The 48,937-nt window shown below is 70.7% G+C and carries 46 protein-coding genes; 16 read left to right on the top strand and 30 right to left on the bottom strand.

All coding sequences use genetic code 11. The features are described from left to right. Window positions 1-57: 57 nt before the first annotated feature. Both IE269_RS41080 and IE269_RS41075 read right to left on the bottom strand, forming a co-directional pair. On the bottom strand, window positions 58-2,637 hold the full coding sequence (locus IE269_RS41080) for an ABC transporter permease/substrate binding protein (RefSeq protein WP_438817615.1): 2,580 nt from the start codon (window positions 2,635-2,637) through the stop codon (window positions 58-60). 43 nt (window positions 2,638-2,680) lie between these two features. Continuing rightward, window positions 2,681-3,838, bottom strand: a complete 1,158-nt coding sequence (locus IE269_RS41075) for a quaternary amine ABC transporter ATP-binding protein (RefSeq protein ID WP_189828461.1) — start codon at window positions 3,836-3,838, stop codon at window positions 2,681-2,683. A 326-nt stretch (window positions 3,839-4,164) separates the two neighbouring features. On the opposite strand from IE269_RS41075, the gene IE269_RS41070 reads away from it, so the two are divergent. After that, a complete protein-coding gene (locus tag IE269_RS41070; protein ID WP_189828470.1) occupies window positions 4,165-5,070 on the top strand; it encodes a 5'-3' exonuclease in 906 nt (301 codons plus the stop codon). A 53-nt stretch (window positions 5,071-5,123) separates the two neighbouring features. Then, window positions 5,124-5,969 carry a siderophore-interacting protein gene (locus IE269_RS41065; RefSeq protein ID WP_189828460.1) on the top strand — a complete coding sequence of 282 codons (846 nt, stop codon included), beginning with the start codon at window positions 5,124-5,126 and terminating at the stop codon, window positions 5,967-5,969. Between the two features lie 474 nt (window positions 5,970-6,443). Here IE269_RS41065 and IE269_RS41060 read toward each other — a convergent pair whose 3' ends face one another. Beyond that, entirely contained in the window at window positions 6,444-7,082 is a 639-nt protein-coding gene (locus tag IE269_RS41060) for a MerR family transcriptional regulator (protein ID WP_189828459.1), read from the bottom strand. 169 nt (window positions 7,083-7,251) lie between these two features. Between IE269_RS41060 and IE269_RS41055 the strand changes: the two genes are divergently transcribed. The 5 genes from IE269_RS41055 (at window position 7,252) to IE269_RS41035 (ending at window position 11,486) form a co-directional block, all read left to right on the top strand. Next, the gene (locus IE269_RS41055; RefSeq protein ID WP_189828469.1) at window positions 7,252-8,163 is read left to right on the top strand and encodes a hypothetical protein; all 912 of its coding nucleotides are present in this window, start codon (window positions 7,252-7,254) and stop codon (window positions 8,161-8,163) included. Then, on the top strand, window positions 8,160-8,618 hold the full coding sequence (locus IE269_RS41050) for an ABA4-like family protein (protein WP_189828458.1): 459 nt from the start codon (window positions 8,160-8,162) through the stop codon (window positions 8,616-8,618). Before IE269_RS41055 ends, IE269_RS41050 begins: the two co-directional genes overlap by 4 nt. 131 nt (window positions 8,619-8,749) lie before the next feature. Then, window positions 8,750-9,337 carry a sigma-70 family RNA polymerase sigma factor gene (locus tag IE269_RS41045; RefSeq protein WP_189828457.1) on the top strand — a complete coding sequence of 196 codons (588 nt, stop codon included), beginning with the start codon at window positions 8,750-8,752 and terminating at the stop codon, window positions 9,335-9,337. After that, window positions 9,334-10,080, top strand: coding sequence for an anti-sigma factor (locus IE269_RS41040; RefSeq protein WP_189828456.1), 747 nt, complete (start codon window positions 9,334-9,336; stop codon window positions 10,078-10,080). The genes IE269_RS41045 and IE269_RS41040 overlap by 4 nt, the downstream gene beginning before the upstream one ends. Continuing rightward, window positions 10,077-11,486, top strand: a complete 1,410-nt coding sequence (locus IE269_RS41035) for a cryptochrome/photolyase family protein (RefSeq protein WP_189828455.1) — start codon at window positions 10,077-10,079, stop codon at window positions 11,484-11,486. Before IE269_RS41040 ends, IE269_RS41035 begins: the two co-directional genes overlap by 4 nt. 93 nt (window positions 11,487-11,579) lie before the next feature. Here IE269_RS41035 and IE269_RS41030 read toward each other — a convergent pair whose 3' ends face one another. Then, window positions 11,580-12,215, bottom strand: a complete 636-nt coding sequence (locus IE269_RS41030; protein ID WP_189828454.1) for a M15 family metallopeptidase — start codon at window positions 12,213-12,215, stop codon at window positions 11,580-11,582. Window positions 12,216-12,359: 144 nt separating this feature from the next. Here IE269_RS41030 and IE269_RS41025 point away from each other — a divergent pair, with 144 nt between their 5' ends. Beyond that, window positions 12,360-13,037 (top strand): response regulator transcription factor, encoded by a 678-nt coding sequence (locus IE269_RS41025; protein ID WP_189828453.1) that lies wholly within the window; start codon window positions 12,360-12,362, stop codon window positions 13,035-13,037. A 10-nt stretch (window positions 13,038-13,047) separates the two neighbouring features. On the opposite strand, the gene IE269_RS41020 is transcribed toward IE269_RS41025, so the two are convergent. From IE269_RS41020 to IE269_RS41000, 5 genes are read right to left on the bottom strand one after another with little or no spacing between them, the layout of a single operon-like run. Next, window positions 13,048-13,854: a DUF1295 domain-containing protein gene (locus IE269_RS41020; RefSeq protein ID WP_189828452.1), complete on the bottom strand. Its 807-nt coding sequence runs from the start codon at window positions 13,852-13,854 to the stop codon at window positions 13,048-13,050. Continuing rightward, a complete protein-coding gene (locus IE269_RS41015; RefSeq protein WP_189828451.1) occupies window positions 13,851-15,143 on the bottom strand; it encodes an SAM-dependent methyltransferase in 1,293 nt (430 codons plus the stop codon). Before IE269_RS41015 ends, IE269_RS41020 begins: the two co-directional genes overlap by 4 nt. Further along, complete coding sequence (locus IE269_RS41010; RefSeq protein ID WP_189828450.1) at window positions 15,140-16,447, bottom strand: SAM-dependent methyltransferase; 1,308 nt, start codon at window positions 16,445-16,447, stop codon at window positions 15,140-15,142. Before IE269_RS41010 ends, IE269_RS41015 begins: the two co-directional genes overlap by 4 nt. After that, a complete protein-coding gene (locus IE269_RS41005) occupies window positions 16,444-17,217 on the bottom strand; it encodes a DUF1365 domain-containing protein (RefSeq protein WP_229898142.1) in 774 nt (257 codons plus the stop codon). Before IE269_RS41005 ends, IE269_RS41010 begins: the two co-directional genes overlap by 4 nt. Beyond that, window positions 17,214-18,524 (bottom strand): NAD(P)/FAD-dependent oxidoreductase, encoded by a 1,311-nt coding sequence (locus IE269_RS41000; protein ID WP_189828449.1) that lies wholly within the window; start codon window positions 18,522-18,524, stop codon window positions 17,214-17,216. Before IE269_RS41000 ends, IE269_RS41005 begins: the two co-directional genes overlap by 4 nt. A 131-nt stretch (window positions 18,525-18,655) precedes the next feature. On the opposite strand from IE269_RS41000, the gene IE269_RS40995 reads away from it, so the two are divergent. The 4 genes from IE269_RS40995 (at window position 18,656) to IE269_RS40980 (ending at window position 23,442) form a co-directional block, all read left to right on the top strand. Beyond that, a complete protein-coding gene (locus tag IE269_RS40995; RefSeq protein WP_229898143.1) occupies window positions 18,656-20,617 on the top strand; it encodes a molybdopterin-dependent oxidoreductase in 1,962 nt (653 codons plus the stop codon). Window positions 20,618-20,701: 84 nt separating this feature from the next. Then, window positions 20,702-21,364: a fasciclin domain-containing protein gene (locus IE269_RS40990; RefSeq protein ID WP_189828447.1), complete on the top strand. Its 663-nt coding sequence runs from the start codon at window positions 20,702-20,704 to the stop codon at window positions 21,362-21,364. Window positions 21,365-21,387: 23 nt separating this feature from the next. After that, on the top strand, window positions 21,388-22,371 hold the full coding sequence (locus tag IE269_RS40985) for an ADP-ribosylglycohydrolase family protein (protein WP_229898144.1): 984 nt from the start codon (window positions 21,388-21,390) through the stop codon (window positions 22,369-22,371). 99 nt (window positions 22,372-22,470) lie between these two features. Further along, complete coding sequence (locus IE269_RS40980) at window positions 22,471-23,442, top strand: pseudouridine synthase (protein WP_189828446.1); 972 nt, start codon at window positions 22,471-22,473, stop codon at window positions 23,440-23,442. Between the two features lie 53 nt (window positions 23,443-23,495). Here IE269_RS40980 and IE269_RS40975 read toward each other — a convergent pair whose 3' ends face one another. The 12 genes from IE269_RS40975 to IE269_RS40920 form a co-directional block, all read right to left on the bottom strand. Beyond that, complete coding sequence (locus tag IE269_RS40975) at window positions 23,496-26,324, bottom strand: DEAD/DEAH box helicase (protein WP_189828445.1); 2,829 nt, start codon at window positions 26,322-26,324, stop codon at window positions 23,496-23,498. Between the two features lie 73 nt (window positions 26,325-26,397). Then, window positions 26,398-27,294, bottom strand: coding sequence for a diacylglycerol kinase (locus IE269_RS40970; RefSeq protein ID WP_189828466.1), 897 nt, complete (start codon window positions 27,292-27,294; stop codon window positions 26,398-26,400). A gap of 63 nt (window positions 27,295-27,357) precedes the next feature. Next, a complete protein-coding gene (gene tatC / locus IE269_RS40965) occupies window positions 27,358-28,299 on the bottom strand; it encodes a twin-arginine translocase subunit TatC (RefSeq protein ID WP_229898145.1) in 942 nt (313 codons plus the stop codon). Window positions 28,300-28,363: 64 nt separating this feature from the next. Beyond that, the gene (gene tatA, locus IE269_RS40960; RefSeq protein ID WP_189828444.1) at window positions 28,364-28,654 is read right to left on the bottom strand and encodes a Sec-independent protein translocase subunit TatA; all 291 of its coding nucleotides are present in this window, start codon (window positions 28,652-28,654) and stop codon (window positions 28,364-28,366) included. 216 nt (window positions 28,655-28,870) lie between these two features. After that, window positions 28,871-29,068, bottom strand: coding sequence for a hypothetical protein (locus tag IE269_RS40955; protein ID WP_189828443.1), 198 nt, complete (start codon window positions 29,066-29,068; stop codon window positions 28,871-28,873). Between the two features lie 27 nt (window positions 29,069-29,095). Beyond that, window positions 29,096-29,359 (bottom strand): CpXC domain-containing protein, encoded by a 264-nt coding sequence (locus IE269_RS40950; RefSeq protein ID WP_189828442.1) that lies wholly within the window; start codon window positions 29,357-29,359, stop codon window positions 29,096-29,098. A gap of 62 nt (window positions 29,360-29,421) precedes the next feature. Next, window positions 29,422-30,441, bottom strand: coding sequence for a helix-turn-helix transcriptional regulator (locus IE269_RS40945; RefSeq protein ID WP_229898146.1), 1,020 nt, complete (start codon window positions 30,439-30,441; stop codon window positions 29,422-29,424). 18 nt (window positions 30,442-30,459) lie between these two features. Then, entirely contained in the window at window positions 30,460-31,419 is a 960-nt protein-coding gene (locus tag IE269_RS40940) for a helix-turn-helix transcriptional regulator (RefSeq protein WP_189828441.1), read from the bottom strand. A 184-nt stretch (window positions 31,420-31,603) separates the two neighbouring features. Next, window positions 31,604-31,978, bottom strand: a complete 375-nt coding sequence (locus IE269_RS40935) for an FKBP-type peptidyl-prolyl cis-trans isomerase (protein ID WP_189828440.1) — start codon at window positions 31,976-31,978, stop codon at window positions 31,604-31,606. A gap of 81 nt (window positions 31,979-32,059) precedes the next feature. Then, a complete protein-coding gene (locus tag IE269_RS40930) occupies window positions 32,060-33,061 on the bottom strand; it encodes an FKBP-type peptidyl-prolyl cis-trans isomerase (RefSeq protein ID WP_189828439.1) in 1,002 nt (333 codons plus the stop codon). 143 nt (window positions 33,062-33,204) lie between these two features. Then, window positions 33,205-34,566 (bottom strand): Pup--protein ligase, encoded by a 1,362-nt coding sequence (gene pafA / locus IE269_RS40925; protein ID WP_189828438.1) that lies wholly within the window; start codon window positions 34,564-34,566, stop codon window positions 33,205-33,207. Between the two features lie 9 nt (window positions 34,567-34,575). Continuing rightward, window positions 34,576-35,844 (bottom strand): MFS transporter, encoded by a 1,269-nt coding sequence (locus tag IE269_RS40920; RefSeq protein WP_189828437.1) that lies wholly within the window; start codon window positions 35,842-35,844, stop codon window positions 34,576-34,578. 136 nt (window positions 35,845-35,980) lie between these two features. On the opposite strand from IE269_RS40920, the gene IE269_RS40915 reads away from it, so the two are divergent. After that, entirely contained in the window at window positions 35,981-37,012 is a 1,032-nt protein-coding gene (locus IE269_RS40915) for a LacI family DNA-binding transcriptional regulator (protein ID WP_189828436.1), read from the top strand. 59 nt (window positions 37,013-37,071) lie between these two features. Here the strand turns inward: IE269_RS40915 and prcA are convergent, their stop codons facing one another. The 6 genes from prcA to arc form a co-directional block, all read right to left on the bottom strand. Further along, window positions 37,072-37,821 (bottom strand): proteasome subunit alpha, encoded by a 750-nt coding sequence (gene prcA, locus IE269_RS40910; protein ID WP_189828435.1) that lies wholly within the window; start codon window positions 37,819-37,821, stop codon window positions 37,072-37,074. Window positions 37,822-37,875: 54 nt separating this feature from the next. Beyond that, the gene (gene prcB, locus IE269_RS40905; protein ID WP_189828434.1) at window positions 37,876-38,721 is read right to left on the bottom strand and encodes a proteasome subunit beta; all 846 of its coding nucleotides are present in this window, start codon (window positions 38,719-38,721) and stop codon (window positions 37,876-37,878) included. Further along, window positions 38,673-39,263 (bottom strand): endonuclease VII domain-containing protein, encoded by a 591-nt coding sequence (locus IE269_RS40900; protein ID WP_189828433.1) that lies wholly within the window; start codon window positions 39,261-39,263, stop codon window positions 38,673-38,675. Before IE269_RS40900 ends, prcB begins: the two co-directional genes overlap by 49 nt. Before the next feature lie 6 nt (window positions 39,264-39,269). Then, window positions 39,270-39,488 carry a ubiquitin-like protein Pup gene (locus IE269_RS40895; RefSeq protein ID WP_189828432.1) on the bottom strand — a complete coding sequence of 73 codons (219 nt, stop codon included), beginning with the start codon at window positions 39,486-39,488 and terminating at the stop codon, window positions 39,270-39,272. Between the two features lie 124 nt (window positions 39,489-39,612). Beyond that, window positions 39,613-41,124 carry a depupylase/deamidase Dop gene (dop, locus tag IE269_RS40890; protein ID WP_368861144.1) on the bottom strand — a complete coding sequence of 504 codons (1,512 nt, stop codon included), beginning with the start codon at window positions 41,122-41,124 and terminating at the stop codon, window positions 39,613-39,615. Window positions 41,125-41,397: 273 nt separating this feature from the next. Continuing rightward, window positions 41,398-43,164 (bottom strand): proteasome ATPase, encoded by a 1,767-nt coding sequence (gene arc / locus IE269_RS40885; RefSeq protein WP_189828430.1) that lies wholly within the window; start codon window positions 43,162-43,164, stop codon window positions 41,398-41,400. Window positions 43,165-43,407: 243 nt separating this feature from the next. Here arc and IE269_RS40875 point away from each other — a divergent pair, with 243 nt between their 5' ends. After that, on the top strand, window positions 43,408-43,728 hold the full coding sequence (locus tag IE269_RS40875; protein ID WP_189828463.1) for a ferredoxin: 321 nt from the start codon (window positions 43,408-43,410) through the stop codon (window positions 43,726-43,728). Between the two features lie 35 nt (window positions 43,729-43,763). Here IE269_RS40875 and IE269_RS40870 read toward each other — a convergent pair whose 3' ends face one another. The 3 genes from IE269_RS40870 to IE269_RS40860 all read right to left on the bottom strand — a co-directional run bounded on the left by IE269_RS40870 (window position 43,764) and on the right by IE269_RS40860 (window position 46,821). Continuing rightward, complete coding sequence (locus tag IE269_RS40870) at window positions 43,764-44,330, bottom strand: hypothetical protein (protein WP_189828429.1); 567 nt, start codon at window positions 44,328-44,330, stop codon at window positions 43,764-43,766. 242 nt (window positions 44,331-44,572) lie between these two features. After that, window positions 44,573-45,484, bottom strand: a complete 912-nt coding sequence (locus tag IE269_RS40865; protein WP_189828428.1) for a tRNA (adenine-N1)-methyltransferase — start codon at window positions 45,482-45,484, stop codon at window positions 44,573-44,575. 59 nt (window positions 45,485-45,543) lie between these two features. Next, entirely contained in the window at window positions 45,544-46,821 is a 1,278-nt protein-coding gene (locus tag IE269_RS40860; protein WP_189828427.1) for a site-2 protease family protein, read from the bottom strand. A gap of 195 nt (window positions 46,822-47,016) precedes the next feature. Here IE269_RS40860 and IE269_RS40855 point away from each other — a divergent pair, with 195 nt between their 5' ends. Both IE269_RS40855 and IE269_RS40850 read left to right on the top strand, forming a co-directional pair. Next, window positions 47,017-47,874, top strand: coding sequence for a RecB family exonuclease (locus tag IE269_RS40855; RefSeq protein ID WP_189828426.1), 858 nt, complete (start codon window positions 47,017-47,019; stop codon window positions 47,872-47,874). A gap of 282 nt (window positions 47,875-48,156) precedes the next feature. Further along, on the top strand, window positions 48,157-48,828 hold the full coding sequence (locus tag IE269_RS40850) for a response regulator (RefSeq protein ID WP_189828425.1): 672 nt from the start codon (window positions 48,157-48,159) through the stop codon (window positions 48,826-48,828). Window positions 48,829-48,937: the final 109 nt, after the last annotated feature.

Genomic DNA, 48,937 nt, shown 5'->3' with positions numbered 1-48,937 from the left:
CGGGCCCCGCCGTTCGAAGTGAACGGCGGGGCCCGGCGTCGTCGTACCGCTGGAGGATCAGCCCGAGGTCGGGGCCATCTTCTCCGCGATGCCCGGGTTGTCCTTCATCCAGGCCTTGACGGCCTCGTCCTCGTGCCCCGTGCCGCGCTGCTGGATCTCGTCCTCCAGGCTGGCGAGCTGCTTCTCGCTGAGCTTGAAGTCCTTGAACCACTTGGTCAGCTGCGGGTAGTTCTTGCCGAAGTCCTTGTTGCCGATGATGTGCAGGCGGTCGCCCTCGCCGAAGAGCTTCTTGGAGTCCTTGAGCTTGGTCATGTCGTAGGCGTTGTACGCCCAGTGGGGCGTCCACAGCAGGACCGCGACCGGCTCCTTCTTGGCATACGCGCGCTTCAGCTCGGCCAGCATGCCCGGCGTGGAGCTGTCGACGACCTCGTACTCCTTGTCCAGGCCGTAGCCGGGAAGGACGTTCTCCTTGAGGTTCTTCATCGTGGCGGTGCCCGCCTCGATGCCGACGATCCGGCCCTTGAACGTGTCGCCCTTGCCCTTGAGGTCCTCCAGGGACTTCACGTCCTTGACGTAGGACGGGACGGCGACCTCGATGGAGGTGGGTCCGTACCAGGAGCCGACGTCGGTCAGCTTGTCCTTGTACTTGTCCCAGTAGTTCTTCTGCGTGTACGGCAGCCAGCCGTCGAGCTGGACGTCGACGTCACCGCCGGCGAGGGCCGCGTACATCGGACCGACCTCGAACTGCTTGAGGTTGATCTTGTAGCCGCGCTCCTCCAGGACGTTCTTCCACAGGTGCGTGGCGGCGATGTCCTCTTCCCAGGGGAACCAGCCCATCTCGACGGCACGCTCGCGCTCGTCCTTGCCGTCGGCGTTCTTGGCGGCCTTGGCGACCGGGGCGAGCTTGTCGACCAGGCCCGGGTTGTCCTTGAGCCAGGTGCGGACAGCGTCCTGCTCCTTGCCCTTGCCGGACTTCTGGATCTGCGCCTCCAGGCTGGTGAGCTGCTTCTCGTCCAGCTTGAAGTCCTTGATCCACTTGGCGACCTCGGGGTTCTTCTTCGAGAAGTCCTTCGAGGCCAGCGTGTGGACGCCGTCGCCCTTGCCCCAGGCACCCTTGGTGTCCTTGAGCTTCTTCAGCTCGAAGTCGTTGTACGCCCAGTGCGGCGACCACAGCGGGACGACGATCGGCTCCTGCTTGGCGTAGGCGCGCTTCAGCTCGGCCAGCATGCCGGGAGTCGAGCCCTCGACGAGCTTGTACTCCTTGTCGATGCCGTACGCCGGCATGACCTTGCTCTTCAGCAGGCCCATCTCGCCGGCGCTCGGCTCGATGCCGACGATCTTGCCGCCGAACTGGTCGGCCTTGCCCTTGAGGTCGTCGAGGGTGTTGATGTCCTTCATGTACGCCGGGACGGTCAGCTCCAGGGAGGTCGGGCTGTACCAGGCGCCCATGTCCTCCAGCTTGTCCTTGTACTTGGCCCAGTACGTGGCGTGCGTGGTGGGCAGCCAGGCGTCGGTGTTGAGGTCGATCTGACCCGTGGACTGACCGGTGTAGAGCGCGCCCGCCTCGTACTGCTTGGCGTCGACGGTGAAGCCGCGCTGCTCCAGGATCTCCTTCCAGAGGAAGGTGGAGGCGATGCCCTCGTCCCACGGGATGTAGCCCATGGAGATCTTCTTGCCCTTGCCGATCTGCGACGGGTCGGAGGCCGTGTCGGCCTTCTTGCCGCCGAACAGGCTCATGCTGCCCGCGACGAGCGCGAGGACGACGATGCCGGCGACGGCCACGACGGGCTGCGGACGGTACGACCAGATCTTGGCGCTGCCGGTCATCATGGCGCGGGCCTTGGCCAGGGCGCGGCGGCCCAGCGGGGAGACGGCGGTGCCGAGCGCGCTGGTCATGCGGTCCAGGTACATCGCCAGGATGACGATGGAGATGCCCGCCTCGAAGCCGAGGCCGATGTCGACGTTGCCGATCGCGCGGTAGACCGCGCCACCGAGACCGCCGGCGCCGACCATGCCCGCGATGACGACCATGGACAGGCAGAGCATGATCTTCTGGTTGATGCCCGCCATGATGGTGGGCAGGGCCAGCGGCAGCTGGATGCGCTTGAGGATGTTGCCCGGCTTGGTGCCGAACGCCTGCGCCGCCTCGACGAGTTCACCGTCGACCTGCCGGATGCCCAGCTCGGTCATGCGTACGCCCGGGGGCAGCGAGAAGATGATCGTGGCGATGATGCCGGGGACCGGGCCGACGCCGAAGAAGAGGACGCCGGGGATCAGGTAGACCATGGCGGGCATGGTCTGCATGAAGTCCATGACGGGCCGGACCACGGCGCTGACCTTGTCGGAGCGCGCCGCCCAGATGCCCAGCGGGATCGAGATGATCATCGTGATGATCGTCGCGACGAGCACGAGCGAGAGGGTCGACATGGCGTCGTCCCACAGCTCGATGGAGTCGATCAGCGCGAAGCCGACGAAGGAGGCCACGCCGGCGGTCAGGCCGCGCAGCCAGAACGCGATCACGGCGAGGATGCCGGCCATGAGCAGCGCGTTCGGGGCGCCGAGGACGGCGTAGATGCCCTCCTGCATGCCGCCGATGACGGTGGAGATGAAGTCGAAGAGCCAGTTGACGTTGGCCATGAGCCAGTCGACGGCGGAGTCGACCCACTGGCCGAGGGGGAGCCTAGGCACCTGCGGACACCTTCTTCACGTTCTCGGCGTCCTCGTCGGCCACTGCGGGCTTTTCGTCCTGTACGGGCAGGGGCTGGGCCGGTTCCATCGGCTCGCCGAGCACGGCCAGCAGCCGGGAGCGCGGGACGACGCCGATCAGGGAGCCCTTCGCGTCGGTCACGGCGACGGGCACACCGCTCGTCGAGCACGGCGTGAACAGCTCGATGATCGGGGTGTCCGCGCCGACCTTCGCCGGGGCCGCGGCCAGCACGTCCTGGGGGGTGCGCAGTTCCTTGCCCGCGTCGTCCCGGGTGCCGATCGCGGTGTGCGGCTCGGCCATGATGGCGCCGGCCGTCAGCACGCGGGAGCGGTCGACGTCCTGGGTGAAGGAGGCGACGTACTCGTTGGCGGGAGTGACGAGGATGTCCTCGGCGGTGCCGAGCTGGACGATACGGCCGTCCCGCATCACGGCGATGTTGTCGCCGAGGCGCATGGCCTCGTTGAGGTCGTGGGTGATGAAGACGATGGTCTTCTTCAGGGTCTTCTGGAGCGTGAGCAGCTGGTCCTGCATGTCGCGGCGGATCAGCGGGTCGAGCGCCGAGAAGGACTCGTCCATCAGGAGCAGGTCGGCGTCGGTGGCGAGCGCCCGGGCCAGGCCCACGCGCTGCTGCATGCCGCCGGACAGCTCGTCGGGCCAGGACTTCTCCCAGCCCTTGAGGCCCGCCATCTCCAGGGCTTCGAGGGCGCGCTTCTCGCGCTCGGCGCGCGGGACGCCCTGCACTTCGAGGCCGTAGGCGGCGTTCTCCAGCACGCTGCGGTGCGGGAAGAGCGCGAAGTGCTGGAAGACCATGGAGATCTTCTTGGCGCGCACGTCGCGCAGTTCCTTGTCGGACAGGGCGGTGACGTCCTGGCCGTCGAACAGGACGCGGCCGGAGGTCGGTTCCAGCAGTCCGTTGAGCATGCGCAGCAGCGTGGACTTGCCGGAGCCGGAGAGGCCCATCACGACGAAGATCTGGCCGGGCTCGACGCTGAACGAGGCGTCGATCACCGCGGCGGTCGTCCCGTCGGCGCGCAGTTCCTCGCGGTCCGCACCGCCTTCGAGCTTGCGGACCGCCTCGCTGGGTCGTCTGCCGAACACCTTGTACAGGTTTTCGGCCTGAAGCCTGGACACATACACCTCACGCGTTGAACCGAAGACGACCCGGCACCCCCGTGGACGGGTCGTGGAGCGGCGCGGATTCGGCCCGCTTCACCCGTCCGGAAGCCCCACTCCCTAGATGCACTCGGCATCAAGAAGTTGAACTTCGGACGAGGTCCGCTCCGACTGCGCTGCTTCCCGGGGTGACACGAGACAAACGAAAGGTGATCCAGTTCACTTCGAAGGTGACGTTCGGCCCGGTTTTGTCCTCTTTTCCGCCGGGCACGGGACGGCCCCCTCCGTTCGCCCGGCCGGTGTCAGTGCCGTACGGCATCATCGGGAAGGTGACCCGACGCCTGATGCTCCTCGACACCGCCTCCCTCTACTACCGGGCCTACTTCGGGGTCCCGGACTCGGTCCGCGCCCCCGACGGCACCCCCGTCAACGCGGTGCGCGGCCTGCTCGACTTCATCGCCCGCCTGGTGCAGGACCACCGCCCGGACGACCTGGTGGCCTGCTGGGACAACGACTGGCGCCCCCAGTGGCGCGTCGACCTCATCCCCTCCTACAAGGCGCACCGCGTCGCCGAGGAGATCGAGGGCGCCCCGGACGCCGAGGAGACCCCGGACACGCTCTCGCCGCAGGTCCCGGTGATCGAGGAGGTGCTGGCCGCGCTCGGCATCGCCCGGATCGGCGCCGACGGGTACGAGGCGGACGACGTGATCGGCACCCTGACCGCCCGCGCGACGGGCCCGGTCGACGTCGTCACCGGCGACCGCGACCTCTTCCAGCTCGTCGACGACGCCCTCGAGCGCCGCATCCTCTACCCGATCAAGGGAGTGGGCACGCTCCAGGTCACCGACGAGGCGTGGCTCCGCGAGCGGTACGGGGTGGACGGCCCCGGCTACGTGGACCTGGCGCTGCTGCGCGGCGACCCGAGCGACGGCCTGCCGGGCGTGCCCGGCATCGGCGAGAAGACCGCCGCCAAGCTCCTCGACGCGTACGGCAACCTGGCCGGGATCATGGCCGCCGTCGACGACCCCGCCGCCAAGCTCACCCCCTCGCAGCGCAAGAAGCTGGACGAGGCCCGGCCGTACATCGCGGTCGCGCCCAAGGTCGTGCGGGTCGCGGACGACGTCCCCGTGCCCGACTTCGACGCCGCGCTGCCGCACGCGCCGCGCGATCCGGCGGCGCTGGAGGCGCTGGCCGGGAAGTGGGGCTTGGGCGGATCTTTGCAGCGCCTGCTCTCGGTGCTCGAAGGGTGAGCTGTTAGCTTAGGTATACCTAAGTACCTGAGTCACAGTTTGGGGAGAGCACCGTGGCAGAACGACCGGCCCGCAAGGCACCGCGCGCCCACGAGGCCGAGGTGGTGCGCACCGAGCGGATCACCCCGCACATGGTGCGCGTCGTCCTGGGCGGCGAGGCCCTCGCGGGCCTGGCCGCCGACGAGTTCACCGACCACTACGTCAAGGTGCTCTTCCCGGCGCCCGGGGTGACTTACCCGGAGCCCTTCGACATGGCCCGCATCCGCGAGGAGTTCCCGGCCGAGCAGTGGCCGGCGAACCGCACCTACACGATCCGCAGCTGGGACGCCGAGGCGTGCGAGCTGGCGATCGACTTCGTGGTGCACGGCGACGAGGGCCTGGCCGGTCCGTGGGCGGCCCGCGCCCAGGTCGGCGAGACGGTCCGCTTCCTGGGGCCGGGTGGCGGGTACGCCCCGGACGCCGCCGCCGACTGGCACCTCCTCGTCGGCGACGAGAGCGCCCTGCCCGCCATCGCCGCCGCGCTGGAGCGGATGCCGGAGGGTGCGGTCGTGCACGCCTTCGTGGAGGTCCCGGACGCGGCCGAGGAGCAGAAGATCGAGTCCCCGGCGGGCGTCGAGGTGACCTGGCTGCACCGGGGCTCCGCGCCGGTCGGCGAGCAACTGGTCGCCGCTGTGCGCGACTTGGACTTCCCCGCCGGTGACGTGCACGCGTTCGTGCACGGCGAGGCGGGCTTCGTGAAGGAGCTGCGGCGGCTGCTGCGGGTCGAGCGGGAGATCCCCCGTGAGCGGCTCTCCATCTCGGGCTACTGGCGCCTCGGTCAGGACGACGACGCGTGGCGTGCGGTGAAGAGGGAGTGGAACGAGCAGGTGGAGCGGGAGACGGAGCCGGCTTCGGCCTGAGCGGTCACGCTGCGCGGGAGGGGGCCGGACCCTGGGCCTGGGACCGGCCCCCTCCCCTCCCCTCTCCCCTAGCCCCCTTGAGGGCGCCCCCTCGCCCCCTCGGGCGGCGGGGCCGCCCCCTCCCCCCTCTCTTCCCCAGCCCCCTTGGGCGGCGGGGCCGCCCCCCGGGGGCGGGACGGGCGGGCAAGGGGGCGGCCCCTCTCGCTCCGGTCCCGCCCCGGTACCGCCCCTGCCCGCACCTTGCACGCCGGGTGCGCGCAGCCCCAGGGCCCTCGGGGCGCCTCCCCGGGCCGGGCACGTGAAGCACCGGCCCGCCGGGCCAAGAGGTCCCCAGCCCCGCCCCTTCACCTAAACCCGCGGGGCAAGAGGGGACCGGTTCCCGTGCAAGCGCGTCGTGGCTGGCCGCGCAGTTCCCCGCGCCCCTGAAGGGGCGCCCCGCGCGGCGGAGCCGCACAGGGGCACGGGCCCGTGCCCCTAAGCCCCCTCCCCCCTGCCATAAATGCGGCCCGTCTCCTCCGCCTGCGCGATCCTCCGCAGCGAGCCGAACATCGCGTCGCCCAGCATCATCCCGACCACCACCCCCTCCAGCACGTCGTCCCGCGCCCCCAGCCCCCGGACGTACGACAGGTCCGCCTCCGCCACCTTCTCCGCCGCCTCCGCATACGCGTCGAGCGCCACCGCGAAGTCCTCGTGGCCCAGGCGTTCCGCCTCCGTCAGCGTGCGGGCGAGGGCGTCGCCGTCGGGGTGGCCGGGCGGCACGTGCCAGCCCCGGCGTTCGCCCAGGGCGGCCACCGACTCGCGGGCCGCGTCCGAGGGTTCGCCGCTGCCGACCAGGCTCGGCGCAGCCACCGTCCCGGCGACCTCGCCCATCAGCTTGAACACCGGCTGCGACGTGTCGTCCACCACCGCGAGGATCTCCCCGATCCGGGCCAGCGACAGGCCCCCCACGCCCAGCATCGCGCGGATCAGGCGCAGTCGCCGCTCGTGCCCGTCCCCGTACGACGCCTGGTTGGGGCTGGTCAACTCCCCCGCCGGGAGCAGCCCTTCACGTACGTAGAACTTGATCGTGGGGACCGAAACCCCGGTCCTGCGGCTCAACTCGCCTATGCGCACTGCCTGTTCACCTTTCGCTCCGAGGAAGGTCCTTGCCAACTCCCGCCCAGACATGGATAGTTTAGCTATCCGATAGTGGTTAGTGCCACTATCCATTCCTTGTTGGGGGTTTCCCATGCCTGCCGTCTGGCGTACCTGGCACCGTCCTCTGGTGGTCTTCTCGCTCCTGATGATCGCCTCCACCGTATTAACCGGCATCGGGCTGGTGGTCGACGACCGGACGGTCGTCGGATCGCCGGTCTGGTTCAAGCCGTTCAAGTTCTCCGTGTCGTTCGCCGCGTACGGGCTCTCGCTCGCCTGGATGCTGTCGCTGCTGCCGAAGGGCCGGGCGGCCACGGTCGGCAAGTGGGCCGGGAACGTCGTGGCCGCGGCCAGCGTCGGCGAGATGGTTCTCATAGCGGGCCAGGCCGCGCGGGGCAGGCGCAGCCACTTCAACATCGAAACCTCCCTGGACGCCTCGGTGTTCGCCGCGATGGGCCTCACCGTGGTGGTGCTCTGGCTGGGGAGCCTGGTGATAGCCGTACTCCTGCTGCGCGCCAGGATCCTGGAGCGTGCGACCTCGCTCGCCGTGAAGGCCGGCGCCGTGCTCGCCCTCGCCGGCACCGGGCTCGGCTTCCTGATGACGCAGCCCACCGCCGCCCAGCTCAAGGCCGGGATCACCGACACCGTCGGCGCACACGGGGTGGGCGTCGCCGACGGCGGTCCCGCCATGCCGGTGACCGGCTGGGCCACCACCGGCGGCGACCTGCGCATACCGCACTTCGTCGGCATGCACTCGCTGCAACTCCTGCCGCTGCTGGCCCTGTTGCTGCTCGCCCTGGCCCCGCACGTCGCCCGCCTCGCCGACCCGGTGGTCCGGCTGCGGCTGACCGCCGTCGCCGCCGCCTCGTACGCCGCACTCCTGGGCCTGGTCACCTGGCAGGCCCTGCGCGGGCAGGCCCTCGTCCGCCCGGACGGCGTGACGCTCGTCGCCGCCGATGTGCTGGTGGCCGCGACGGCCGTGGGCGTGGTGCTCGCCCTGCGCGCCCGGACCGTACGGCAGCAGCAGCCCGGACAGTACGACAAGGAGCTGGCGGCATGACCGGCTTCCTCTTCGACCTGAGCTTCTGCCTGGCCGCCCCCTTCTGGCTGCTGATGGTCCTCGCACCGCGCTGGGCGTGGACCGTGCGGATCGCGAGGTCGCCGTACACCGTGCTGCCGGTCCTCGCCGTGTACCTGGGCATGGCGATCCCGGTCTTCCCCGAGCTGTGGGCGACGGTCAGCAGCCCCAGCCTCGACGGATTCCGGGAGCTGATGGTCCTGGCGAACGGCGCCGGGGCGATCTGGGCGCAGGTCATCGCCTGGGACCTGCTGATCGGGCAGTGGATGTTCCTGGAAGCCCGGCGGATGGGGCTGCACCCGCTGGTGACGGGGCCGTTGCTGGTCTTCACGGTCCTGCTGTCACCGCTGGGGGTGCTCGTCCTCCTCGCCGTCCGGGCGGTGCACGCGGCCCGCACGGCCAAGGAGCGGCCGGATCCGGTCCTTACCACCGCCTAGGGCCGCTCCGGCGGGGCAGACGGAAAAAACATCCGGGCGTCGACACCAATCCGCAGATCCCCCGTCTCCGAATGTCCGGTGGGACCGTGGGGAGCCGACCGCCCGCCCCGCCGCCAGCGAAGGAAACCCGCGTGAAAGAAGCCGTCCACGTCCAAGGGGCGCCCGCGCCCGGGCCCGACGGCCTCCAGGAGCTCATCGGCCGGGTGGCCAGGGGCGACCAGGAGGCCTTCGGCCGGGTGTACGACCTGGTCAGCGGGCCCGTGCTGGGACTGGTCCGCAGCGTGCTGCGCGACCCGGCGCAGTCCGAGGAGGTCGCCCAGGAGGTGCTGGTCGAGGTGTGGCGCACCGCCGCCCGCTACCAGCCCGCCCGGGGCAGCGGCATGACCTGGGTGCTCACCCTGGCGCACCGCCGCGCCGTCGACCGGGTGCGCTCCGCGCAGGCCTCCGCCGACCGCGAGCAGAAGGCCGCACTGCTGGACCGCACGCCCGCGTACGACGAGGTCAGCGAGCAGGTCGAGGCGCGGCTGGAGCGCGAGCAGGTACGCCGCTGTCTGCGCACCCTCACCGAGCTGCAACGCCAGTCGGTGACCCTCGCGTACTACCGCGGCCTCGCCTACCGCGAGGTCGCCGAACTCCTCTCCGTGCCTCTGGGGACGGTCAAGACCCGTATGCGCGACGGACTGATCCGGCTGCGCGACTGCCTGGGAGTGGGCGCATGAGCACCGCCGAACTGCACACACTGACCGGGGCGTACGCACTGCACGCGCTCCCCGACGACGAACGCCTCGCCTTCGAACGCCACCTCGCCGACTGCCCCTCCTGCGCCCAGGAGGTGGCCGAACTCGCCTCCACCGCCGCCCGGTTGGGGCGTGCGATGACCGAGACCCCGCCGGAGCGGATGAAGGCGGAGGTGCTGCGCCGCATCACCACCGAACGCCAGGAAGGCCCTCTGACGGTACGTCAGGGGCGGGTGCGGGGCAGGTACGGGCGGGCCGCGACCCGCTTCGCCCTCGCCGCCTGCCTGGCCGCCGCGGCCGCCTTCGGCGGGATCGCCGTCTGGCAGCACCAAGTGGCCCGGGACGCCCAGCAGCAGGCACAGGCCGCCCAGCAGCAGAGCCAGGCCCTGGCCGCCGTGCTCGCCGCACCCGACGCGAAGGCCGCCACCGGCAAGGTCGGGGCCGGGGCCTCGGCGACCGTGGTCGTCTCGCGGAGCCGCGACCAGGCCGCGTTCGTGGCCTCCAACATGCCCGCTCCCCCGGCGGGCAAGGTCTACCAGATCTGGTTCAACGACGCCGGAACGATGCGCTCGGCCGGCCTGATGGACCCGGCGGCCTCCACCGGCGCCGTCCTGCTCAACGGCCCCGTCGGCAAGGCCTCCGGCATGGGCATCACCGTCGAGCCGTCCGGCGGCTCCCCCGCACCCACCTCCGACCCCGTCGCCCTCATGGAGTTCCCCGCATGACCCGCACCACCGTTGCCCGGACCACCGCTGACGGCCCCCGTCCCCGCATCGCCGTCGCCCTGTTCACCTCCGACCTGCGCGTCCACGACCAGCCCGTGCTGCGGGCGGCCCTGCGCGCGGCGGACGAGGTGGTTCCGTTGTTCGTCCTGGACGACGGGGTACGGCGGACCGGCTTCACCGCACCCAACCGGCGGGCCTTCCTCGCCGACTGCCTGACCGACCTCGACGCCGCCCTGCGCGAGCGCGGGGGACGCCTGGTGATCCGTACCGGAGAAGTCGTCGACGAGGTCGCCCGGCTGGTCGCCGAGACGGGCGCGGTCGCCGTGCACGTGGCGGGCGGGGTCAGCGGATACGCGCAGGCCCGCGAGGAGCGGCTGCGCAAGGCGCTCGCCGGGCAGCGGTGCGAGCTGGCCGTGCACGACGCGGTGGTCACGGTCGTGCCGCCCGGGGCGGAGGTCCCGTCCGGTGCCGGACGGGACCACTTCGCCGTGTTCACCCCGTATCACCGCAGGTGGGAGGCGGCCGAGCCGCGTACGGTGCTGGCGGCGCCACGGGTGGTGCGGGTGCCGGAGTGGGTGGCGGGCGACCCGCCGCCCGCGCGCGACGCGGTCGCGGACACCTCGCCGGGGCTGGTCCGGGGCGGCGAGAAGGCAGCCCGCAAGCGGCTCTCGGCGTGGCTGGCCGACGGGATCTCCGCGTACGAGGACCGCCACGACGACCTGCCGGGCGACGCCACTTCCCGCCTCTCGCCGTTCCTGCACTTCGGCGCGCTGTCGCCGGTGGAGACGGTGCACCGGGCGCGGCAGAAGGGGGACGCGGGTGCGGAGGCGTTCGTACGGCAGCTGGCCTGGCGGGACTTCCACCACCAGGTGCTCGCCGCGCGCCCGGCCGCCGCCTGGGACGACTACCGGGACCGGCACGACCGTTGGCGCACCAACACCAAGGAGATCGAGGCCTGGAAGGCGGGCCTGACCGGCTATCCGGTCGTCGACGCGGCGATGCGGCAGCTCGCGCACGAGGGGTGGATGCACAACCGGGGGCGGCTGCTGGTCGCCAGCTTCCTGACGAAGACGCTGTACGTGGACTGGCGGGTCGGCGCCCGCCACTTCCTGTCGCTGCTGGTCGACGGGGACCTGGCGAACAACCAGCTCAACTGGCAGTGGGCGGCGGGGACGGGGACGGACACCCGGCCCAACCGCGTCCTCAACCCCCTCGCACAGGCCAAACGCTTCGATCCGCACGGGGACTACGTCCGGCGGTGGGTGCCGGAGCTTGCCGCGCTTCAGGGCTCGGCGGTCCACCAGCCGTGGCGCCTGGAGGGCGCGGACCGTGCGGCTCTCGACTACCCGGCCCCGATCGTGGACCTCGCAGAGGCCCGCACCCGCTTCGACTCCGCCCGGGGCTGAAGGCTGGGGGGCGCGGGGTTCCGTGCGGGTCCGTTGTGGCTGGTCGCGCAGTTCCCCGCGCCCCTGATGGCATGCCCTGCGGGCAGCCATCCCCTACCTCGACGCGTCCCGAAGGGGCACCGGACACCTCCCGCCCCGCACCTCGCGCAGCTCGAAGTGCCACAGCTCATTCGCGTAAATCTGGCACAGCCCGTACCGCGCCCCCTCCCTGATCAGCCACCGGTCCGCATCCGCCGCCCCGATGTCGATCGCCCGCCCCGTCACATGCTTCGACCCGTCCGGCGTCTCCACGAACTTCCGCGCCTCCGCCAGGCTCCCGTACTTCTCCACCCCCTCGTCCAGCAGCCGCTGCTGATGCCCCCTGCTCCGCCACCCCGACGTGACGAAGAGGTCCACCCCGTCCTGCTTCGCGTTCCTCGCGGCCGCCTGCACCGCCTTCAGCAGCGCCGGGTCCAGGCGGCCCAGCGCCGAGTGGCCGGTGTCGAAGGGGGTGAGCCGGCGGGCCGAGGGTATGGACCCGTCGCCCGCGTCCGCCGCGCCGTCGCCGTTGGGCGCCCCGGGTTTCGCCGGCGGGACCGCGGGCGGTGCGGCCTTCGCCGGCGGGGCCACCCCCACGTCCGGCGCCTCCCGCGTGGTGAGCGCCACCGCCCCGGTCACTCCCAGGGCTGCCACCAGGGCCAGTACCCCCGCCGCCGCCCAGCCCGTCCCCCGCCGGTCGCTGTCCCGCATGCTGTCTCCTCGGTGAAGCCGTCGTCGTGTGCCTCCACTCCAGTCGTGACCGTGTTGCCGGGGCGTTTCGATTTCCCGATACGTTTTCGATAGGCCCGGCGTCGTTGAATGGGCCGCAATGCGCACACCGAGGAAAGGCCGCCGATGCGGGTGCTGATTGTCGAGGACGAGCCGTATCTCGCGGAGGCGGTGCAGGCGGGGCTGCGCCTGGAGGCCATCGCCTCCGACATCGCGGGCGACGGCGACACCGCCCTGGAGCGGCTCGACGTGCACACGTACGACGTGGTCGTCCTGGACCGCGACATCCCCGGCACGCACGGCGACGACGTGTGCCGCACGATCGTGGCGCGGGGGCTCGGCTGCCGGGTGCTGATGCTGACAGCGGCGGCGCACCTGGACGAGAAGGTCACCGGGTTCGAGCTGGGCGCGGACGACTACCTCACCAAGCCCTTCGACCTGAAGGAGCTCGTCGTACGGCTGCGCTCGCTGGCCCGCCGCCCCAAGGAGAGCACGCCGCCGGTGCTGGAGGCCGGGGATCTGCGGCTGGACCCGTTCCGCCGGGAGGTGTTCCGGGCGGGCCGCTACCTCTCCCTCACCCGCAAGCAGTTCGCCGTGCTGGAGGTGCTGATGGCGGCCCGTGGCGGGGTGGTCAGCGCCGAAACCCTCCTGGAGAAGGCGTGGGACGAGAACGCCGACCCCTTCACCAACGCCGTACGCATCACCATCTCGACCCTGCGCAAACGGCTCGGCCCGCCCTGGGTCATCCACACGGTGCCGGGCGTGGGCTACCGGCTCGGCGAGGGGACGGACACGGGAGCGTGAGCGACCCCGCTCACCTCTTCGGCACCCACGGGAAGAACCCGTTGGTCCGCGCCGCATACTCCGCGAACCCCGGCCGCTTCGCCATGCTCCGCTCCAGCAGCCGCTTCCCGCTCCCCCAGATCAGCAGGTAGCTCATCACCAGCGGCCCGACGACGGTCAGCCCCGCCACTCCCCAACTCCCGCACGCGACAAGGAAGATGCCCCACCACACGCAGAAGTCGCCGAAGTAGTTGGGGTGCCGGGTGAGGGACCACAGACCCCGGTCCATGATCTTCCCCTTGTTCGCGGGGTCGGCCTTGAAGCGGGACATCTGCCGGTCGCCGACCGCCTCGAAGAACAGCCCCACGGCCCACAGCGCACACCCGGCCCAGCCGACCCACCCGACACTTCCGGGTACGTACATCCCGGCCTGCACCGGCAGCGACACCAGCCACACCAGCGCCCCCTGGAGCAGGTACACCATCCGGAACGCGTACAGGTTCCGCCGCCCCTCGGGGGCCTTGGCGAGCAGGTTCTCGTAGCGCGGGTCCTCGCCGTGCCCGCGCCCGCGCCACGCGATGTGGGCCGCCAGCCGCAGCCCCCACACGCAGGTCAGGGCGAGGACCAGCAGCCGCCGCCCGTCGTCGCCGACGGAGGGGCCGGACACGACGTACGAGACGACCGCGACCGCCGCGAACCCGATGCCCCACGCCGCGTCGACCACCCGGTGCATACCGACCCGTACGGCGACCGCGAAGGTCACCAGCATCACGGCGAGCGCCGCACCGGCCGCCCAGCCGAGTCCCGCCGCCCAGTCGCCCCACGGAAAGCCGTTCATCCGTACTGCTCCTCCTCACCGGTCCAGCCGATTCCGCTGCGTCCGCCCTCGTCCGGCCGCACGGCCAGCACCTGGTCCACGCCCATCCGCCCCTCGGCGAACGCCAGCGCACCCCCGACCAGGTACAGCCGCCACACCCGGGCGACCTCCTCGCCGACCAGCGCGACGAAGTCCGCCCAGCGGTCCTCCAGGGTGTCGTGCCACGCCCCGACAGTGCGGACGTAGTGCTCGCGCAGCGACTGCACGTGCCGCACCTCCAGGCCCGCCCCCTCCAGGAGGGTCACGGTCTCGCCGAGGGGCCGCATGTGCATGTCGGGTGCGATGTACGACTCGATGAACGCACCGCCGCCGGGCGCGACCCGTCCGCGCGACATCTGCTGCACGAGCAGCCTGCCGCGCGGGCGCAGCATGGCGTGCAACTGCCGGGCGAATCCGGGGTATTCGGCGTCACCGACGTGCTCGCCCATCTCCACGGTCGCCACCGCGTCGTACGTCCCCCGCCCGCCGGCGAGGTCCCGGTAGTGGCGGCACTGCACGTCCACCCGGTCGCCGAGGCCGCGCACGGCCACCTGTTCGCGTACGTACGCGGCCTGTTCGGCGGCGAGGGTGACGGCGGTGACGTGCGCCCCGTACTCCTCGGCGGCGTACAGCGTCAGCGATCCCCACCCGCACCCGACGTCCAACAGGCGCGCTCCGGAACCGAGTCGGAGCTTGCGGCAGATCAGCTCCAGCTTGTCGCGCTGGGCGTCGGCGGGCCCGTAGCCGTCCTTGTCGCTGGTCCAGTAGCCGCAGGAGTACGCCATCGTCTCGTCGAGGAGCAGCGTGTAGAAGGCGTTGGAGAGGTCGTAGTGGTGGCTGATGGCGGCCCGGTCGCGGCTCCTGCTGTGCAGGGTGCCGCCGAGCCTGGCCTCGGAGCGGGGTACGGGCGGCCGGGGTCCGACCGCGCCGACCCGCAGTGCGGTACGGGCGGCCCGCGCCCGGTCCTGGACGCTCAGCCTCGGCGGCCGCAGCCGCTGGGCGCGGAACGCCTCCCAGATCCGGCCGAGGCCGTCCGCGAGGTCGCCGTCGACGTCGAGGGCGCCGGTGACGTAGGCGCGGGCGAGCCCGAGTTCGCCGGGCTGCCACAGCAGGTGGCGCAGCGCCCGCCGGGACCTGAGCACGATCACCGGACCGTCCCCTTCCGGTCCTGCCTCGCTGCCGTCCCAGGCGCGCAGCCGCAGCGGGAGCGGCCCGCCGAGCAGGCGCTGTGCCTCGTCGGCGAGCCGTCCCGCGACTCCGGTGCCGTTCATCGGGTGTCCTTCCTGGTGAGCTGCAACTGCCGTACGTCCAAATAGCCGGACCGGAATCCGGCCTCCGAGTAGGCGAGGTAGAAGGACCACATGCGGCGGAACGTGGCGTCGAAGCCGAGGTCCTCCACCTCGTCCGCGCGGGCCTCGAAGCGGGCCCGCCACAGCCGCAGCGTCTCCGCGTAGTGCACCCCGAAGCCGTCGTTGCGGGTGACCTTGAGCCCGGTGTGCGCGGCGGTGGTGCGTTCGACGGCCTCCACCGAGGGGATGAGGCCGCCGGGGAAGACGTACTTCTGGATCCAGGTGTACGTCGTGCTGCTGGCCCGCAGCCGGTCGTCGGGCATGGTGATCGCCTGGAGCGCGATCTTCCCGCCGGGGGCGAGGCGTTGCTCCAGGGTGGCGAAGTAGGCGGGCCAGAACTCCTCGCCGACGGCCTCGATCATCTCGACGCTGACGACGGCGTCGTAGGTGCCCTCGACCTTGCGGTAGTCGCGCAGCAGGACGGTGACCCGGTCGGCGTACCCGGCGTCCGCGATGCGCCGCATCGCCAGCTCGCGCTGCTCGACGGAGAGCGTGACGGTGGTGACGCGGGCGCCGCGCGCGGCGGCCCGGATCGCCAGCTCGCCCCATCCGGTGCCGATTTCGAGCACCTCGCTGCCTTCCTTCACCTCGGCGAGGTCGAGGAGTCGGTCGATCTTGCGGTGCTGGGCCGCGGGCAGCAGTTCGTGGGTGGCGGGGAAGCCGCGGAAGACGGCGGAGGAGTAGGTGAGGGTGTCGTCGAGGAAGAGGGAGAAGAGGTCGTTGGACAGGTCGTAGTGGTGGCTGATGTTGTCGCGGGTGTTCTCGACGGTGTTGCGGCGGGTGTGCGGCTGCTTCAACGCCCAGACGCCGCGCAGCCGTTGGAGGGCGGGCGGCACCAGGGTGGCAGCGTTGTCGGCGAGCACGGTGAGGACGCCGACCAGGTCCTCCGCCGTCCACTCCCCCGCCATGTACGACTCGCCGAAGCCGATCAGGCCGCCCGCGCCGATGCGCCGGTACAGGGCGGCCGGGTCGTACACCCGCATGACGGGCCCGCCGGTGCCCAGCGGCCTTCCGCCCCGGAACTTCACCGTCAGCGGCAGCCCGGCCAGCGCGTGCCGCACGATGCCCCGGGCGACGGCGGTACGGGCGGCGGACGCCTTGGGCAGCCGGGCCACGTCGGGCCAGCGCTCGGCGTCCACGGGGACGGCCACCGTAGGGAGTGCGGCGGCCCCGGCGGGGTGCGACAACGGGGACGACGGGGATGACGGGGACACAGACACGCTCATTCGACACCCTCCTGGGGTTGATGACGGGGACGGGGCCGCACCGGCAGCCCGCGCAGGAACAGCCGGATGCCGTGCACTCGGATCGCGGCGGACACCGCGAGTGTGGACAGGGGGTGCCGGACTGCCGTACGCAGCAGCGCACGTGGCGTGGCGGCCCTGCGGACGCCGGTCACGGTGGCGGTGAAGGGACGGCCGCCGTCGCGCTCCAACTGGACGCTCACCTGGAGCCGTTCCCCGGGCTCGGGCAGCCGCATCCGGTAGCGGCCGTCGACGGGGAAGAACGGCGAGACGTAGAACTCCTTGTCCACGCCGGTAAGTTGACCGTCATCCGGGCCGGTCTGCAACAGGTAGCAGTGGCGTTCGCCGTACGTGTTGTGGACCTCGGCGACCACGCAGCGCAAGGTGCCGTCGGGGCCGTGGCACCAGTACAGGGTGAGCGGGTTGAAGACGTACCCGAGGACGCGGGCGTGCGCGAGCATCGTGACCCGCCCGCCCTCCAGATCGATGCCGCGCGCGGCGAGGAAGGCCTCCAGGCCGGCGCGGACGGTGGGCGCGGTGCCGCCGAAGTGGTCACGTGCGTCGAAGCGGGCCAACGGCCGCATGGCGCGCGGGAGTTCGGGGGTCGCGTCCACGTCGACGTACCACAGGTACGTCCGGTGGCGGACGGTGTGGCGCAGGGGTGCGGTGCGGGCGTGGGCGACGGTGCACAGGTAGAGGGCGGGGGTCGTTCCGGTACGCCGGGTGCGGGCTTCGGCTGCGGTACGTATCACCAGTCCACCCCCAGCGCGGCGGCCGCCTCGACGCCGGAGCGGCAGCCGTCCTCGTGGAAGCCCCAGCCGTGGTAGGCCCCGGCGTAGGCGGTGACGGAGGTGTTCAGGGCGGGCAGTCCGGCCTGGGCGGCGACGGACTCGGGCGTGTAGACGGGGTGTTCGTAGACCATGCGGGCCACGACCCGCTCTTGGTCGACGATGTCCTCGCCGCCGAGCGTGACGACGTACCGCTCGGGGGAATCGAGGCGCTGGAGGCGGTTCATGTCGTAGCTGACGCGGACCCGTTCGGAGCCCGAACTGCACGAGGGCATCAGGTAGTTCCAGGAGGCGCGGGCGCGGGGGCTGCGCGGCAGGACGCGGGTGTCGGTGTGCAGCAGGGTCGGGTTGCGGGAGTAGCGGAAGGCGCCCAGCACCCGCCGCTCGGCCTCGCTCGCGTCGGCGAGGAGCCGCAGCGCCTGGTCGGGGTGGACGGCGACGACGACCCGGTCGTACGGGAGGGTGGTGCCGTCCTCGCCGGTGATCTCGACGCCGTCGGCGTGCCGGCGCAGGGACCGCACGGGGGTGGCGGTGTGCACGGCGTGGAGCTGCTTGGCGGCCCGCTCGACGTACTCCCGCGACCCGCCGACGACGGTCCGCCAGGCGGGCGAACCGCCGACGGACAGCATCCCGTGGTGGGCGAGGAAGCGGAACAGGTACCGGGCCGGGTAGCGCAGGGAGGTCGCCGGGTCGCAGGACCAGACGGCGGAGACGAGCGGGGTGAGGAAGTGCGCGACGAAGTAGGCCGAGAAACGCCCCCGCTGCACGAACTCGCCCAGCGTCATGCCTATGTGCCCTTCGGCCGCCATCAACTGCCGTGCCCTGCGGTGAAAGAGCGGAACCTCGGCGAGCATCCGCAGATAGGCGGGGCGTGCGGCATTGCGCGGCTGGGCGAACAGGCCCCCCGGACCGCGCGCCCCCGCATACTCCAGGCCGCACCCCTCGCACCGTACGGACATGCTCATCTCGGACTCCTGGGTCGCCACTCCGAGTTCCCCGAAGAGCCTCAACAGATGCGGATACGTACGCCTGTTGTGGACGATGAACCCGGAATCGACCCGGTGGATCCGCCCGTCGGCGGACGGCACGTCGTGGGTGTGCGCGTGCCCGCCGAGGCGGGGCTCGGCGTCGTACAGGGTGACGTGGTGCGCGCGGGAGAGGACGTGCGCGGCCGTGAGCCCGGCGACGCCGCCGCCGATCACGGCGGTACGCGTCCGGCCCGCGTCTTCCTCGTGCTGTGCGTCCTGCTGTCCCGCCCCGGTGCCTGACATAAATCCTCCTGCTGTCTACGGCTCGCACCCCTTCTTCGGAGCCGACCGCCCGGCGGATTGGTCGGTGCCCCGAAAGAATGAACCGAACCTTTCGACCAATCCGGCCGCCCCCTGTGCCCCGAACCTCTTGCGTGAGCGGAAAAGCACGCACCATCGCAAACGCGGCCGGCGGCCTGGTCGCCGCCTTCGCGTCACTGTGCGCCGCGGAATTGGCGGCCGCGGCGGTACGGCCCGAGGCCGGGCCCGTGACGGCGGTCGGCGGGGCGGTCGTGGACCGCACCCCGGCCCCGGTGAAGGACTTCGCGGTCCGCACCTTCGGCACCGCCGACAAGCTGGTCCTCCAGCTGGGCATCCTGCTGCTTCTGACCCTGTTCGCCGTGGCCGTGGGCCTCCTGTCGGCCCGCCACCGCCGCACCGCCGCACTCCTGACCTTCGCCTTCGGGGCGCTCGGCGCGTGGGCGGCGCTGTCCCGCCCGGAGAGCGGCCCGCCGGACGCGCTGCCGTCTCTGCTGGGCGGGATCGCGGGCGCGGGGGTGCTGCTCCTGCTCACCTCATCACGGGTCACCGGACGGGGACCCACCCCCCAGCAGGGCACGCGCCCGTCTCCCGCGGCTGAGGAGACGAGCGCGGCGCCCGGGGCGGGGCCGGGCGCGGGGAACGTGGGCTCCCCGCTCCCGTCCCGCCCCCAGGCGGCCGGGAGCCCGTCGGAGGAAGGCCTCCCGGCCGCCGCCCAGGAGCGGGGGCGGGCAACTGCGGGCTCCGCCCCCGCCCCCGGTGAGGCCCCCCAGCCCCGCACCATGCACCCGCACGGGACCCCGAGGGTCCCTTCGGACCACGTCGGCGGCCCGGCCGCTCCGCAAGCGGGCGACGGCTCCGCCCTCGATGGCGGCGAGGCCTCGGCTCCCGCCGACGACGAGGGGCGTCCCTCCACCACCGCAGAGGTGGACGGCGCTACGTCCACCACCGCAGACATGGACGACCCCACATCCACCACCCCCCACCCCTTCCCCCGCCGCGTCTTCGTCCTCACCGCCACCACCACCGTCGCCCTCTCCGCCGGCGCGGGCCTCCTCGGCCGCAGCCTCAACTCCGGCCGTCAGGCAGATGCCGCCGCGGCCCGCAGCCGCATCACCCTGCCCGCCCCCGCCGACCCGGCCCGCCCCGTCCCCGCCGGAGCCGAGCTCCGCGTGCCGGGCCTGGCCCCCCTGACCACCCCCAACCGCGACTTCTACCGCGTCGACACCGCCCTGGTGGTGCCCCGCCCCGACCCCGCCCGCTGGCGCCTCACCCTGCACGGCCTCGGCATCCGCAAGCCCGTGACGTACACCTACGAAGACCTTCTGCGCCGCCCCCTGGTCGAGCGCGACATCACCCTGACCTGCGTCTCCAACCAGGTCGGCGGCCCGTACGTCGGCAACGCCCGCTGGCTGGGCGTCCGCCTGGCCGACCTGCTGCGCGAGGCGGGCGCACGGCCGCCGTCCGAGGGCGGCCCCGCCGACCAGCTCGTCGCCCGCTCCGTCGACGGCATGACGCTCGGCTCCCCCGTCGAGACGGTGATGGACGGCCGCGACGCCCTCCTCGCCGTCGGCATGAACGGCGAGCCGCTCCCCTTCGACCACGGCTTCCCGGTACGGATGCTGGTGCCCGGCCTGTACGGCTACGTCTCGGCCTGCAAATGGCTCCGGGACCTGGAGCTGACCACCTTCGACGCGTTCGACGCGTACTGGGTGCGGCGTGACTGGGCCCGCGAGGCGCCGATCAAGACGCAGTCGCGGATCGACACCCCGCGCCCGTTCGCCTCGCCGAAGGCGGGCCGGGTCATGGTCGCCGGAGTGGCGTGGGCGCAGCACCGCGGCATCGCCCGGGTCGAGGTACGGGTCGACGGCGGCCCCTGGCAGGACGCCTCGCTCGCCGCCGAGAACGGCCGCGACACCTGGCGCCAGTGGAGCCGGCCCTGGCAGGCGACCCCCGGAAGCCACTCCCTCGAAGTCCGCGCGACGGACCGCGAGGGCGACACCCAGACGGAGCGCCGGGTCGGGACCGTACCCGACGGCGCGACGGGCCTGCACTCGGTGGTGGTCTCCGTGACCTGACCCCACCCCTCCCGGGAGCCACCACTCCCCACCCACAGACCACAACCCACACCCCCGACACACGCACCATCCAAGGAGAACGTCATGAGCACCACCATCACCACCACCTTCGCCCGCCGCGCCGCCCTCGCCGTGTCGGCCGCCGCGCTCCTCCCGCTCGCCCTGACCGGCTGCTCGGACGGCGGCAAGTCCTCGGACACCGCGGGCTCCAAGTCGACCCCCACCAAGGAGGCCAGCATGGGCTCCACCCCGGCCGACATGACCCCGATGAACGGCCCGTTCGGCCCGGCGTGCGCCGGTGTGCCGAAGGAGGGGGCGGGCAGCTTCGACGGCATGGCCAAGGACCCGGTCGCCACCGCCGCCTCGCACAACCCGGCCCTGTCCACCCTGGTCACCGCCGTGAAGAAGGCGGGCCTGGTCGACACCCTCAACAACGCCCAGAACATCACCGTGTTCGCGCCCACCAACGACGCCTTCGCCAAGCTGCCCAAGGCCGACCTCGACGCGGTCCTCGCCGACAAGGCCAAGCTGACCAGCATCCTCACCTACCACGTGGTCGGCGAGAAGCTGACCCCGAAGCAGCTGGAGGCGGGCACCTACCCGACCCTCCAGAAGTCCACCCTGACCACGGCGGGCTCCGGCGAGTCCTACAAGGTCAACAACGCCTCGTCGGTGGTCTGCGGCAACGTACCCACCGCCAACGCGACGGTCTACATCGTCGACACGGTCCTGATGCCGAAGTCCTGACCGACCGCCCGTACGCTCGCCCCATGGAGAGCATGGACCGCACAACTCCCGGGGCGGGCAAGGCAATAGGCACCGTCGTCGGCTCGGCCGTCGGCGACGCACTGGGCGCGCCCTTCGAGTTCCAGCTCGGGGGCGCGTTCCGTGCGCGCTTCGGCGACGGTACGGGGGAGATGTGCGGCGGTGGTGGCTGGGACCCGGGCGAGGCCACCGACGACACGCAAATGGCCGTCCTGGTCGGCGAATCCCTCCTGTCCCACCCGGGCCGGCCCCTCCCGGAGATCCTCCCCGACATCTTCGCCCGCTTCCAGAAGTGGGCGGCGTCGGACCCCAAGGACATCGGCCTCCAGACCGAGGACGTCCTCACCAACGGCCACCCCTGGGACCTGGCCGCCGCGATCCACTTCCAGGTGAACATCTACGCGGCGGGCAACGGCTCCCTGATGCGTGCGGCGACCTCGGCGGTGCACTTCGCCCGCACGGACCGCGCCACGACCATGGACGCGGCCCGCCGCATCGCGGCCCTGACCCACGGGGACCGGGCGGCCTGGGAGGGCACGGCCGTCTTCCACGACCTGATCCGCACGGCCCTGACCACCGCGGACCCCACCCCCGGCACGCTCCTCGCAGCCGTCCCCGCCGCCCTCGCCGAGGTCCACCCGGACCACCGCGACCGCTGGGCCACCGTCCTGGCCCCGGACTGGCACCCGGGTCTGGCCACGGAGTTCAACGGCGCGGTGTGGCCCTGCCTCGGCTCGGCCCTCTGGGCCCTGCGCGCCACCTCCACCTTCGAGGACGCCCTCGCCGAGGCCATCGACCTGGGCGGCGACACGGACACGGTGGCAGCGGTCACGGGCGCCCTGGCCGGCGCCACCTACGGCGCCTCCGCCATCCCGCCCCGCTGGACGGCCCCTCTCCACGTCCCCCTCCCAGGCTCCGGCGACCGCGTCCTGCACCTGCCCGACCTCCACCACCTCGCCCTCACCCTGTGGCGCACCGGCCCGCTCTAGGTGCGGCCCCGCCGCCCGACGGGGCTGGGGGGGGGACACGACCTCACGCCCCCAGACCCCCACGCCCCAAACCCCCACCCCTCATACCCTTGCCCCACCATGACCCGCAGACCCCGCCGCCCCACCGCACCCCCCTCCCCGCTCCCCCAGCGCCTCGGCATCGACCCCGTGCACCTGAAGCTGCCGCCCGTGGAGCCCGCCGACGGCGACGCCCCGCCCACCGTCCGCGCCTACCTCCACACCCGCCTCGCCGCCGCACCCCCCACCACCCTCGACCGCATGCTCGCCACGGGCGCCTTCGTCACCGCCGACGGCACCCCGCTCCCCCCGGACGCCCCCTACTCCCCCGGCCTCCACCTCTGGTTCCACCGCGACCTCCCCCCGGAACCCCCCGTCCCCTACCCCATCGACGTCCTCCACCAGGACTCCCGCATCCTGGTCGCCGACAAGCCGCACTTCCTCGCCACCACCCCCCGCGGCACCCACATCACCCAGACCGCGCTCGCCCGCCTGCGCCACGACCTGGACCTCCCGGCCCTCTCCCCGGCGCACCGACTGGACCGGCTCACCGCGGGCCTGGTCCTGTTCGTGGTCGACCCGGCGGCCCGGGGCGCGTACCAGAACCTCTTCCGCGACCGCCACGTCCACAAGGAGTACGAGGCCCTCGCCCAGCACAACCCCGACGTCGCTCTCCCCCGCACCCTCCGCAGCCGCATCGAGAAGACCCCCGGCATCGTCGCCGCCTACGAAACCCCGGGCGAGCCCAACAGCGAGAGCCACATCGACCTCATCGAGCACAAGGCACACACGGCCCGCTACCGCCTCACCCCCCACACCGGCCGCACCCACCAGCTCCGCGTCCACATGAACGCCCTCGGCCTGCCCATCCTCGGCGACCCCTACTTCCCCACCCTCACCGACCCGGCGCCGGACGACTTCACCAAGCCCCTCCAACTCCTGGCCCGCACCCTGGAGTTCACCGACCCGATCACGGGCACCCACCACCGCTTCGAGTCCCGCCGCACCCTCCAGGCCTGGACCGACCCCGAGGGCTGGGCCACCGGCGCATGACGAAGGGCCCCGGCCGGAACACCTCCCGACCGGGGCCCACCAGGGAAGCAGGCTCAGCCCACCGAGCTGTACGCCACCACTCCCCGCAACACCGCGTCCACGGCCTTGCGCGCGTTCTTCGCGACCGTGCTGCCCCCGCTGGAAGCGGGCGCAGCCGCCGCGACCTGCCCGAGCACGTCGATGACCTGCTTGCACCAGCGCACGAAGTCACCGGCGGGCATCTCCGCCTCCCGCAGCACCTCGTCGAGCCCCTTGCCGGAGGCCCACATGAACACCGCCCAGGCGAACCCGAGGTCGGGCTCGCGCTGGCCGACGCCCTCGGTCTGGTTGATCCGGTGGTCCTCCTCCAGGGCGTCGAGCCGGCCCCAGATGCGGACCATCTCACCGAGCGCCTCCTTGGCCGCCCCGCCGGGCACCTTGGGCGCCACCGCGTCGTCGGCCTGCCGCGACTCGTACACCAACGCCGAGACGCACGCGGCCAGTTCGGCCGGGCTCAGCCCCTCCCACACACCGTCGCGCAGGCACTCGGACGCCAGCAGGTCCAACTCCCCGTACAACCGGGCCAGTCGCTTGCCGTGCTCGGTGGCCTCGTCGCCGCGCAGGTAGTCGAGCTCGGTCAGCAGCGCGTAAATCCGGTCGAAGGTGCGGGCGATGGTGTTCGTCCGCCCCTCGATCCGCTGCTCCAACTGCCGTGTGTCGCGCTGGAGTCGGTAGTACCGCTCCGCCCACCGGGCGTGGTCCTCGCGCTCGTCGCAGCCGTGGCACGGATGGGCCCGCAGCGCGGTGCGCAGCCGGGCGATCTCGCGGTCGTCGGCCGCCGCCGCCCGCCCCTTGCGGTGCCGCTCGGGCGTGATGTGCCCGGCCTTGGTCCGCAACTGCGAGGCCAGGTCACGGCGCGACTGCGGCGAGCGCGGGTTGAAGGACTTCGGGATCCGCATCCGCTCCAGCGGCTCCACCGGCACCGGGAAGTCGATCTCCGCGAGCCGCTTGACCTGCCGTTCGGCGGTGAGCACCAGCGGGCGCGGCCCGTCGTGGTGCTCGAAGCCCCGCCGGTGGCCGTTGGTCCGCCCGGCCGGAACACCCGGGTCCAGCACGAGCGCCAGCCCCGCGAACTTCCCCGTCGGTACGTGGATGACGTCGCCGACCTTCAGCTTCTCCAGCGAGTCGGCCGCCGCCGCCCGCCGCTGCGCGGCACCCTGCTTGGCGAGTTCCGTCTCGCGGTCCTTGAGGTCGCGGCGCATGGCCGCGTACTCCTCGAAGTCCCCGAGGTGGCAGGTCATGCCCTGCTTGTAGCCGTCGAGGCCCTCCTCGTTGCGCTGCACCTGCTTGGAGATGCCGACGACCGACTTGTCCGCCTGGAACTGCGCGAACGACGTCTCAAGGAGCTCTCGGGAGCGGTGCCGGCCGAACTGCTGCACCAGGTTGACCGCCATGTTGTACGACGGCTTGAAGCTGGACCGCAGCGGATACGTACGCGTCCCCGCGAGCCCGGCGAGGGCCTGCGGGTCCATGCCGCGCTGCCACAGCACCGCCGCATGCCCCTCGACGTCGATGCCCCGGCGTCCGGCCCGCCCGGTGAGCTGGGTGTACTCGCCGGGGGTGATGTCGGCGTGCTGCTCGCCGTTCCACTTGACCAGCTTCTCCAGCACCACCGACCTGGCGGGCATGTTGATGCCGAGCGCGAGGGTCTCCGTCGCGAAGACCGCCTTGACCAGGCCCTTCACGAACAGTTCCTCGACGACCTCCTTGAAGGTCGGCAGCATGCCCGCGTGGTGGGCGGCGATGCCCCGCTCCAGGCCCTCCAGCCACTCGTAGTAGCCCAGTACGTGCAAGTCCTCGCCGGGGATCGACGCCGTGCGCTCCTCGACGATCTCCCGGACCTTCAGCCGGGCGTCCTCGTCGTTGAGCCGCAGCCCCGCGTACAAACACTGCTGGACGGCGGCCTCGCAGCCGGCCCGGCTGAAGATGAACGTGATCGCGGGCAGCAGCCCGGCGGAGTCGAGGCGCTCGATGACCTCGGGGCGGCCCGGTGTCCAGATCCGGGTGCGCTGGCGGCGCTCGCGCTCGCGGTCGGCCTCGCGGACCATCTTGCCCTTGCGGCGGTCGCGCGGGTTGTACGTCTTCTGGTTCTCCATGCGGGCCATGCGCAGCAGGTCGGGGTTGACCTCGCGGCGGCCCCCGCGCCCGTCGTCGGACTCCTCGAAGAGGTCGTACATCTTCCGCCCGGCCAGCACGTGCTGCCACAGGGGCACGGGCCGGTGCTCGGAGACGATGACCTCGGTGTCGCCGCGCACGGTATCCAGCCAGTCGCCGAACTCCTCGGCGTTGGACACGGTCGCCGACAGCGACACCAGCGTCACCGACTCGGGAAGGTGAATGATCACCTCTTCCCAGACGGCGCCCCGGAAGCGGTCGGAGAGGTAGTGCACCTCGTCCATGACCACATAGGCGAGGCCCAGCAGCGACTGGGAACCCGCGTAGAGCATGTTGCGCAGCACCTCGGTGGTCATGACGACCACGGGTGCGTCCGAGTTGACGCTGTTGTCCCCGGTGAGCAGCCCGACCTTGTCGGCGCCGTAGCGCTTCACGAGGTCCTGGTACTTCTGGTTGGACAGCGCCTTGATGGGCGTGGTGTAGAAGCACTTGCCGCCCTGAGTGAGGGCGAGGTGCACGGCGAATTCGCCGACGATCGTCTTGCCCGAGCCGGTGGGCGCCGCGACCAGCACGCCCTTGCCCGCCTCCAGCGCCTCGCAGGCCTCGATCTGGAAGGGGTCCAGGTCGAAGTCGTACATGGCGCGGAAGGGGTGGAGCGCGGTGGCCTCCTCGGCGGCGCGGATCCGGGAGGCGGCGTATCGCTCGGCTGGTGAGAGGTCCTCTGTCATCTTGTCTTCGAGCCTACCCGCCACCTGTGACACTCAGCCCGATCTTTAATGACCCGTGGAATTCGGCCGCCCCTCAGCCCTCGGGGACCAGCACCCGCACGGCCCCCGGCACGCACTCGGCGGTCAGCGGCAGCGCCCCGAGCGGCTCTCCGTCCACGTAGGCGGTGATGTCCGGGGCCTCCAGCGTGATCTTCTTCGCACGGTACGTGGAGACCTTGGGGTGGCTGAGATGCGTCCCCGCGTACACCCGCGGGGAGACCCTCAGCAGGGTCGCCCGCGAGCAGTCCCCGACCACGGTCACGTCCAGGAGCCCGTCGTCGAAGCGGGCGTCCGCGCAGATCTTCATGCCGCCGCCGTACGAGGTCCCGTTGCCGACGGCCACCAGCGTCGCGGCAATCTCCCGCTCCGGGCCGTCGTCGAGTCTCATGCGGTACGGGATCGGCTGGAACGCGGCGAGTTCGGCGAGGATCGCCAGGTCGTACTTGAACCGCCCGGCGGGCAGCCGCATCCGGTTGCCCCGGTCGTTGACCCGCGAGTCGAACCCGGACGCCAGCACCCCGCCGAACCAGTGCCCGCCGACCCGCCCGAGGTCCACCTCCCGCACCCGGCCCGCCAGCAGCGCCCCGGCGGCGATCCGCCCGGCCGCACCCGGGTCCCGTACCGGAAAGCTCAGGGCCCGCGCGAAGTCGTTGCCGGTGCCCACCGCGACGACGCCCAGCGGTGTCGAGGTCCCGGCGACCGCCTGGAGGGCCAGGTTGACCAGCCCGTCGCCGCCGACCGCGACCAGCGCCCCGGTGCCCTCGTCGACCGCCGCCCGCGCCCGGCGCAGGGCGTCGTCGGCGTCGACGCCGAGGACGGTCCGTACCGAGAAACCGGCATCGCGCAGGGCGGCGGCTGCGGGCTGGGCGGTCTGCGCCCCGCGCCCGCGCCCGGCGGTGGGATTGACGAACAGCGTGATCTCACGGGCCACAGCATCGGCGGTGCCGGTCACGAATAAGTCCCCCCAGACGTCGTCCGGGGGGACCTTACAAGATCAGGTGATGTCGTCGTAACCGTTGAGCTGCCTCGGGCTCGACCCGTTGGCCTGCTCCGGCAGCGCCCGCCGGGCGCCCACCGGCTCGATCTCCCCGACCGCCTCCGGCGTGAGGTCGAGCACGGACGCCTCGTCGTCGTCCAGCTGTGCGTCCGGGTCCTTGCGGGCCCGCCGCTTGTCGTTGAGCATCGCGATGCCCACCGCGATGAAGTACAGGACGATGATCGGCCCCGACAGCGCCAGCATGCCGACCGGGTCGGTCGACGGGGTGGCGATGGCGCCGAAGACGAAGACGCCCATCAGGACCGCCCGCCACCAGCGGACCATCTGCTTGCCGGTGACGACCTTCGCGAAGTTCAGCATGACCATCACCAGCGGCACCTCGAAGGCGACGCCGAAGACCAGCACCATGCGGACCGAGAAGTCGAGGATCGTGTCCAGGGACAGCAGGTTCTCGAAGCCGTCCGGCGTGATGCCCAGCAGCACCTTGAAGCTGACCGGCAGGATCACGTACGCGGTGTACGCGCCGGCGACGAACAGAGGCGCCGCCACACCCACGAACCAGTACGTGTACTTCTTCTCGTTGCGGTGCAGACCGGGGGCGATGAACGCCCACAGCTGGAACAGCCAGACCGGCGAGGAGACGACCACACCGGTCAGGAAGGCCACCTTCACCGTGGTGGAGAAGGGGGACATGATGTCCAGGTAGGTGAGGTTGGCGCAGGTGCCGCCGGTCCTGGTGCCGCCCTCCACGCACTTGGGCACGGGGTCGGTCAGGAACCCGACGATCTCGTCGCTCCAGAAGAGGGCGACTATGCCGATCACGACGATCGCCAGGACCGCCTTGGCGAGCCGGTTGCGAAGCTCACGCAGGTGCTCCCCGAGCGGCATCCGCCCCTCGGGGTCCTTTTCCTTCACCTGCTTGCGGGCAAACTTGAGCAACCCACGTCCTCATCTCGTGTAACAGGCAGCCGTCACCGTTCGGGCTGTCCGCGTCGGACCGGTGTCAGCGCTTGACGTCGGTCGGCTCGGTCACCGGACGGGAGGTCACGTCGCCGGGAGCGGCCTTGATGGTGCGCGGGGCGTCACTCTCGGTCTGGGCGTCCGGCGCCGGCGGGTCCGCGGGGGCGCTCGCCTTCTGGCCGCCCTCGGACTTCATCGCCTTGGCCTCGCTCTTGAGGATGCGGGCGGACTTGCCGAGCGAGCGCGCCATGTCGGGCAGCTTCTTGGCGCCGAACAGCAGCAGGATCAGCAGGGCGATGATGATCAGTTCGGGGGCACCGATCTGACGGAACATAGTGGGACCTTCTCACCGAGGCGGCGGGGTGGGAGTGGAGCGTGTGGCCGGACATGCGTCCGAGCCCTTCGTACTGTCAGCGATCGTAACCCCCCGGAGTAAACACAGGGCAATGCCCGTGCGTACTCCGGATTGCGGCCCGTGCCTCGCTCCCGGCACCGCAGTCATCGAGCGTACCCCTGTGCCGGACACCGGCGGAGGCCCTCGTTCCCACGGCTACCGCAGGGCTTCACCCGTGCGCGCCAGTCCCTCCGCGGACCGCTCCAGGTCCTCGGCGGCGAGGGTGATCCGCTGCGAGGACTCGGCGACCTGCCGCCCCAGGCGGCGGACTTCGACGAAGACCCGCACGGCCAGCACGCCGAGGACGGCGAGTCCGAGGAAACCGAGGGAGATGGCGAGCATGGGCCAGAACATGGGAGGAGCCTAAGGGGTCGCGCGGGGTCAGTGGGCCGAGTGGAGGCGCAGCGTCCGCACCCCGCCCCGGGTGAGGAGTTCCACAATCCGCTCCCCGGCCGGCTTGCGGACCGCGTTGCCGCACTCCGGGCAGGTGAAGGAGTAGAAGGTGGTGCGGCGGCTGCCGCCGATCGCCAGCCGCAGACCGTCCGCGTCCAGCTCGAAGCGGGCCCGGCAGTCCGGGCAGGCCGCCTTGAAGAGAACCGCCTCCGGTGGGGCGGCCGCTCGGTAAGGACCAGACATCACTGACATGTCCCAGCTCTCCTTGGTGGTTCCGTCACACCGGGCGGGCCGCACCCCCGTCGCCCGCCCGTCTACTGCTGGGCGAGACCGCCCGGCTTCGTCCCGTACGAGGAGGGCTCGCCCGCGGTGGACTCGCCCGCCGTGGACTCGTACGCGGAAAGGGCCTCCCGCGCCGCCTCCCGCGCGCTGACCGCCAGCCCCACCGGCGACACAATCCGCCCGTCCCGCCCGAGCCGCAGCGCCAGCCTGCGCAGCGACGCCGGGTCCGGGGTGCGCAGCGTGACCCGAAGCCCGCCGTCGGGCAGCTCCTCGGCACTGTCGTGCGGGTAGTACTCGGCGACCCAGCGCCCGCCGGGCCCCACCTCCACCACGACCTCCGGGTCCTCGGCGGCGGGCTGCACGAGGCCCTCCGAGAGGTCCCGCAGCTCGATCTCCGGCGGCGCCGACGGCTCGTCGAGCAGCTTGATCTCCGCGACCCGGTCCAGGCGGAAGGTGCGCCGCGCCTCCGAGAGACGGCACCACGCCTCCATGTACGTGTGGCCGACCGCGAACAGGCGGATCGGGTCCACCTCGCGCTCGGTCAGCTCGTCGCGGGCCGGCGAGTAGTAGCGCAGCCACAGCCGACGCCGCTCCGAGATCGCCCGGTCGACGTCCGCGAAGACCCCGCCCTCCGACTCGAACGTCACCGACAGCCGGGAGCTGGCCCCGGCCGCCTCACCGGCCGCCGCCTCCAGCTTCGCCGTCGCCCGCAGCAGGGCCTGCCGGTCGCCCTCGCGCAGCCCGGGCAGCGTGGAGACCGCACGGGCCGCCACCAGCAGCGCCGTCGCCTCGTCCGCCGCGAGGCGCAGCGGCTCGGCCACGTCGTCGGGGTTGTGCCACCAGATCCGCTCGCCGTCGGTGTCGATGTCCAGCAGGTCACCGCCCCGGAAACTCGTCCCGCACATCGGCAGCACGTCCAGGTCCGAGATCAGCTCGTCCTGGGTGATCCCGAAGGCCCGCGCCACGTCCTCGATGTGCGCACCGGGCCGCTCCCGCAGATACGTCACCAGCGACAGCATCCGCCGCGTCTGGTCAATCGCGTTCGTCGCCATGAAAAACCGCTCCGCCCCTCAGCCCTTGGCCACGGCGCGCAGCCGGTCCACGACGTCCGCCCGCAGATCCGCGGGCTCCAGCACCACCACGTCCGGGCCGAACTCCACCAGCCACGCGTCAAGACCGTGCCCGTACGGAATGGCCAGCTCGTCCCAGCCGTCGCCCAGCTCCCGCACCGCCGTCGCCCGCGACCGCAGCGGATACCCGGAACCGGCACGCAGCTTGATCAGCGCGCTGCGGGTCGCGGTCTCCCCCGCCCAGCTCTCCACCGTCTCGCGCACCGTCACCACGTCGGGCACCTCGGCGGTGAACTTCCCCGCCCTGGAGCGCACCTTCCCGGTGATCCGCGACAGCCGGAACACCCGCTCCGCACCCCGGTCGCGGTCCCAGCCCGCCAGGTACCAGTGGCCGCGCCAGCACTCCAGCGTCCACGGCTCCACCTGCCGGGTCTCCGGCCGGGCGGCGGTCGCCTTGCGGTAGTCGAAGACCACGGGACGCCGGTCCCGGCAGGCCAGCATCAAAGGCTCGAACGCCGCCTCGTGCACCGGAATCCTCGGCTCCAGCGCACTGTGCGGCTGCGCGGCGTACGGGTCCTCCGCCTCCGGCATCCCGGCGGCGCGCAGCTTCTGGAGCGCGCCGGAGGCCGCACCCGCGAGCCGGGCCTGCTGCCACACCTTCGCGGCGAGCCCCAGTGCGGCGGCCTCCTCGGCGTCGAGCTGGATCGCGGGCAGCCGGTTGCTGTCCCGGCGGGCCAGATACCCGGCGTCGCCGTCCAGGTTCTCCACCGTCTCGATGACCAGACCGAGCTCGCGCAGATCGTCCTTGTCGCGCTCGAACATCCGGTTGAAGGACTCCTCGTTGCCCGCCTCCAGGTAGGCCTCGATCGACTCCTTCAACTCACGCTTGCTGAGCGGGCGCCGCGTCCCCAGCAGGCACAGCGCCAGGTTCATCAAACGCTCGGCCTTGGCAATCGCCATCGACGCCCTCTCTCCCCAGATGCGCGCCACCAACCGTCCGGGCGCTACGACCGTCGACCGTACCGCCCCGGGGTGTCGCCGCAAAAGCCGAGGGCCCCCGCCCAGGAGGCGGAGGCCCTCGTACCGCATCGCACGCCGCACTCAGCAGCGGCGTACGCGCACGGCGATCAGACGCACACAGCGATCAGACGGACACCAGGTCGCAGACGAAGATCAGCGTCTCGCCCGGGGCGATGACGCCGCCACCCGCACCGCGGTCGCCGTAACCCAGGTGCGCCGGGATGGTCAGCCGGCGACGGCCGCCGACCTTCATGCCCTGCACGCCCTGGTCCCAGCCCTGGATGACCTGACCGGCGCCGAGCTGGAACTCCAGCGGGGTGCCGCGGTTCCAGGAGGCGTCGAACTCCTCGCCGGTGGAGAACGCCACGCCCACGTAGTGGACCTTGACGTAGGCGCCGGCCTTCGCCTCGGGGCCGTCGCCCTCCCAGATGTCCACGATCTCCAGGTCCGTGGGAACGGGGCCCTCGGGGAAGTCGATCTCGGGCTTCTCGATGCTCACAGGTCTGCTCCTACTTCGTACATGTCGGACAACGCGACAGTCTCGCACGGCCCGGAAAACCCGGGCACCCGACCGTCCCGGTCAGACGGTACCGAGGATGTCGACGACGAAGACCAGGTTGTTCTTGGCCAGCTGGTGCTGCGGGCTCTTCCCGTACGCCTGGTCCGCCGGAATGCTCAGCAGCACCCGGTCACCGACGTGCTTGCCGACCAGGCCCTTGTCCCAGCCCGGGATGACACCGCCGACACCGATCGGGAACGCCGTCGCACCGCCGTGGTCCCAGGAGGAGTCGAACTTCTTGCCGTCCTCCCACTTCACACCCGTGTACTGGGCGACCAGACCCTCACCGGCCTTCACCTCGGCACCCGTCCCCTTGATGAGGACCTGCTCCTTCAGCTCCTTCGGGGCCTTCTCGCCCTTGGGAATGGTGATGGTCGCGGCCTTCTGGCCCTCGTCCTTCGCCTCCGGCATGCCCTCGGCCGGCGCCGCCTGCTCGCCCTTCGCCGCGGCCTTCTTGTCGAAGGACTTCGCCCCCACGATGTCCACGACCCACACCAGACCGTCCTGCGGGGTGATCCCCGACTGCGGGTTCAGCTGGTCGCCGATCAGCGCCTTCGCCGTGCCCTCGATCTCCACGCGCGAGCCGACCTTCTTGCCCGCCAGCGACTCCATCACCTTCGTCGGCAGCATCTGACCGGGCTGCGAGAGCTCCTGCACGACCTGCATGCGCGGCGCCTTCGGGTCCGTGCCCGGCTGCTTCATCCAGGTCGAACCCAGCGTCTGGCCCTTCATCGTCTTGCCCGAGAAGTCGAGACGGACGATGTCGCTCTTCGTCACCGCGGCACCCGTGCCCTCGGACAGGGTCTTCACCACGACCTTGTCCGCGGCCTTCGCGTCCTTCGCCACGTCGATCTTCGGCTCGTCACCGAACTTCCCCGACACCTTGGCAACGGCCTCGGCCGAAACGGTCTTCGACCCGTCGTCCTTGCCGTCCTTGGCATCGGAACCACAGGCGGCGGTCAGGAACAGGGCGGGCACCACCAGGGCGGCAGCGGCAATGCGGGCAGTCTTCTTGGGGATCATCAGTCCAACTCGCGGTAGGGGGTGTCCGGGCAGTCCCGCCACTCTACGACCATGCCCCAGCAGCACCACGAGCACCGACACGGCCGTGGGCCGGAGCGATCACGCCCCGGCCCACGGCCGTCGTCCCACGGAAAAGCCCACCGCTACATCCCGGCGATCAGCTTCTCCACCCGGTCGTCCACCGACCGGAACGGGTCCTTGCACAGCACCGTCCGCTGCGCCTGGTCGTTCAGCTTCAGATGCACCCAGTCCACCGTGAAGTCCCGGCGCTGCTCCTGCGCCCGCCGGATGAAGTCACCCCGAAGGCGCGCCCGCGTCGTCTGCGGCGGCACCGACTTGCCCTCGAAGATCTTCAGGTCGTTGCAGATCCGCGCCGCCTGCCCCTTCTTCTCCAGCAGGTAGTACAGCCCCCGGCGCCGGTGGATGTCGTGGTACGCGAGGTCTATCTGCGCGACCCTGGGATGCGACATCGTCATGTTGTGCTTCGCCCGGTACCGCTCGATCAGCTTGTACTTCATGACCCAGTCGATCTCGGTGCCGATCCGGTCCAGGTCCTCCGCCTCGATGGCGTCCAGCGCCCGGCCCCACAGCTCCAGCACCTTGGCCACGTTGCCCTCGCGGATACCGCGCCGGTCCACGAAGTCCACGGCCTTCTCGTAGTACTCGCGCTGCACCTCCAGCGCGGACGCCTCCCGCCCGCTCGCCAGACGCACCTTCCGCTGCCCCGTGATGTCGTGGGAGACCTCACGGATCGCCCGGATCGGGTTCTCCAGCGTCAGGTCCCGCATCACCGTGCCCGCCTCGATCATGCGCAGCACGAGATCCGTGGCACCGACCTTCAGCAGCATCGTCGTCTCGGACATGTTCGAGTCACCGACGATGACGTGCAGCCTGCGGTAGCGCTCCGCGTCCGCATGCGGCTCGTCACGCGTGTTGATGATCGGCCTCGAACGCGTCGTCGCGGAACTGACGCCCTCCCAGATGTGCTCCGCCCGCTGACTCACGCAGTACACCGCACCACGCGGCGTCTGAAGCACCTTCCCCGCACCGCAGATCAGCTGACGCGTCACCAGGAACGGAATCAGAATGTCCGCGAGCCGCGAGAACTCCCCGTGCCGCGCCACCAGGTAATTCTCATGGCAGCCGTAGGAGTTCCCGGCGGAATCGGTGTTGTTCTTGAACAGATAGACGTCGCCCGCGATTCCCTCCTCGTGCAGGCGGCGTTCGGCGTCGACGAGCAGGCCTTCGAGAATGCGCTCACCGGCCTTGTCGTGGGTGACCAGCTCGGTCAGGTTGTCGCACTCGGGAGTTGCGTATTCCGGATGCGATCCCACGTCGAGGTACAGGCGGGCGCCGTTCCGCAGGAAGACGTTGCTGCTGCGGCCCCATGACACAACACGGCGGAAGAGGTAGCGCGCCACTTCGTCAGGAGACAGTCGGCGCTGTCCCCTGAACGTGCACGTGACGCCGTACTCGTTCTCCAGCCCGAAAATGCGGCGGTCCATGTCTGAACATTACGCCTGATGGCCTGAGCTGAAACCGGGTTCGACCTCACCGATTCGATCATTTTCGGAAGTCCCCACAATGTTTACGGCGCTCCCCCTGACCTGAGGAACCCTCAACACCCGGCGCGTCGCCACCAGAACCAGCAGCGCCAGCACCCCGCCGACCGCCGCCACCCCGAAACTCGCCGCCGTACCCCCGAGTTCCACCGCAGGCCCCGCAACCCCCGTACCCACCGCCGACCCCACACCGAACGTCGTCACCAGCCACGAGAACGCCTCTGTCACCGTCCCCCGCGGCGCATGCCGGTCCACCACGATGAACGCACACGCCAGCGCCGGCGCCAGGAACACCCCCGCCACACCCGCCAGCACCGTCATCGCCACCACACCCGGCGTCAGCAGCAACGGCAGATACCCCGCCGCCAGCAACGCCACGATCACCACCAGCCGCGGCTCCGGCGCCCCCGCCCACTGCCGCGCCCCGTACACCAGACCGCCCACCAGCGCACCCAGACCCAGGGCCGCCATCAGCACCCCGTACACCCACGCCTTCCCGTGGTCGTCCCCGTACGCCACACCCGCCACCGTGATCGAACCCAGCGCGACCCCGACGAAGAAGAACGACCCCAGCAGCGCCAGCAGACCCGGCGAACGCAACGCCCCCAGCCAGTGCGCCTCACGCGGCGCCGAACGCCACTTCCGCGACGGCTCCGACACCACCACCGACAACGCCCCCAGCACACCGATCCCGTTGATCACCAACAGCGCCGCCGCCGGCGACCACAACGACACCAGCACCGTCACCAGCAGCGGACCGACCGTGAACATGATCTCCTGGGCCACCGCGTCCATCGCGTACGCCCGGTGCACCTTGTCCTCGTCGCCCAGCACACTCGGCCACAGCGCCCGCAGCCCGCCCTCCAGCGGCGGCGTGAACAGCCCCGCCACCACCACGGCGACGTACGCGAGCACCAGGTGCTCGATGCCGGACAGGCACAGCAGCAGCACGCCCAGCGCCGACAGGAACGCCGCGGGGAGCTGCACCCTGGGCTGCCCCTTCAGGTCCACCGCCCGGCCCAGCAGCGGCTGACCCACGGCGTTGGACACCCCGTACACGGCGGCCAGCGCACCGCCCAGCGTGTAGCTGCCGCCCTCCGCCCGGGTGAACAGCATGATCGCGATCGGCGCCGTCGCGTTCGGCAACCGCCCCACCAGCGTCCCGGCCAGCAGCCGCGCCGCATGGCGCGTCCCCAGCAGCTCGGCGTATCCCGCGGCCATCCGTCCCGCCCTTCTCACCCCCGACCCGCCCGTCCGGACGAAGGGGTTTTACGTATAACTACCGCCGTCATACGTACCATGTGCCCAACCCGACAGTCCACCCAGCACACCCCGCCCACCACCGACGGAGAACCCGGTGACCACCCCCGCACACCCCACCCGCACCGTCCCCACCAGCAGGGACGTCGCCCGGGCCGCCGGAGTCTCCCAGGCCACCGTCTCCCTCGTCCTCGGCGACAAGTGGCAGGGCCGCGTCTCCCCCCGCACCGCCGCCCTCGTCCGCGACGCCGCCGACGACCTCGGCTACCGCCCCAACCAGGCCGCCCGCAGCCTCCGCCTCGGCCGCACCCGCACCGCACTCCTCGTCGTCCCCGCCCTCACCAACGAATTCTTCGCCCGCGTCTACACCGGAGCCGCCGCCACCGCAGCCGAACAGGGCTTCGGCGTCGTCCTCTACCCCTCCCCCGACGGCACCGGCCCCGCCCGCGACCCCTTCGCCTCCGCCCGCACCGCCCTCGACGGCGTCATCGCCTCCTCCATGGCCACCCACGCCCTCGGCGCCCTGCGCACCGCAGGACTCCCCCTCGTCATGCTCGACAGCGACCCCACCGACACCGACCGCACAAACGCCGCAGCCGCCCACGTCAACCTCGCCATCGCCGACGGCATCCACCAGGTCGCCCGCCACCTCCTCGACCACGGCCACCGCCGCTTCCTCCACCTCGCCTCCGCCGTCGACACGTGGACCTTCCACGTCCGCGCCCGCACCCTCACCGCAGCACTCCCGCCCGGCACCACCCTGCGCACCGTCCACTCCGCCCTCGACGTCCACAGCGCCCGCGCCGCCGTCGAAACCGCCCTCACCACCACCGACACCGACCGCCCCACCGCCGTCGTCTGCGACGACGACATCCTCGCCGCCGGAGCCTGCAAAGCCCTCCGCCGCCTCGGCCTGCGCATCCCCGACGACATCTCCGTCACCGGCTTCGACGACCTCGCCCTCGCCACCGCCGTCGAACCCGAACTCACCACCGTCCGTCTCCCCGCCGAACAGGTCGGCCAACGCGGCATGGCCGCCCTCCTCGCCGTCCTGGAAGGCCGCACCCCCGACAGCACCGAACTCCCCGTCGAACTCGTCGCACGCGGCTCCACGGCACCCGCCCCCTGACACGCAAGAAGCCCCGGACCGCAACCACGGTCCGGGGCCACCTGAGCACACCCGCAGGCCTACTCCTCCTCGGTGTCCGAAGGCACCTCGGTCGGCGCCGACGCATCACCGTCGGCCTCCAGCAGACGCGACAACTGCCGCCCCACGATCCGCTTGAACTTCCGCTGCTGCGGCCGCGTACGGTCCAGCACCGCAACCTCAAGACGCTCCGCCGGAATCTCCCGCTCCGTACCATTGGTGTCCCGCGACAACGCCTGCACGGCCAGCTTCAACGCCTCCGCCAGACTCATGTCGTCACGGTGCCGTTGATCCAGGAAACTGCTGATCTGCTCCGCATTGCCGCCCACCGCGACCGAACCGTGCTCGTCCACGATCGACCCGTCGTGCGGCAACCGGTAAATCTGGTCACCCTCCCGCTCGGCACCGACCTCGGCGACCACCAACTCGACCTCGTACGGCTTCTCCGCACTGCTGGAGAAGATCGACCCGAGCGTCTGCGCATACACATTCGCCAGACCGCGCGCCGTCACGTCGTCACGGTCATAGGTGTACCCCCGCATGTCGGCGTACCTGACACCACCGATCCGCAGGTTCTCGTACTCGTTGTACTTACCGGCGGCCGCAAAGCCGATCCGGTCGTAGATCTCGCTGAACTTGTGCAGCGCACGGGACGGGTTCTCGCCGACGAAGACAATGCCGTCGGCAAACTGCAGCACAACCAGGCTGCGTCCACGGGCGATGCCCTTCCGGGCGTATTCCGCCCGGTCGGCCATGGCCTGCTGGGGTGAGACATAGAACGGCGTCGACACCGGCTATCCGTCCCTTTCTGTCAGAGGCGAAAACATGAGAGAAGCTCGGAGAAATCAGAGGAGCGCGGCACGCGGGCCGTCGGGCTGCTCCAGACGCTTCTCCAGAATCGCCCGCGCCAGTTCGGCGGACTCGTCGTCCGTCAACCGCCGGAAACCCTCGTCCGTGATGACGGTCACGATCGGATAGATACGACGCGCCACATCGGGCCCGCCCGTCGCCGAATCGTCGTCCGCCGCGTCATAGAGCGCCTGGATGACCAGCGTGGTCGTCTCCTGCTCCGACAGGTCCTTCCGGTACAGCTTCTTCATCGAACCCCGCGCGAACACGGAACCCGACCCGGTGGCCGCGTACCCGAGTTCCTCGGAACGGCCGCCCGTGACGTCGTACGAGAAGATGCGGCCCTTCTCCCGGTCCAGGTCGTAACCCGCGAACAGCGGCACCACGGCCAGGCCCTGCATCGCCATTCCGAGATTCGACCGGATCATCGTCGAGAGACGGTTCGCCTTTCCTTCGAGCGAGAGCTGTGCGCCCTCGACCTTCTCGAAGTGCTCCAGCTCCAGCTGGAAGAGCTTCACCATCTCCACGGCGAGGCCCGCCGTGCCCGCGATCCCGACCGCCGAGTACTCGTCGGCCGGGAAGACCTTCTCGATGTCGCGCTGGGCGATCATGTTCCCCATGGTGGCGCGCCGGTCGCCGGCGAGGACGACCCCGCCGGGGAAGGTCGCGGCCACGATGGTCGTCCCGTGCGGCGCCTCGACGACGCCTGCCACGGGGGGCAGCACCCGGTTGCCGGGGAGCAGCTCGGGCGAGTGCTCGTTCAGGAAGTCCATGAACGAGGCCGACCCGGGCGTCAGGAAGGCAGCTGGTAGACGCCCGGTGCTACGAGTGTTGGCTTCCACGCGTTTCCCTCCAGGTATGCGATGGCCCGGTGCAACGTGTCGGGATCGTCTCCCAACTGGCCGAGGGCCGCATTGCAGTTGAAGCACAGTACGCCTCGGACCCTACCCGTCTCGTGGCAGTGATCCACATGCACGGCGGGGGCCTTCAGGCAGATCGTGCAGACCCCGTACTGCGAGGCGATCATTTCGTCGCGCTGGGCTTCGGTGATGCCGTAGGCACGCTTGAAGTAACTCGCCCGCCCCTTGGATGCTTTGCAGGATTTGCACCGACTGTCCAAGCCATCAGGAGCGGTCCGATTTCGGCACCATTCACTGTGCGGTTTGATCTGTTCACAGGTCCGGCAGAATTTATACCCTTCGGGAACTTCTACCTTCTGGCGAACTATCTTTCCACGCGCTGCTTGACGTTCCTGGTAATACTCCGCCCAGCATTTCCGACAGTAGGCCTGAAGGCCGTCCCGGGACGCCTTATTCCGCGCGAAGGCATCCCGGGAGAGCATCTGCTGGCAACGCGAGCATTTCTTCGTGAGCGAATCGGACATTTAGCCCTATTCCCCACCTTTCTGAACAAATCCCCGCACGAACTCCTCGGCATTTTCCTCGAGTACGTCATCGATTTCGTCGAGAACAGAGTCCACGTCGTCGGAAAGCTTTTCCTGACGTTCCTTGAGGTCTTCCGAGCCCTGCGCCTCCGCAGTCTGCTCCTCGGTCTCCTCGGTGGAACGCGTCGCCTTCTGCTGTCCGCCGCCGGTGTCCTTGGTCGCCATCTCTACCTCACCCCGCTCGGTTAGATGCTTTTGATTCCGGTGGTTAACCGGACCCTTGATCAGACCCTATAACCCGGGTCCGACATTCGCCTCGTACTTGTCTGATTCCCACTTGGGCCGCATTTCAGCCGCCCGAGAGCACCCGGACCAGTTCGTCCGCCGTGCGGCAGCGGTCCAGCAGCTCCTTGACGTGGTTCCTCGTGCCCCGGAGCGGTTCCAGGGTCGGGACCCGCTGGAGGGAGTCCCGGCCGGGGAGGTCGAAGATGACGGAGTCCCAGGAGGCCGCGGCGACGTCGTCCGCGTACTGCTCCAGGCAGCGGCCGCGGAAGTACGCCCTGGTGTCCTCCGGAGGCTTCGTCTCGGCCCTCTCGACCGCGTTCTCGTCCAGCAGCCGCTTCATCCTTCCCCGGGCCGCCAGGCGGTTGTACAGGCCCTTGTCGGGTCGTACGTCCGCGTACTGGAGGTCGACCAGGTGGAGCCTGGCCGCGTCCCAGTCGAGGTTGTCGCGCCGGCGGTAGCCCTCCAGGAGCTCCCGCTTGGCGATCCAGTCCAGTTCCCCGGACAGGCTCATCGGGTCGTTCTCCAGACGGTTGAGCACGTCCTCCCACCGAGTGAGGACGTCCTTGGTCTGGTCGTCGGCGTCCGCCCCGAACCTTTCCTCCACGTACTTGCGGGCCAGCTCGAAGTACTCCATCTGGAGCTGTACGGCGGTCAGTGACCGGCCGCTGCGCAGCGTGACCAGGTGCTGGAGGTCGGGGTCGTGGGAGACCTGGTGGAGGGTGCGGACGGGCTGGTCGACGGCGAGGTCGACGTTGATGAAGCCGTCCTCGATCATCGACAGGACCAGTGCGGTCGTGCCGAGCTTGAGGTACGTGGAGATCTCCGACAGGTTGGCGTCGCCGATGATGACGTGGAGGCGGCGGTACTTCTCGGCGTCGGAGTGGGGTTCGTCGCGGGTGTTGATGATGGGGCGCTTGAGGGTGGTCTCCAGGCCGACCTCGACCTCGAAGTAGTCGGCGCGCTGGCTGATCTGGAAGCCGTGTTCGTGGCCGTCCTGGCCGATGCCGACGCGGCCTGCGCCGGTGATGACCTGGCGGCTGACGAAGAACGGGGTGAGGTGGCGCACGATGTCCGAGAAGGGGGTCTCCCGCTTCATCAGGTAGTTCTCGTGCGTGCCGTAGGAGGCGCCCTTGTTGTCGGTGTTGTTCTTGTAGAGCAGGATCGGCTGGGCGCCGGGGAGCTGGGCGGCGCGTTCGGCGGCTTCGGCCATGATGCGTTCGCCGGCCTTGTCCCAGAGGACGGCGTCCATCGGGTTGGTGATTTCCGGGGAGCTGTACTCGGGGTGTGCGTGGTCGACGTAGAGCCGGGCGCCGTTGGTCAGGATGACGTTGGCGAGGCCGATGTCCTCGTCGGTGAGCTGGCTGGAGTCTGCGGCTTCGCGGGCGAGGTCGAAGCCTCGGGCGTCGCGCAGGGGGTTCTCTTCTTCGAAGTCCCAGCGGGCGCGGCGCGCCCGGTGCATCGCGGCCGCGTAGGCGTTGACGATCTGGGACGAGGTGAGCATGGCATTGGCGTTGGGGTGGCCGGGGACGGAGATTCCGTATTCCGTCTCGATGCCCATTACTCGACGTACGGTCATGCGGCCCTCCTTGCCCGGCGCCGCCCCCGTCCTGGGGCGGTGCTCAAGTACCGCTGGTTCTCGGGTGCGTGTGCGGTGTCCGTCCCCGCACTGTGCGACCGGCGGTGGCGGTACGGAAGAGCCTAGAACGCCTTTGCGCTGGTGGGGAGATCGATTGCGGGTTTGCTCCACAATGGCTTCGGGATGGGGGTGAAGCGGTGGGAGCGGTGGGGGAATGCGTCGGCTGCGGATGCCGGGCGGGTTGTCCGCCGGCATCCGCAGCCGGGTTGCGTATTACAGGTACTGACCGGTGTTGGCCACCGTGTCGATGGAGCGTCCGGTGTCTGCGCCCTGCTTTCCGGTGACGAGGGTGCGGATGAAGACGATCCGCTCGCCCTTCTTGCCGGAGATGCGGGCCCAGTCGTCGGGGTTGGTGGTGTTGGGCAGGTCTTCGTTCTCCTTGAACTCGTCCACGCAGGCCTGGATGAGGTGTGCGATCCTCAGGCCCTTCTGGTTGTGGTCGAGGAAGGCCTTGATCGCCATTTTCTTGGCCCGGTCGACGATGTTCTGGATCATCGCGCCGGAGTTGAAGTCCTTGAAGTAGAGGACTTCCTTGTCGCCGTTGGCGTACGTGACTTCGAGGAAGCGGTTTTCCTCGGTTTCGGCGTACATCTGCTCGACGACTGTCTGGATCATGCCGTGCACTGCGGCTTCCTTGGAGCCGGTGTGCTCCGTGAGGTCGTCGGCGTGCAGGGGCAGCGTCGCCTTGAGGTACTTGGCGAAGATGTCCTTGGCGGCTTCGGCGTCCGGGCGCTCGATCTTGATTTTGACGTCGAGGCGGCCGGGGCGCAGGATCGCGGGGTCGATCATGTCTTCGCGGTTGGAGGCGCCGATGACGATGACGTTCTCCAGGCCTTCCACGCCGTCGATCTCGGCGAGCAGCTGGGGGACGATGGTGTTCTCCACGTCCGAGCTGACGCCGGATCCGCGGGTGCGGAAGAGGGATTCCATCTCGTCGAAGAAGACGATGACGGGGGTTCCTTCGCTGGCCTTTTCGCGGGCACGTTGGAAGACGAGCCGGATGTGGCGCTCGGTCTCGCCGACGTACTTGTTGAGGAGTTCGGGGCCCTTGATGTTGAGGAAGTAGGACTTCCCCTGGGGCTGGCCGGTGACTTCGGCGACCTTTTTGGCCAGGGAGTTGGCGACGGCCTTGGCGATGAGGGTCTTGCCGCAGCCGGGCGGGCCGTAGAGCAGGATGCCCTTCGGTGGCCGCAGTTCGTGCTCCTTGAAGAGGTCGGGGTAGAGGTAGGGGAGCTCGACGGCGTCCCGGATCAGTTCGATCTGGTTGCCCAGGCCGCCGATCTTGTCGTAGTCGACGTCGGGGACCTCTTCGAGGACGAGTTCTTCGACCTCGCTCTTGGGGATGACTTCGTAGACGTAGCCGGATCGGGGTTCGAGGAGCAGGGCGTCGCCGGGGCGGATGGTGACGTCCAGCAGCGGCTCGGCGAGCCTGACCACCCGTTCCTCGTCGGTGTGCCCGGTGACCAGGGCGCGTTCGCCGTCCTCGAGGATTTCCTTGAGGGTGACGATGTCCCCGGCGCGCTCGAACTCCATGGCTTCGACCACGTTGAGTGCTTCGTTGAGCATGACTTCCTGGCCGCGTCGGAGCTCGTCGAGCTCGACGCTGGGGCTGACGTTCACCCGGAGCTTGCGCCCGCCGGTGAAGATGTCGGCCGTGCCGTCCTCGTTGGCTTCCAGGAACACTCCGAAGCCGGCCGGCGGCTGTGCGAGCCGGTCCACTTCTTCCTTGAGGGCCACGATCTGGTCGCGGGCCTCGCGGAGTGTGTTGGCGAGCCGCTCGTTCTGGGCGGACACGCCTGCCAGGTTGGTCTGCAGCTCGACGATCCGCTCTTCGAGAATCCTCGTGTGACGCGGAGAGTCGGCGAGCTTGCGTCGCAGGACGGCGATTTCCTGCTCTAGATAGGCAACCTGTCCGGCGGGGTCCTCGGACCCTCGCGCGGGCCGGATGCCGCGGTTGATGTCGTCGTCGTGGGCTGCCACGGTCCTCACCTCCTCCAAGGGGAGCTGGACGCTTCCTGACCCTACCTGGGTGGGTGCTGGTTGAAACCCCTAGATCACAAACAGGATCGTGGAGTGTCTGATCTTCACCCTTGCGTACTCCCTCACAGTGGGGGGATACCCACCCAGCAACATCGGAAAGCGGGCGGTTGTATCTTCGAAGTGTTCAACACCCGTCAGGGCTGGCTTCAATTGGTGCATACCGCGCAGGAAACGGCAGGAGATATGACCGTGCAGGAAGAGGCTCCCACCGCGGACGGCGCCCAGGTCGGCGACCCTCTCGAGGTGTGGATCGATCAGGACCTCTGCACCGGCGACGGGATCTGTGCGCAGTACGCGCCGGAGGTCTTCGAACTCGACATCGACGGTCTGGCGTATGTGAAGAGTGGTGACGATGAGTTGCTGCAGTCGCCCGGTGCGACGACGCCGGTTCCGCTGACGCTGCTGAACGATGTCGTGGACTCGGCGAAGGAGTGCCCGGGCGACTGCATTCATGTGCGTCGGGTTTCGGACAGGGTCGAGGTGTACGGGCCGGACGCCGAGTAGGCGTGGCGGCCGGCCCTCGGGGTCGGCCGGGTCGGTCAGACGCTTTGGGCGTCGGTGGTGGCGGAGCGGAGGAATTTTCCGTTCCGCCACTGCCATGTGGTGCGCTGCTTGGTGTCGGGGCAGCAGCGGGCGACGGCTTCGGAGGAGTAGCCGAGGAGGGTCGCGGTGACGGTTCTGCCGGTGATGGTGAGCCGGGTGGTGTTCTGCTGGTCGGCGGGGTCGAGGAGGGTGGCGACGACGCGGCCGGGTCCGGTGAGGACGTAGATGCCGGTGGGTGGGGTGCCTATGCCGCTGTCGCAGCGGACGGCGGCGACGGTTTCGGGGTTGCTGTCGCCGTCGAGGTCGCCGGTCGCCTTGTGTACGACGACGGGCTTTCCGGCGTGGCATTTCAGCGGGTAGGCGGCGGTGGCCGGGTCGGGGGCGGGGCGGGCCTGTGCCGGTGCCTGGGGGGCGTTTCCGCGTGCCGTTTGGGAGGCGGTGGCGGCGGTGGGCTGGAGGAGTCCGGCGAGGGCTACGACGGCGGCGGTGGCGGCGGCGGTGGCGAGCCAGTGCATCGCGCGGGGCCGGGTGTGTGCGAGGTCCGGGAGCGCGGTGTTGTGCACGCGGGGTGTCTCCTGTGGGGCTGTGCCGGGAGGGGCGCCGGCGACGGGAGGGGTGCCGGAATCGTGCCACACGGGGGCGGGGGTGGGAACGCCGGGGGGCGGGGCTTCGTACAAAGAACGGGTCAACAGGGGCATGGGGTGGCAACGAAGAGGCGCCGCCGTCCAGTTCTCGTGTCGGTCCGGGAACTGGACGGCGGCGCCGGTCTGTTGGGGCGGGCTGCCTGTGGGGCGGGGCCCTGGGTTCAGCCCTGGGCCTCGTTGGAGCCGCGCTCCTTGTTGGGGCCTTCGTAGTCGTCGCCGTAGGCGCCCTTGGAGGGGCGGCGGCGGCGCATGGGGGGCTCGACGCCGTCGGCGAGGCGCCGGGCGGTGACGAGGAAGCCGGTGTGGCCGATCATGCGGTGGTCCGGGCGGACGGCGAGGCCTTCGACGTGCCAGTTGCGGACCATGGATTCCCACGGCTGGGGTTCGGCGAAGCAGCCGATCTCGCGGATGGACTCGACGGTCCGGGCGAGCTGGGTGGTGGTGGCGACGTAGGCGCAGAGGATGCCGCCGGGTACGAGCGCCTTGGAGACGGCTTCGAGGGTTTCCCAGGGGGCGAGCATGTCGAGGACGACGCGGTCGACCTCGGTGTCGGAGAGGTTGTCCTGGAGGTCGCCGACGGTGAGGGTCCATGCGGGGTGGGGGCCGCCGAAGTAGCGCTCGACGTTGCCCTTGGCGATGTCGGCGAAGTCTTCGCGGCGCTCGTAGGAGTGCAGCATGCCGTGGTCGCCGATGGCGCGCAGCAGGAAGGCGCTGAGGGCCCCGGATCCTACGCCCGCTTCGACGACGCGGGCGCCGGCGAAGATGTCGGCGAAGGCCAGGATCTGCCCCGCGTCCTTGGGGTAGACCACGGCTGCGCCGCGGGGCATGGACAGGACGTAGTCGGGGAGCAGGGGGCGGAGCGCCAGGTAGGCGACGTTCCCCGTGGTACGGACAACACTGCCCTCGGACGCCCCGATCAGCTCGTCGTGCGAGAAGGCACCCTTGTGGGTGTGGAACTGCTTCCCGGCTTCGAGCGTGAACGTGTAGTGGCGGCCCTTGGGGTCAGTCAGCTGGACCTGGTCCCCGACCTTGAAGGGCCCGCGTCGGCGGGCGGCACCGGTCGGTTCGGACATGTGACCAGCCTACCGGCTGTTTGGATGCCTTCTCGCCGCGCCTGTGGTCGGTGGGGGCTCTAGCGGGGGCGGGCCATGGCTTTGACGAAGGCGCGCTCGACGTCGGCGGTGGAGAGGACTCCGTAGATCTCGCCGGTTTCCTCGACGACGAGGTATTCGGTGGCGGGGGCGGCGCGGAGGCGGTCGAGGAGGGCTTCGCCGGCGAGTTCGGCGGGGATGCGCATGTCGTCGGTGAGGTCGGCGGCGAGGCCGCTGACGGCGACCCAGGGGCGTCGGTGTTCGGGGACGTTGCCGATGGCGGTTTCGCGGACGACGGCGGTGGGGGTGCCGTGGCCGTCGACGACGACGAGGGCGCGGGCGCCTGCTTCGTTGGCGCGGCGGAGGGCTTCGGAGAGGGGGGTGGCGGATTCGACGGGGACGGCGCGGCGGGTGAGGGTGCGGGCGCGGAGGTCGGGAAGGTGCTGGCGCAGGCGGGCCATGCGGAGGCTGTTTCCGGCGCCGGTCCAGATGATGGCGGCGAGGATGGCGGCGAGGAGTGCGTCGAGGACGGTGTCCATGCCGGTGATGTCCTGCGTTTTGTTGCCGAGGGCTCCGGTGTGGGTGAGGAGGGGGAGGCCGATGAGGACGGCGACGGCGAGGGCGCGGCCGACCCAGGCGGCGGCGACGGTGCCGGTCATGGGGTTGCCGGTGATCTTCCAGACGACGGCGCGGAGCATGCGTCCGCCGTCGAGCGGGAGGCCGGGCAGGAGGTTGAAGGCGGCGACGATGAGGTTGGAGATCATCAGTCCGGCGAGGAGGACGCCGGGGACGGTGCCTGCTTCGACGAGGTCCATGGCCCAGTAGAAGACGCCGGCGAGGGCGAGGGAGAGGAGGGGGCCGACGAAGGCGAGGACGAATTCGCGGCCGGGGGTCTCGGTCTCCTTCTCGATTTCGGAGACGCCGCCGAAGAACTGGAGCTGGATGCGCCGTACGGGGAGTTTGAAGCGGAGGGCGGCGACGGTGTGGGCGAGTTCGTGGACGAGTACGGAGGCGTAGAAGGCGACGGCGAAGAAGAGGGAGACGAGGTAGCGGGCGGCGCCGAGCTCGGGCAGGACGAGGTCGAGCTGGCCGCCGAAGACCCAGGTGATGAGGGCGGCGACGAGGAACCAGCTGGGGGCGACGTAGACAGGTACGCCGAAGGGGCGGCCCATGAGGATGCCGCCGCCGGGGTTGCCGGGGCGTTCGGCGGGGGTCTGCGTGTCCTTGGGGGTGGGGGCGTTGTCCGTGCCGGTGGTGCGGGTGTCGTCCGTGCCGGATTGGGGGCGTGCGCTGTCGCCGCTCTCGTCGCGCTCTTCCACGGGTCCCCTTCATTGGGCTTGCGTCTCGTCGGTGGTGCTGTGTCTGCCGTCGTGCTGCGGTTCGGGTAAATCTTTGTTGAAGCCTGTGTCGCCCTGGTGCCGTTGTGCGGGGCATTGCCCCGATCATGCAGTGCGGGTGGGTCTGCCGTCGATGGTAGGCGGGCGTTGTCAGTGGTGGGTCGTAGGGTCTGAGTCATGAATACGAGTAGCGGTCCTGCGGACGTGGCGAGGCGTCCCGCGTCGTTGTCCCCGTCGCGGGCGAGCGACTTCATGCAGTGCCCGCTGCTGTACCGGTTCCGGGTGATCGACAAGCTGCCGGAGAAGCCGAGTGAGGCGGCTACCCGGGGCACGTTGGTCCATGCCGTGCTCGAGCGGTTGTTCGACGACCCTGCGGTGGAGCGGACGGCGCCGCGGGCGCGGGCGATGGTGCCGGGGCAGTGGGACCGGCTGCTGGAGTCGAAGCCGGAGCTGGCGGAGCTGTTCGCGGACGACGCGGAGGGTGAGCGGCTGGCGCGGTGGCTGGGGCAGGCGGAGGACCTGGTCGAGAAGTGGTTCACGTTGGAGGACCCGACGCGGCTCGAGCCCGCCGAGCGGGAGCTGTTCGTGGAGACGGAGCTGGAGTCGGGGCTGCGCCTGCGCGGGGTGATCGACCGGGTGGATGTCGCGCCGACGGGTGAGGTGCGGATCGTCGACTACAAGACGGGGAAGGCGCCGCGGCCGGAGTATGCGGAGGGTGCGCTGTTCCAGATGAAGTTCTACGCGCTGGTGATCTGGCGGTGGAAGCGGATCGTGCCGCGCAGGCTGCAGCTGGTGTATCTGGGCAGTGGGGATGTGCTGACGTACGACCCGAACGAGGCGGATCTGGAGCGGATGGAGCGGAAGCTGCATGCGTTGTGGGAGGCGATCGTGGAGGCGACGGAGACGGGGGAATGGCGGCCGCGGCCGACAAAGCTGTGCGGGTGGTGTGATCACCAGGCGGTGTGCCCGGAGTTCGGGGGCACTCCCCCGGTGTATCCGCTGCCGGTGGTGCCGAGGCAGGCGGGGGCCGAGTAGGGGGCGGCCGGTACCGGGGTGGGTGCAGCAGGGGCGGAACCGGGATGGGCCCGGATCGGGCGGGCCGCCCCCTTGCCCCCCCGGGGGGGGCGGCCCCGCCGCCCAAGGGGACGGCGGCGGAAGCGGGCGGGGGGATGGCTGCCCGGAGGGCACCATCCAGGGGTGCGGGGAACTGCGCGACCAGCCACCCACTCCCCCGCACGGGACCGAGACCCATCCACTCCCCGCACAGCACCGGCGGGCCACAGGGCAGAATGGGGCGCGTCTAGCGAAGGAGTACCTGTGGCTATCCGCGTCCTACTGGTCGACGACCAGCCTCTGCTGCGCACCGGTTTCCGGATGATTCTGGAGGCCGAGCAGGATCTTGCGGTCGTCGGCGAGGCCGGTGACGGTCTGCAGGCGCTCGATCAGGTGCGGGCGTTGCAGCCCGATGTGGTGCTGATGGACATCCGGATGCCGCGGATGGACGGTGTGGAGGCGACCCGGCAGATCACGGGCCCCGGGCGGGACGGTCCGGCGAAGGTGCTGGTGCTGACGACGTTCGACCTGGACGAGTACGTGGTGGAGGCGCTCAAGGCGGGGGCCAGCGGGTTCCTGCTGAAGGACGCTCCGGCGCACGAGCTGGTGCAGGCGATCCGGGTGGTGGCCGCCGGTGAGGCGATGCTGGCGCCGAGCATCACGCGCCGGCTGCTGGACAAGTACGCGGATCATCTGCCGTCGGGCGAGGACGAGGTGCCGGACACCCTGCACACGCTGACCGAGCGTGAGGTGGAGGTGCTGAAGCTGGTGGCGCGCGGTCTGTCGAACGCGGAGATCGCGGCGGACCTGTTCGTGAGCGAGACCACCGTCAAGACGCATGTGGGCCATGTCCTGACGAAGCTGGGGCTGCGCGACCGGGTGCAGGCGGCGGTGTTCGCGTACGAGAGCGGTCTGGTGCGGCCCGGCGGGCAGTAGGGCAGTAGGGGCCGGGGGGTACGGGAGCGGGGCCGCGCGGAATGATTCCGCGCGGCCCCGCTCCCGTACCTCTCGTGCCTCTGAAGAAGGCGTCAGCCCTTGCTGATCT

It is taken from the genome of Streptomyces spiroverticillatus, assembly GCA_014650415.1.
GTDB classification, from domain to species: domain Bacteria; phylum Actinomycetota; class Actinomycetes; order Streptomycetales; family Streptomycetaceae; genus Streptomyces; species Streptomyces spiroverticillatus.
Note: the sequence above shows the minus strand (reverse complement) of the source record. Positions and strands in the feature narration are given on the sequence as shown.

Excerpts from the sequence above, each read along its gene's own strand:
- IE269_RS41080 (WP_438817615.1), bottom strand. The coding sequence starts at position 2,637 with ATGGCCAACGTCAACTGGCTCTTCGACTTCATCTCCACCGTCATCGGC.
- IE269_RS41070 (WP_189828470.1), top strand. The coding sequence starts at position 4,165 with ATGCTCCTCGACACCGCCTCCCTCTACTACCGGGCCTACTTCGGGGTC.
- IE269_RS41055 (WP_189828469.1), top strand. The coding sequence starts at position 7,252 with ATGATCGCCTCCACCGTATTAACCGGCATCGGGCTGGTGGTCGACGAC.
- IE269_RS41050 (WP_189828458.1), top strand. The coding sequence starts at position 8,160 with ATGACCGGCTTCCTCTTCGACCTGAGCTTCTGCCTGGCCGCCCCCTTC.
- IE269_RS41040 (WP_189828456.1), top strand. The coding sequence starts at position 9,334 with ATGAGCACCGCCGAACTGCACACACTGACCGGGGCGTACGCACTGCAC.
- IE269_RS41035 (WP_189828455.1), top strand. The coding sequence starts at position 10,077 with ATGACCCGCACCACCGTTGCCCGGACCACCGCTGACGGCCCCCGTCCC.
- IE269_RS41030 (WP_189828454.1), bottom strand. The coding sequence starts at position 12,215 with ATGCGGGACAGCGACCGGCGGGGGACGGGCTGGGCGGCGGCGGGGGTA.
- IE269_RS41025 (WP_189828453.1), top strand. The coding sequence starts at position 12,360 with ATGCGGGTGCTGATTGTCGAGGACGAGCCGTATCTCGCGGAGGCGGTG.
- IE269_RS41020 (WP_189828452.1), bottom strand. The coding sequence starts at position 13,854 with ATGAACGGCTTTCCGTGGGGCGACTGGGCGGCGGGACTCGGCTGGGCG.
- IE269_RS41015 (WP_189828451.1), bottom strand. The coding sequence starts at position 15,143 with ATGAACGGCACCGGAGTCGCGGGACGGCTCGCCGACGAGGCACAGCGC.
- IE269_RS41010 (WP_189828450.1), bottom strand. The coding sequence starts at position 16,447 with ATGAGCGTGTCTGTGTCCCCGTCATCCCCGTCGTCCCCGTTGTCGCAC.
- IE269_RS41000 (WP_189828449.1), bottom strand. The coding sequence starts at position 18,524 with ATGTCAGGCACCGGGGCGGGACAGCAGGACGCACAGCACGAGGAAGAC.
- IE269_RS40990 (WP_189828447.1), top strand. The coding sequence starts at position 20,702 with ATGAGCACCACCATCACCACCACCTTCGCCCGCCGCGCCGCCCTCGCC.
- IE269_RS40985 (WP_229898144.1), top strand. The coding sequence starts at position 21,388 with ATGGAGAGCATGGACCGCACAACTCCCGGGGCGGGCAAGGCAATAGGC.
- IE269_RS40980 (WP_189828446.1), top strand. The coding sequence starts at position 22,471 with ATGACCCGCAGACCCCGCCGCCCCACCGCACCCCCCTCCCCGCTCCCC.
- IE269_RS40975 (WP_189828445.1), bottom strand. The coding sequence starts at position 26,324 with ATGACAGAGGACCTCTCACCAGCCGAGCGATACGCCGCCTCCCGGATC.
- tatA (WP_189828444.1), bottom strand. The coding sequence starts at position 28,654 with ATGTTCCGTCAGATCGGTGCCCCCGAACTGATCATCATCGCCCTGCTG.
- IE269_RS40955 (WP_189828443.1), bottom strand. The coding sequence starts at position 29,068 with ATGTTCTGGCCCATGCTCGCCATCTCCCTCGGTTTCCTCGGACTCGCC.
- IE269_RS40950 (WP_189828442.1), bottom strand. The coding sequence starts at position 29,359 with ATGTCAGTGATGTCTGGTCCTTACCGAGCGGCCGCCCCACCGGAGGCG.
- IE269_RS40945 (WP_229898146.1), bottom strand. The coding sequence starts at position 30,441 with ATGGCGACGAACGCGATTGACCAGACGCGGCGGATGCTGTCGCTGGTG.
- IE269_RS40940 (WP_189828441.1), bottom strand. The coding sequence starts at position 31,419 with ATGGCGATTGCCAAGGCCGAGCGTTTGATGAACCTGGCGCTGTGCCTG.
- IE269_RS40930 (WP_189828439.1), bottom strand. The coding sequence starts at position 33,061 with ATGATCCCCAAGAAGACTGCCCGCATTGCCGCTGCCGCCCTGGTGGTG.
- pafA (WP_189828438.1), bottom strand. The coding sequence starts at position 34,566 with ATGGACCGCCGCATTTTCGGGCTGGAGAACGAGTACGGCGTCACGTGC.
- IE269_RS40920 (WP_189828437.1), bottom strand. The coding sequence starts at position 35,844 with ATGGCCGCGGGATACGCCGAGCTGCTGGGGACGCGCCATGCGGCGCGG.
- IE269_RS40900 (WP_189828433.1), bottom strand. The coding sequence starts at position 39,263 with ATGTCCGATTCGCTCACGAAGAAATGCTCGCGTTGCCAGCAGATGCTC.
- IE269_RS40895 (WP_189828432.1), bottom strand. The coding sequence starts at position 39,488 with ATGGCGACCAAGGACACCGGCGGCGGACAGCAGAAGGCGACGCGTTCC.
- dop (WP_368861144.1), bottom strand. The coding sequence starts at position 41,124 with ATGACCGTACGTCGAGTAATGGGCATCGAGACGGAATACGGAATCTCC.
- IE269_RS40875 (WP_189828463.1), top strand. The coding sequence starts at position 43,408 with ATGACCGTGCAGGAAGAGGCTCCCACCGCGGACGGCGCCCAGGTCGGC.
- IE269_RS40865 (WP_189828428.1), bottom strand. The coding sequence starts at position 45,484 with ATGTCCGAACCGACCGGTGCCGCCCGCCGACGCGGGCCCTTCAAGGTC.
- IE269_RS40855 (WP_189828426.1), top strand. The coding sequence starts at position 47,017 with ATGAATACGAGTAGCGGTCCTGCGGACGTGGCGAGGCGTCCCGCGTCG.